The 57,671-nt window shown below is 42.6% G+C and carries 49 protein-coding genes (2 of these 49 running past the window's edge); 21 read left to right on the top strand and 28 right to left on the bottom strand.

The window, feature by feature from the left end; translation table 11 throughout:
- On the top strand, positions 1-259 hold the final stretch of the coding sequence (locus tag BUC20_RS24900) for an ABC transporter ATP-binding protein (protein WP_073234525.1). 515 nt of this gene lie to the left of the window's left edge; only the last 259 of its 774 coding nucleotides appear in the window; the start codon falls outside the window, past its left edge; the stop codon is at positions 257-259.
- 4 nt (positions 260-263) lie between these two features.
- Positions 264-1,259, top strand: coding sequence for an MlaD family protein (locus BUC20_RS24895; RefSeq protein ID WP_073234522.1), 996 nt, complete (start codon positions 264-266; stop codon positions 1,257-1,259).
- A gap of 134 nt (positions 1,260-1,393) precedes the next feature.
- On the opposite strand, the gene BUC20_RS24890 is transcribed toward BUC20_RS24895, so the two are convergent.
- From BUC20_RS24890 to BUC20_RS24830, 13 genes are all read right to left on the bottom strand, one after another.
- The gene (locus BUC20_RS24890; protein ID WP_084529260.1) at positions 1,394-2,542 is read right to left on the bottom strand and encodes a TlpA disulfide reductase family protein; all 1,149 of its coding nucleotides are present in this window, start codon (positions 2,540-2,542) and stop codon (positions 1,394-1,396) included.
- A 35-nt stretch (positions 2,543-2,577) separates the two neighbouring features.
- Positions 2,578-3,708: a TlpA disulfide reductase family protein gene (locus BUC20_RS24885; RefSeq protein ID WP_073235646.1), complete on the bottom strand. Its 1,131-nt coding sequence runs from the start codon at positions 3,706-3,708 to the stop codon at positions 2,578-2,580.
- Between the two features lie 26 nt (positions 3,709-3,734).
- Positions 3,735-4,883 (bottom strand): TlpA disulfide reductase family protein, encoded by a 1,149-nt coding sequence (locus BUC20_RS24880; protein WP_234994596.1) that lies wholly within the window; start codon positions 4,881-4,883, stop codon positions 3,735-3,737.
- Between the two features lie 39 nt (positions 4,884-4,922).
- Positions 4,923-6,371 carry a RagB/SusD family nutrient uptake outer membrane protein gene (locus tag BUC20_RS24875; protein WP_073234515.1) on the bottom strand — a complete coding sequence of 483 codons (1,449 nt, stop codon included), beginning with the start codon at positions 6,369-6,371 and terminating at the stop codon, positions 4,923-4,925.
- Positions 6,372-6,395: 24 nt separating this feature from the next.
- Entirely contained in the window at positions 6,396-9,695 is a 3,300-nt protein-coding gene (locus tag BUC20_RS24870) for a SusC/RagA family TonB-linked outer membrane protein (protein WP_159441159.1), read from the bottom strand.
- A 283-nt stretch (positions 9,696-9,978) separates the two neighbouring features.
- Entirely contained in the window at positions 9,979-11,148 is a 1,170-nt protein-coding gene (locus BUC20_RS24865) for a FecR family protein (RefSeq protein ID WP_073234508.1), read from the bottom strand.
- Positions 11,149-11,287: 139 nt separating this feature from the next.
- On the bottom strand, positions 11,288-11,545 hold the full coding sequence (locus tag BUC20_RS24860; RefSeq protein WP_073234505.1) for a hypothetical protein: 258 nt from the start codon (positions 11,543-11,545) through the stop codon (positions 11,288-11,290).
- Positions 11,546-11,563: 18 nt separating this feature from the next.
- A complete protein-coding gene (locus BUC20_RS24855; RefSeq protein WP_143166910.1) occupies positions 11,564-12,220 on the bottom strand; it encodes a hypothetical protein in 657 nt (218 codons plus the stop codon).
- Positions 12,221-12,248: 28 nt separating this feature from the next.
- On the bottom strand, positions 12,249-14,480 hold the full coding sequence (locus BUC20_RS24850) for a TonB-dependent receptor (protein ID WP_073235643.1): 2,232 nt from the start codon (positions 14,478-14,480) through the stop codon (positions 12,249-12,251).
- 111 nt (positions 14,481-14,591) lie between these two features.
- Positions 14,592-15,302 (bottom strand): LytR/AlgR family response regulator transcription factor, encoded by a 711-nt coding sequence (locus BUC20_RS24845; RefSeq protein WP_073234500.1) that lies wholly within the window; start codon positions 15,300-15,302, stop codon positions 14,592-14,594.
- Positions 15,299-16,324: a sensor histidine kinase gene (locus tag BUC20_RS24840; protein ID WP_073234497.1), complete on the bottom strand. Its 1,026-nt coding sequence runs from the start codon at positions 16,322-16,324 to the stop codon at positions 15,299-15,301. Before BUC20_RS24840 ends, BUC20_RS24845 begins: the two co-directional genes overlap by 4 nt.
- A gap of 124 nt (positions 16,325-16,448) precedes the next feature.
- The gene (locus tag BUC20_RS24835; RefSeq protein ID WP_143166909.1) at positions 16,449-17,045 is read right to left on the bottom strand and encodes an RNA polymerase sigma-70 factor; all 597 of its coding nucleotides are present in this window, start codon (positions 17,043-17,045) and stop codon (positions 16,449-16,451) included.
- 236 nt (positions 17,046-17,281) lie between these two features.
- A complete protein-coding gene (locus BUC20_RS24830) occupies positions 17,282-17,746 on the bottom strand; it encodes an Lrp/AsnC family transcriptional regulator (protein WP_073234491.1) in 465 nt (154 codons plus the stop codon).
- A gap of 179 nt (positions 17,747-17,925) precedes the next feature.
- Here BUC20_RS24830 and BUC20_RS24825 point away from each other — a divergent pair, with 179 nt between their 5' ends.
- From BUC20_RS24825 to BUC20_RS24815, 3 genes are read left to right on the top strand one after another with little or no spacing between them, the layout of a single operon-like run.
- The gene (locus BUC20_RS24825; protein ID WP_073234488.1) at positions 17,926-18,975 is read left to right on the top strand and encodes a PLP-dependent cysteine synthase family protein; all 1,050 of its coding nucleotides are present in this window, start codon (positions 17,926-17,928) and stop codon (positions 18,973-18,975) included.
- Positions 18,976-18,999: 24 nt separating this feature from the next.
- On the top strand, positions 19,000-19,452 hold the full coding sequence (locus BUC20_RS24820) for a protein-disulfide reductase DsbD N-terminal domain-containing protein (RefSeq protein ID WP_073234486.1): 453 nt from the start codon (positions 19,000-19,002) through the stop codon (positions 19,450-19,452).
- A 5-nt stretch (positions 19,453-19,457) separates the two neighbouring features.
- A complete protein-coding gene (locus tag BUC20_RS24815) occupies positions 19,458-21,167 on the top strand; it encodes a protein-disulfide reductase DsbD family protein (RefSeq protein ID WP_073234483.1) in 1,710 nt (569 codons plus the stop codon).
- Positions 21,168-21,255: 88 nt separating this feature from the next.
- Here the strand turns inward: BUC20_RS24815 and BUC20_RS24810 are convergent, their stop codons facing one another.
- Together BUC20_RS24810 and BUC20_RS24805 are read right to left on the bottom strand one after the other, a co-directional pair.
- Positions 21,256-21,630 (bottom strand): hypothetical protein, encoded by a 375-nt coding sequence (locus BUC20_RS24810; protein WP_073234480.1) that lies wholly within the window; start codon positions 21,628-21,630, stop codon positions 21,256-21,258.
- A 111-nt stretch (positions 21,631-21,741) separates the two neighbouring features.
- Positions 21,742-22,929 (bottom strand): redoxin family protein, encoded by a 1,188-nt coding sequence (locus BUC20_RS24805; protein WP_073234477.1) that lies wholly within the window; start codon positions 22,927-22,929, stop codon positions 21,742-21,744.
- 180 nt (positions 22,930-23,109) lie between these two features.
- On the opposite strand from BUC20_RS24805, the gene BUC20_RS24800 reads away from it, so the two are divergent.
- The 8 genes from BUC20_RS24800 (at position 23,110) to BUC20_RS24765 (ending at position 32,312) form a co-directional block, all read left to right on the top strand.
- A complete protein-coding gene (locus tag BUC20_RS24800; protein ID WP_073234474.1) occupies positions 23,110-23,307 on the top strand; it encodes a hypothetical protein in 198 nt (65 codons plus the stop codon).
- Positions 23,308-23,492: 185 nt separating this feature from the next.
- Entirely contained in the window at positions 23,493-24,062 is a 570-nt protein-coding gene (locus BUC20_RS24795; protein ID WP_073234472.1) for a porin family protein, read from the top strand.
- Between the two features lie 81 nt (positions 24,063-24,143).
- A complete protein-coding gene (locus tag BUC20_RS24790; protein ID WP_073234470.1) occupies positions 24,144-24,482 on the top strand; it encodes a hypothetical protein in 339 nt (112 codons plus the stop codon).
- 2 nt (positions 24,483-24,484) lie between these two features.
- Positions 24,485-25,609: a sensor histidine kinase gene (locus BUC20_RS24785; protein WP_143166908.1), complete on the top strand. Its 1,125-nt coding sequence runs from the start codon at positions 24,485-24,487 to the stop codon at positions 25,607-25,609.
- A 10-nt stretch (positions 25,610-25,619) separates the two neighbouring features.
- Positions 25,620-26,378 (top strand): LytR/AlgR family response regulator transcription factor, encoded by a 759-nt coding sequence (locus BUC20_RS24780; RefSeq protein WP_073234465.1) that lies wholly within the window; start codon positions 25,620-25,622, stop codon positions 26,376-26,378.
- A 145-nt stretch (positions 26,379-26,523) separates the two neighbouring features.
- Positions 26,524-27,711, top strand: a complete 1,188-nt coding sequence (locus BUC20_RS24775) for an efflux RND transporter periplasmic adaptor subunit (RefSeq protein WP_073234462.1) — start codon at positions 26,524-26,526, stop codon at positions 27,709-27,711.
- Positions 27,712-27,735: 24 nt separating this feature from the next.
- Positions 27,736-30,891, top strand: coding sequence for an efflux RND transporter permease subunit (locus tag BUC20_RS24770; RefSeq protein WP_073234460.1), 3,156 nt, complete (start codon positions 27,736-27,738; stop codon positions 30,889-30,891).
- A 2-nt stretch (positions 30,892-30,893) separates the two neighbouring features.
- Positions 30,894-32,312, top strand: coding sequence for an efflux transporter outer membrane subunit (locus BUC20_RS24765; RefSeq protein WP_073234457.1), 1,419 nt, complete (start codon positions 30,894-30,896; stop codon positions 32,310-32,312).
- An 87-nt stretch (positions 32,313-32,399) separates the two neighbouring features.
- On the opposite strand, the gene BUC20_RS24760 is transcribed toward BUC20_RS24765, so the two are convergent.
- A complete protein-coding gene (locus tag BUC20_RS24760) occupies positions 32,400-34,757 on the bottom strand; it encodes a PAS domain S-box protein (protein WP_073235641.1) in 2,358 nt (785 codons plus the stop codon).
- A 98-nt stretch (positions 34,758-34,855) separates the two neighbouring features.
- Here BUC20_RS24760 and BUC20_RS24755 point away from each other — a divergent pair, with 98 nt between their 5' ends.
- Positions 34,856-35,722: an aldose 1-epimerase family protein gene (locus tag BUC20_RS24755; RefSeq protein ID WP_073234454.1), complete on the top strand. Its 867-nt coding sequence runs from the start codon at positions 34,856-34,858 to the stop codon at positions 35,720-35,722.
- On the opposite strand, the gene BUC20_RS24750 is transcribed toward BUC20_RS24755, so the two are convergent.
- The 6 genes from BUC20_RS24750 to BUC20_RS24725 form a co-directional block, all read right to left on the bottom strand.
- Entirely contained in the window at positions 35,719-36,912 is a 1,194-nt protein-coding gene (locus tag BUC20_RS24750) for a GAF domain-containing sensor histidine kinase (RefSeq protein WP_073234452.1), read from the bottom strand. The genes BUC20_RS24755 and BUC20_RS24750 overlap by 4 nt on opposite strands.
- A gap of 137 nt (positions 36,913-37,049) precedes the next feature.
- Positions 37,050-37,889: an oxidoreductase gene (locus tag BUC20_RS24745; protein WP_073234449.1), complete on the bottom strand. Its 840-nt coding sequence runs from the start codon at positions 37,887-37,889 to the stop codon at positions 37,050-37,052.
- 82 nt (positions 37,890-37,971) lie between these two features.
- Entirely contained in the window at positions 37,972-38,874 is a 903-nt protein-coding gene (locus BUC20_RS24740) for a helix-turn-helix domain-containing protein (RefSeq protein WP_073234445.1), read from the bottom strand.
- A gap of 36 nt (positions 38,875-38,910) precedes the next feature.
- A complete protein-coding gene (locus BUC20_RS24735) occupies positions 38,911-39,819 on the bottom strand; it encodes an NAD(P)/FAD-dependent oxidoreductase (protein WP_073234442.1) in 909 nt (302 codons plus the stop codon).
- A gap of 149 nt (positions 39,820-39,968) precedes the next feature.
- Positions 39,969-40,763: a DUF4249 domain-containing protein gene (locus BUC20_RS24730; protein ID WP_234994595.1), complete on the bottom strand. Its 795-nt coding sequence runs from the start codon at positions 40,761-40,763 to the stop codon at positions 39,969-39,971.
- A 10-nt stretch (positions 40,764-40,773) separates the two neighbouring features.
- Positions 40,774-43,101: a TonB-dependent receptor gene (locus tag BUC20_RS24725; RefSeq protein WP_073234437.1), complete on the bottom strand. Its 2,328-nt coding sequence runs from the start codon at positions 43,099-43,101 to the stop codon at positions 40,774-40,776.
- A 100-nt stretch (positions 43,102-43,201) separates the two neighbouring features.
- On the opposite strand from BUC20_RS24725, the gene BUC20_RS24720 reads away from it, so the two are divergent.
- From BUC20_RS24720 to pdeM, 4 genes are all read left to right on the top strand, one after another.
- On the top strand, positions 43,202-44,242 hold the full coding sequence (locus BUC20_RS24720; protein ID WP_073234434.1) for a ligase-associated DNA damage response exonuclease: 1,041 nt from the start codon (positions 43,202-43,204) through the stop codon (positions 44,240-44,242).
- Positions 44,239-45,831 (top strand): ATP-dependent DNA ligase, encoded by a 1,593-nt coding sequence (locus tag BUC20_RS24715; protein WP_073234431.1) that lies wholly within the window; start codon positions 44,239-44,241, stop codon positions 45,829-45,831. The genes BUC20_RS24720 and BUC20_RS24715 overlap by 4 nt, the downstream gene beginning before the upstream one ends.
- A gap of 87 nt (positions 45,832-45,918) precedes the next feature.
- Positions 45,919-48,459, top strand: a complete 2,541-nt coding sequence (locus BUC20_RS24710; RefSeq protein ID WP_073234427.1) for a ligase-associated DNA damage response DEXH box helicase — start codon at positions 45,919-45,921, stop codon at positions 48,457-48,459.
- Positions 48,443-49,084, top strand: coding sequence for a ligase-associated DNA damage response endonuclease PdeM (pdeM, locus tag BUC20_RS24705; protein ID WP_073234424.1), 642 nt, complete (start codon positions 48,443-48,445; stop codon positions 49,082-49,084). Before BUC20_RS24710 ends, pdeM begins: the two co-directional genes overlap by 17 nt.
- An 18-nt stretch (positions 49,085-49,102) precedes the next feature.
- Here the strand turns inward: pdeM and BUC20_RS24700 are convergent, their stop codons facing one another.
- Genes BUC20_RS24700 through BUC20_RS24685 form a run of 4 tightly spaced genes read right to left on the bottom strand, consistent with a single transcriptional unit; the run spans position 49,103 to position 52,411 of the window.
- Positions 49,103-49,732, bottom strand: coding sequence for a hypothetical protein (locus BUC20_RS24700; RefSeq protein WP_084529253.1), 630 nt, complete (start codon positions 49,730-49,732; stop codon positions 49,103-49,105).
- 2 nt (positions 49,733-49,734) lie between these two features.
- Positions 49,735-51,003, bottom strand: a complete 1,269-nt coding sequence (bioA, locus tag BUC20_RS24695; protein WP_073234421.1) for an adenosylmethionine--8-amino-7-oxononanoate transaminase — start codon at positions 51,001-51,003, stop codon at positions 49,735-49,737.
- Positions 51,000-51,440 carry an NUDIX domain-containing protein gene (locus BUC20_RS24690; RefSeq protein ID WP_073234419.1) on the bottom strand — a complete coding sequence of 147 codons (441 nt, stop codon included), beginning with the start codon at positions 51,438-51,440 and terminating at the stop codon, positions 51,000-51,002. Before BUC20_RS24690 ends, bioA begins: the two co-directional genes overlap by 4 nt.
- Complete coding sequence (locus BUC20_RS24685; protein WP_200801013.1) at positions 51,437-52,411, bottom strand: cation diffusion facilitator family transporter; 975 nt, start codon at positions 52,409-52,411, stop codon at positions 51,437-51,439. Before BUC20_RS24685 ends, BUC20_RS24690 begins: the two co-directional genes overlap by 4 nt.
- A gap of 135 nt (positions 52,412-52,546) precedes the next feature.
- Here BUC20_RS24685 and BUC20_RS24680 point away from each other — a divergent pair, with 135 nt between their 5' ends.
- A complete protein-coding gene (locus BUC20_RS24680; RefSeq protein ID WP_200801011.1) occupies positions 52,547-53,740 on the top strand; it encodes a pyridoxal phosphate-dependent aminotransferase in 1,194 nt (397 codons plus the stop codon).
- Positions 53,741-54,236: 496 nt separating this feature from the next.
- Here BUC20_RS24680 and BUC20_RS24675 read toward each other — a convergent pair whose 3' ends face one another.
- Positions 54,237-55,478, bottom strand: coding sequence for an ABC transporter permease (locus BUC20_RS24675; protein WP_069380637.1), 1,242 nt, complete (start codon positions 55,476-55,478; stop codon positions 54,237-54,239).
- Positions 55,479-55,705: 227 nt separating this feature from the next.
- On the opposite strand from BUC20_RS24675, the gene queA reads away from it, so the two are divergent.
- Positions 55,706-56,755, top strand: coding sequence for a tRNA preQ1(34) S-adenosylmethionine ribosyltransferase-isomerase QueA (queA, locus tag BUC20_RS24670; RefSeq protein ID WP_073234415.1), 1,050 nt, complete (start codon positions 55,706-55,708; stop codon positions 56,753-56,755).
- A gap of 82 nt (positions 56,756-56,837) precedes the next feature.
- Complete coding sequence (locus BUC20_RS24665) at positions 56,838-57,512, top strand: 2-C-methyl-D-erythritol 4-phosphate cytidylyltransferase (protein WP_073234412.1); 675 nt, start codon at positions 56,838-56,840, stop codon at positions 57,510-57,512.
- Positions 57,513-57,546: 34 nt separating this feature from the next.
- Here the strand turns inward: BUC20_RS24665 and BUC20_RS33780 are convergent, their stop codons facing one another.
- Positions 57,547-57,671, bottom strand: the 3' portion of a protein-coding gene (locus BUC20_RS33780) for a lmo0937 family membrane protein (RefSeq protein ID WP_143166907.1). Its footprint extends 37 nt past the window's final position; only the last 125 of its 162 coding nucleotides appear in the window; the start codon falls outside the window, past its right edge; it ends in the stop codon at positions 57,547-57,549.

Below are 57,671 nucleotides of genomic sequence, written 5' to 3'. Positions count from 1 at the left end.
AATGCTCTATGATGAACCTACTGCCGGATTAGATCCAATTACCTGTCTGGAAATCAACAGCCTGATCAACGAAGTACAGGAACGTTTCCATACCAGCTCTATTGTCATCACCCATGACCTCACCTGTGCAAAAGCAGTGGGCAACAGGGTAGCCATGCTGCTGGACGGCAAATTTGAACGTCAGGGAACCTTTGACGAAGTATTTAACACCAGTGATGAACGGGTGAAACCATTTTACGATTATAATTTTATACAATAACAATATGCAGGTAACAGACACGCGTCGCAAAGTAACAGTGGGGGTATTCGTAGCCCTTGGGTTGGTTATTTTTGTACTAGGAATATTTACGCTGGGGAGTCAAAAAAAGTCATTTATAAAGAGCTTCACTGTTGATGTTGTTTTTAATGATATCCAGGGACTAAAAGCAGGAAACAACGTTTGGTTTTCAGGAGTAAAAATCGGAACAATCAGAAAGATTCAGTTCTTCGGAACTTCACAGGTACAGGTATTCCTGAATATTGAAGAAGAAGCACATAAATATATCCATAAAGATGCAACTGCAACGATCAGCTCTGATGGATTAATCGGAAACAAAATTATTGTGGTCACCGGTGGAACACCTAAATTTCCTTTTGTAGAAGATGGTGACCGCCTGAAAGCAAGCAACGCTCTTTCCACAGATGACATCATGAAAACCTTCCAGGTAAACAATAAAAACCTGGTAGATGTAACCTCAGACTTTAAAATCCTGGCGAAAAATCTGGTAGAAGGAAAAGGTGCTGCAGGAGCTTTGCTTGCCGATCAGCAAATCGCAGACAATTTCAAAGCGATCGTACAAAATTTAAAAGTGACCACAGAATCTGCCAATAAAATGGCGGTAGACCTGAATGCATTTACAAAGAAAATAAATACCAAAGGAGGCTTGGCTGATAAAATGCTGACTGATACGATGGTATTTTCACAGCTTCAGGCTTCGGTAAATGAATTGAAGAAAACAGCAAGTTCAGCAGCAGCAATGACGGAGAACTTAAACAAAGCTTCTTCAAAACTGACACAGTCAGACAATGCAGCAGGAATGTTGTTAAACGACCAGAAAACGGCAGATCAGATCAAGGCGATCATGCAGAACCTGGAAGGCAGCAGCAAGAAACTGGATCAGAATATGGAAGCTTTACAACATAACTTCCTGTTAAGAGGATTCTTTAAGAAAAAAGCGAAAGCAGAAGCTGAGGCTGCAAAAGCAGCGGAAAAACAGTAAGAATCAGGTTGTAACTGAAATCATTTAGAAAGGTTATTCTCAGAGATATCCTCTTCAGACTCTTCATAAAAAAGGCAGTTTTCGATAGGAAAACTGCCTTTTTATTTTAATCGTATTTTTTGCTTTATACTATTTTATAGCTGGCTTAACTTTTTATGCAGTTCTTCTACAGACAAGTCTCTGCCAATAATCTTACCTTCAGGGTCGATTAGTACTGTAGTGGGGTATTTATCGACAGCGAACTTCTTTAAAGATACATTGCCCTCTCCTTTTACATCTAACATTTGCATCCAGGGAAGCTTTTCCTTTTCAATGTCTTTAACCCAGGCATTCCTATCGGATTCTGTGGCAATTCCTAAAATCTCGAAGCGATCGCCCCGATACTTACTATAAATTTGTCTGAGCTCCTTAAAAGCAACATGACATGGGCCACACCAACTGCCCCAGAAATCGATCAGCACATACTTACCTTTAAGGGAACTGAACCTGAGCGCCTTCCCTTGTGGATCCTCCAATGTAAAATCACTCACTATACTCCCGATTGCAGATCTTTTCTGTCCGGAAATATGGTCAACTATACCCTCCTTAAAATATCCCTTTTTGTATAAAGGAGAAAGGACCTGATACAATTCCTCCAACTTAGCCAGACTTAAGATTCTTGAATTTCTGGATAGCAAAACAATAGCAGCAAATGAACCCGGTTTTTTATGAATCAATCCGTCCAGTTGCTCCGCAACATGTTGATCATAATTCGCCTTTTTTAGCTTGTAATCCCTTTCCAGGTCCTTATACTGCTGACTGCTGGTATCCGGATTGCGGCTATTCACCAGCTCTTTGCCATACTTCGAAACGAGTTCATCCATCATTTTATTTCTCTCTTCATTTATTTTTTCAGAGAAGGATTCATAGATTTCTTGTGCATCAGATCCCTTTACCGAAGTTCCGCTGAAGCTTTCCATATCTGCCTTCAACTGCAACGTTGAAGGACGGTCCACCAGAACTGAAAAAGGAGCATACCCACCTTTTGTTCTCAGTTCAAAACCACTATAAAAGCTATACATGCCTGGTTCTATAAAGCTTTTTTTAAAAGTAAATGTTCCATTTACCACCTGGACACTGTCGTGCATTTTACCCAGCATATTGTTGTAAATGTGTACGTATTCACCATTGTATTTCGAATTTGCAGTTCCCTGAAAAACGATGAGTTCATTTTTATTCTGTGCCATTACCTTATTGAAGGCAAAAACTACCATCAATAGTAATATTGTATTTTTTATGTTCATATCAGATTGTTGTTTTTATCTGTCAGTTCCCGCAATTATTTACCAAAAAGTTCTGACATTTTTTTATCCATGGCCTCATCACTTTCTCCATTCCCACCGTAACGACCTACAATTATTCCATTTTTATCCACCAGAATCTTTGTAGGCAAAGTATGGATCCCGAAGGATTCCCCGATTCTACTGCCTCTGTCAGGTCCTGACAACACATGTTTCCACACACCTATCCCATCTTTTTCCACGGCTTTTCTCCAGGCATCCGGAGTACGGTCGTCACTTGCAACTCCGACAATTTCCAGACCTTTGTCTTTATACTTGCGGTAAAGTCCTAAAAGATGTGGATTGCCCTTGCGACAAGGGACACACCAGCTTGCCCAGAAATCCAGTAGCACATATTTCTTCCCTTTAAAATCAGCAAGGTTAAGTACTGCTCCATTGATGTCTTTAGCGCTGAACATCTGTACTACAGCCCCCGGAGATCCTCCTTTAAGCGCATTGACTTCTTTGAGGGTTTCTTTTCCATAACTGCTTTCCTTGATTCTGGAAGTCCAGCTGTTGTATATTTGTTCAGCCTGAGCAAGATTGAGCTCACCCATTTTATAGCGCATCATGTATGCTGTCACGTAAGAATCAGGATGCGAAGCAAAGAAATCATCTTCTATCTTTCCCTCCCTTTTATTAAATGGCTCCAGGCTATCCCTGATTTCTGCGGCCTTCTCATGGTCCTTTTCTTTTCTCAACCGTTCCAGCACTGGTTCCATCTCTTTTCTGATGGGTTTCTTCAGCAAGGCTAAAGATTCCATTTCCTGTTGAGATTTGGAACCTTTCATCACGAGGTTTTTAAATTGATCTTTAGCAACTGTAATGTTCATTTCAGTGGGCTCCAAAAATATTTGGGTGGTATTCGGATCCTCAACCGACTGCGTTTTCAATCGTCCATAAAAATTTGCTATTGCCGGTTCCGATATCCGTCCCTTAAAGAAAAAAGAATTGTTCTGCAGGGTACTGCTATCCAGTTTCATTTTTCCATCTGCATCAAGATACCTCAGGTATACTATACCTGTCAAACCTCCTGTTGCCTTCCCTTTTAAGGTAAAGGTCTGTCCTTGCTGTGAAAAACAGCTCGCAGTATACAGCAGAACCGCCAGCATTATTGTTATTTTTTTCATGATCATTTTTTCTTAGGCTGGAACACTTAATTAAAGATCTCTGCAAGTTTTCGATCCATTGCTTCGTCGGTTTCGCCACCGCCACCATAACGGCCTACGATGACTCCATTTTTGTCCACCAGTATTTTGGTGGGTAAGGTATGGATGCCGTAGGTATCACTAATGCTTTCTGAGGTATCATAACCAGTAGCAGTACGTTTCAGGCCTCTCAGCACGTGTTTCCAGATTCCGATTTTATCCTGTTCTACTGCTTTTCTCCAGGCCTCCGGAGCGCGGTCATCGTCAGAAACGCCAATGATCTCCAGACCTTTGTCTTTATATTTCCCATAGGCAGAGATCAAATGCGGATTTCCTTTGCGACAAGGCACACACCAACTGGCCCAGAAGTCCAGCAACACATATTTTTTTCCTTTAAAATCAGAAAGGCTTAGTGCTTCTCCGTTGATGTCTTTTGCTGTAAAAGGTGCAGCAACGCTGCCCGCTGAGCCACTCACCAGTTTCTTAATCTCCTCTGCAATCGCTTTCCCATAACTGCTTTGTTTGATCCTATCCGTCCAGCTATTATAGAATTGTTTTGCTTCAACAGCATTAAGTTTAGACATTTTAAAGCGCATGAGATAAGCTGTTAAATAAGAATCCGGATGTGCTTTGAAATAAGCATAATCGATGATGTCCATTCTTGCATTAAAGGGTTCAAATTGTTCTCTGATTTCTGCAGCTTTTTCATGATCTTTTTCTTTACGGTAAGCATCCAGAAAAGGCTGTTGCTCTTTGCGGATGCCTTCTTTCGATTTATCCAATGCGATTTGTTCGTCCTGAGTAGCTGAACCCTTCATTGTGGCGTTTTTAAAATCCCCTGCTTTAAGGTTTATGGTCATGGAGCCAGGTTCTAAAAACACATAGGTATAATTAGGGTCATCCATGCTTTTGCTTTTTAATTTCCCATATAAATAAGCCATTGTTGGTTCCTTTAAACGGCCTTTGAATAAAAATGAGTCATTGGTAATTCTGGCACTGTCCAGAACTCTTGCGCCGGATTCTCCCTGATAGCTCAGGTAAATAAAATCAGCGTCCGGATTTTTTAGCTGTCCGGAAAGTTTAAAATTATCTTTTTGCTGTGCATGACCTGCCAGGCCACACAACAGTAAAACGTATATGAATAGATTTTTCATCATTACAAGATTTAATTTTACGATTAGCGATTTAGTTCCCGATTAAGGGTTTTGTTCTAAAGAATTGGTCACACCATTGGTTTCCGTCAATGGAAGAAAATAAACCACACGCAAGTCCGTTGGCTGAACAGTGAGGTTCGAACCCGGGATCCCTTGTTTAGCATAGTTCCTGATCATGGGCAGGTTATTTCGCCATAAATCATCTCTCCGGATACCACCTTCAAAAGCGAATTCGATCCTGCGCTCTTCAAGCACGACCTGTAATACCGTACTCCGGCCACGCAGGTTCCCTACTGCATACAAATCAGTACCTGTTAATCCTGCACGTTTACGGATCACATTAACATCATCGATGGCCAGTTGATCTTTTCCGAGTTTCGCATTGGCTTCAGCCCTGTTGAGGTACATTTCAGCAAGGCGATAAATTGGCGGAGAGCTTACCTTTTCGGTAGTATTTAAGGCTGGATTCTGCACATATTTGGTCGTGAAATTCCAGGTATCCCCATTTGAGGTCTTCAGTGCTTTATAGAAATTTTTGCGTAAATCTCCGTTTCCTTCGTTCAGCAAATCCCAAAAAGGTTTCGATACTGCTGCGAACTTCTCTACGGTATAACTCTGATTAAAATAAAAGAAGCCACCACCTGTTCCATCCAGATTTTTAATGCAAAATATCGTTTCTTTATCGGTACTATGGTTGGTAGAAAAATAGCTTTTGTAAGCATCACCTTGTGTAAGGTTAAATCTGCTGGTCGCCAGAATCAGTTTATCGGCATATTCTATTGCCTTTGCATTGTTCCCCATATTCAAGTACACAGACGACAGCATAGCCTGAGCTGCATATTTGGACGCAAAAGCATTGTTGTTATCAATGGTCATCAAAGCTTCTGCCTTTAGCAAGTCAGCAATCATAAAATCATAGACCTCTTTTACTGTCTGGCGTTTTGCGGGACGCTCTAAGGTTGGCCCGGATTTATCAACAATCACTACTCCCGGACGGTTCCCATTATCTTGTACATAAGGACGGCCGAATATTTTTACCAACGACTGGTAGGCAAATGCCCTCATAAAAAGATTTTCACCTTTTAACTGCAACAAAACCGGGTTCGCATCTTCCGGAATGGCTTGAATCACATTATTTGCAGCTCTGATCAAACCATAAGCTTTTGAATACAGGTTTATGGTATTGAACATGGTTGGATTATGATCAAATGAATATGCGGCAAACTGTCTGGTACCTCCGGGATCGAATACGGAAGTTGCTTCCACATTATCTGTAGCGGATTCGATCAAATGAAAAAAAGTGGCTATGTAGTTGTCATCTTTCAGCAAACTGTAATTGCCGCTGGTGGCCAACCTAAGGTTGGCTTCACCGGAAAGTGCCTTATCTTTGTCTAAACTTGTTTCAGGACGCAGGTCCAGCTTCTTGTTGCAGGCAGTTAAAAACATGGTTGTTAATAACAAGACACTATAAGTATGGATTTTTAATCTCATGATTGAAAATATTTAAATTCCGACTTAAAAAGTCAGGTTCATGCCCAGGGTTATTTTTCTGTTGATTGGATATTTGGCTGTGCTTTCTGAAGTAGCTCCCCCTACGTCCGGATCCAAACCGCTGAACTTCGTGATCGTAAATACATTATCCGCGGAGAGGTAAAATCTTGCCCGCTGGATTTTCGCTTTGTCTGTCCATTTTGAAGGCAGACTATAATCAAGCCTGATGTTCCGGATCCTCATGTAACTTGCATTTTCTATGAACCGGGTGGTCAGGTATCCTCTGGCATCCGCATATCCGATTAGCGTAGCTGCAGGTGCATAAGCCTGATCTCCTTTTTTCTGCCAGCGGGTCTGTCCATCAGGAAGGACCACATTATTTCTGGTTCTTGAAGCTCCATCTGCCTCCAGGGCAACATTAAACAGGCTATTTCGTAATTGATTGTCGATCTTCAGACCAGACACAAAATTTACCAGAACACTTAACGTAAGTCCTTTATAACTGACTGAATTGCTCAACCCTCCGGTAAAATCAGGTTGTTGTGACCCCAGTACCTGCAATGTTGCTTCCTTGATATTGAGCGTGTTGCTTTTATTCCCATCAGCATCAATCTTCTCATAGGAAGGTTTACCTGTATCCGGATCTGCGCCTTTATAAACGATGCCATAGATCGAACCTATTGCATAACCCGGAGCAGTAATAAATCCGCCTGTACTAGGTAAAATAAAAGGTACATCAGTTAAATACAGGAGTTTGTTCCTGTTAAATGCAACATTAAGACCAGTCGACCATTTTACCCTACCATCTAAATTCAATGAGTTCAATTCCATTTCGACCCCTTTATTGGAGATTTTTCCGATGTTTTTCACCACCCCCTGTACACCACTTGTTATTGGTGCCTGAACTGTCCTTAAAATATTGGTATTTGTTTTATTGTAAAGATCTATAGTTAGATTGAGCCGTTTCCATAAACCGATATTCAGGCCAATGTTTGTCATACGTTGTATTTCCCAGTGTAAATCAGGATTATCATCCGTAGGTCCAGGGATGATCCCCGCCTTACCATCATATTGATTACCTCCAGGCACATAATCATACACTCCATAGATCGAATACGGACCTACCGGATCAGCATTACCTGTGGTACCATGGCTCAGCCTCAATCGTAAATTACTCAGGGTTTTGTTATCCTTTAAAAACGCTTCATTACTTAGGGTCCAGGAAGCACCAATGGAATAAAAGTTACCATATTTATTGTTTGCCCCGAACTTTGACGAACCATCTCTTCTGAAGGATCCTGACAGAAAATACCTATTATCATAGCCATAGTTTACTTCAGAAAGATAAGACAGAAAAGCCATCTCAGAAATATTTTCAGTAATCCCCTGGAATGTTCCGGAGGCCAGTGATGGGACACCTGAACTGATGTTAATGGTACGCCCACCTGTTACTTCATTACGGATGTCATTAAACTCAAACCCTGCAAGACCTTTGAACTCATGTAAACCGAATTGTTTTCTAAAGGATAAAATATTGGAAGTGATGTAATTTACATTCTGAGTCACATTCCGGGAATAGCTTCCACCAGGGCTGTTTGATGAAAGGTCCAATGGGTCAACGTATAGCCCGTTCTTTTGACTCAAAACTGTAATCCTGTTGGAGCTGGAGAAATCCAGCCATGAATTGAAACTATAGCTGACTTTTGCATCCAGTCCGGCGATATATACCTTTCCAAACGCGTTGTTCAAGCCTTCCTGAGTAGCAAACAAAGGATTAAAAACACCTTTACTATACCAGTTGGGATCATTGCTTCCTCCCAGGCGATAGCTTCCATCTTCGTTGCGGGGATAATCCCATGGCAAGACACTCAATATTCCTGTTCGATAATTGCTCAATCCTGAGCTCAGTGTGGGAGAAAATGTGCCGTTAAAACCAGTTGTGACCGTTAATCTCGAAGAAGGTTTATAGGTAGTATTTACCCTGAGGCTATATTTTTCGTACTTATCGGTAATGGCTACCGGCAGCTCTTTATGGTAAGTTCCGCCAACATAATACATAAATTTGTCTGTGGCTCCTGCCAATGATAAATTATAACGTTGCGTCTGACCGGTCCGGTAACCTTCCCGCAACCAGTCGGTATCATGTGATAAAGCATCCTGCTGATTGGGCATTACCGTTTTTAAATACGTTTGTAACTCCTCTTCTGTTTTACCGGGGTTTTGATTTCTCCAGTCGTTGGAATAGGCCTGATTCATCAAGTCATAGCGTTCTGCACTATTCATCAGCCTGTATTTTCCAAAAACAGGATTTTCCCAGCTGAAGTTAGATTCCAGGTTGATCTGAGGTTTGGTAAGGCCCGACATAGAAGTGCCTTTGGTAGTGATCACCAAAACTCCATTAGCTGCTCTGGAACCATATAGAGAAGTGGAAGCTGCATCTTTCAGCAAGGTAACAGACTCAACATCATTAGGGCTCACATTTTCCAGGTTCCCTGCATCCTGTATCAATCCATCTATGACCACCAGAGGTTGTGTAGAGGTCGTTCCACCCAGAGATCCAACCCCTCTTACGCTGAGATTTGCTTTACCAGCAGGATCCCCTCCCGGATTACTCACCATCATACCTGCAATCTTTCCCTGTATGTTTTGCAGAATGGAGGAAGAAGTAACGTTGATTAATTCTTCTCCTTTAACGGTACTAAGAGCGCCCGTCAGTTCTGTGATTTTCTTTTTACCATATCCGGTCACGACCAATTGCTCCAGTTCCCCAACATTCTCGGCCAGCCTTACGTTTAATTCAGTAAGTCCTTTTACGGAAAGTTCCTGGGTTTTAAAACCGATCATGCTAAAGACCAGGGTTTCTGATCCATCCACGAGCAGGCTATACCTGCCTTCAGCATCTGAAGAAGTCCCTATCTTTTTCCCTTTTATGCTCACGTTTACACCAGCAAGGGGAAGATTTTTGTCATCTGTAATCCTTCCTTTTAAGGTAACTGCAAAAACAATTAAAGGCTGATCTGCTGAAGATGATTTCTTGTCTTTAATCAGGATGGTTTTTTGTTCGATTTTATAAGTCAGGGGTTGATTTTTAAGACAAAACTCCATGACTTCTTCCAGATTGGAGTTACTGAAACTGACATCCAGTTTTTTAGCATCATTAATTTTCTGGTTCGAATACAATACCTGAAAACCGGTTTGTTTTTCAATTTCCAGAAATACCTGTTCTAAGGTGGTATTTTTCTTTACATAAGTCAGCCTTTGCGCAAAGGTAGTTGCACTTACCTGCATCAGGCCGGCAAAAAAGATAATTATGATCAGTTTCACAATTAATAAGAATTTATCTGGTAGCCGCAAATTGGGCATACCTAGGTTAAAAGCATTAAATTTCATACTTTCGTTTAGTTTGGGTTTAACTCATAAGACGCTTAGCAAAATTGTGTTTGGAGGGTAACTCAGCTATTGCCATGGAAGTGCTGGTAACACTTTCGTGGCTTTTTTGTGTAAGCCCCCCTTAGCTTGTTAACTTCCTCTTCGTAGCTTTTTCTTCATTTTGATTTGTTTAAGTTGATGGTTGATTTGATATATCTAAGCTGGTCAGGCCTGTTCTTTATTTTACTTTTATCGTTTTTCCTTCTATAATGAATTTAACATCACTGGTTTCTTCCAGCATATTGAGCACTTTGGATACGTGGTCAAATCTGGAAACCGATCCTGTAAAGGTTGGAAGCACTGCTTCTGCATTCAGATAAATGATCTTCACATCATACCATCTGGAAATCTTTCTTAAGATGCTTGGCAGGGCTTCATTTTTAAATCTGAACTTGCCATCTTTCCAATCAATTACCGCATTCACGTTCACTTCGCTCACTTTGATTTTATTGTTTTTAAAACTGGCCTGCTCTCCCGGCTTAATCACCGCTTGCGCCTTATTGCCAGTAATTTTAACACTACCCTCAATTAAAGTGGTTTTCGTATCCGGCTCGTCTGTATAGGCATTTATATTAAAATGAGTACCCAGAACTTCTACTGTTTGTTCAGAAGTATGAATGATGAAAGGATGTTTTTTATCTTTTGCCACCTCAAAGTAGGCCTCCCCTTTCAGCTCTACTTTTCGGCTTGGCTGACGGTTTAACGCGGTACTGTAAGTAAGACTGGAAGCGGCATTAAGGATTACCAAAGATCCATCTGGTAAAAGCACCTGATAGCTTTCTCCGTTAGCGGTTGAGATGGTATTCAGGCTGTTCGTTATGGCCTCCGACTGATCTTTGATTTCATAAATCAGCTTGCCATCGGCTGTTTTTCGGATCAGCACTCCGGATTCTGTGGCCAGTTCTCCTTTGCCCACATCAGACAGCACAATCTTTTTCCCATTTGCCAGAGTCAGCGTGGCTTTATTTTTTCCAGGGGCGATGTCGTTCGCTGCGATTGTTGTTTGTTCGGTTTTCGTTCGGGAATCGAGTTGATAGAAATACAGACCAGCCGCAACAATAAGAGAAACCGCAGCAGCGACAGCGATCATTTTAGGCCAGATAGATTTTCTTATGGCCTGTTTCCTTGGTTGAGATTTAATATTCTGAAGGATCTCCTGTTCATGAGGGACCTGAACATTTTCCAGTTCCTCATCATTGATCTGATTCCAGCTGTCATCTAACAATTCACTGATGATCTCATCAAATGTAGCATCGTTCAAAACTGCTTTGAACTCTGCTATCTCCTGAGGGTCCTTTGTTTTTTTCAGGTATTGCTGATACAGGAAACTAATTCTGCTTTTGTCCATATACTTATTCCAGGCTTAATTTTAACCGAATGTTGATCTCCCCCTTTCTTATATAGACAATCGGGAAAGACCTTCAAGGTAATGGACATGAAAATATTTTTTGCTAAAAAAACAATGCCTCTCCAGGAGGCATTGTTTTTTATTTTGAATGTTCCTTTTCCGGTAAAGCTGCCTTCCAATACCCGCAGCCAACCCTGTCATTGCCCTGCCTGCTGAATGCAAAACGCATCAGCAGTCCATTTACCGCAATGAACAGTACGACAGCTAATATCGCCGCAGTTTTTGTCAACACAACAAGGGTTGGATTTTTAGAAAACCCTCCAAAAACATATCCGATAATAAATACCATACAGACGCCAAACAGGATCCGTATGAACATGATGATTCCAAGTCCCATGATCTTAAAATTTAATGATTATTTGTTTTTACTTAACAGCTCCTGACTCTCTGCCTTTCCCCAATGAGGATAAACACCTGTTTCCGGATCTTTTAACAATCCAAGGCTCTGTTCGGCCAATTGTTTACCCAGTTCTTTATTTCCTCCCCATAGTTTAGGTGTATTGTACATTTCCCAGGCTTTTACGTAGATGGCTCTGGGATTTTGCGGGTTCAATGCCTGGGCTTTTATCCGGTATTCCTGAGACAGCTTTCCATACTTACGGCCATAAGTCATGGGGTTGATGAAAACCTTTGTGCGGTACACCATACTCAATACGGTATACACCTCCGAAAGTTCCTTTTTTTGCCCTACGGTATCCAGCAATGCCTTAGCCTTTTTTGCCTGATCTTCTCCGCGATTGCTGAAAGGCTCAACACCATCTCCATCATCCTGAAGGAAAAAGCCTGTTTTCGCGTTGCAAAAAGCAGCATAATAATAGGGAAGCCAATTCTTTTTGTCCTGTTCGGCAATGCTCAGAAACTCTTTTTGAAGGCTTTCATAGTCCCGGGCCTTTGTAGCCCGATCCAGCTTTGTTACTGCATTTTGCAATGCATCTGTTGTTGTTTTTCCCTGTGCACCTGAGGTAAAATAAGCGCTCAGCAGGGCCATAATCGTGAATACTAACTTTTTCATGTTAACGGTTTTTAAGATTAAAAAATATTTATAGGTTTTTATCGATAAAGTCACTTGTACGATCTATGCCGAAGCTCATAAATATGCCCGCATAGAAATACCTGGCGGCAGGTAAGGTTATGGGTACTTTATGAGTACCATCCAGGCTATAATTATAACCAAAGACCTGTCTGGTGCCGAGGATGTTGTTTACTCCTACACTGAAACCTGAAACCGGCTTCTGTTTCCAACTGTTGAATAAGGAAAAGAGATGGGCAACCTGAAGGTTAGCAACACTGTATACTTTTGTCCTGCCATGGTCAAAGATCCTGTAGGTTTGATCAGCAGTATCGTATCTCATATCATAGTAAGGCCTGCCTGTAGCAAAAGCATAGGAAATATTCAGGTAAGTATTGATCTCCTGGAAATTTTGTTTTAAGGCAATAGTTGCGGTATGTGGGGCAGCGAAAGAAGGCTTCAGCGCGTGGGGATAATTCAGTTCGGTCCGCTTCGTATCCAGATAGGAATAAGTAATCCAGTAGTCCAGGTTTTTAATTGTCTTTTTATCACGAAAAAAAAGCTCCAGTCCCTGGGCATAACCACGCCCTCCGTTGCCAGTTAGCGGTATTGTTTTTACAAGATCATGGTAATCTTTCCGGTAAACCTCGATCCGGAAAAACCGGTTATTTGCTTTTTTTGTATAATTCAGGATATAATGTGCCGCATTTGAGAATTTCAACTCAGAATTCTGGTACAGGATCTCGTTGATGGGTTGCTGATAAAAGAGACCATAAGCAAGATTAAACTGTCCTCCTTTTTCTAAACGGTAAGCGATGCTCAACCTGGGTGCAACCACGGCCTTATTGAGCAGGGAAGAATATTCGATACGGGTTCCGATTTTGGCGGCCAGGCCGGCTGCAAAGTAAATGTCTCCCTCTGCAAATACAGCAGAAAGATGGTCGTTAAGTAAAAGGGCACTATCATTTAACCTTCCCCTATCCTGAGTATAAAAATGTTCTGCACCGAAGCGCAAAGCCTGGTTTTTGGGAAGCATATCTGTAAAGACCATCCTGATCTGCGCGAAATCAGATTTGATCAGTCGCTGTATGTTTTTCAGGCTCATGCCTGCTTCCGGCAACTGAACCGGCGATCCGGCGACATCCTCAAGACGAGCAGTGGTCTGATCCTGATTATAACTGTATACTGCTCCTGCATCAACCTGCCAGTGGTCTGCGAAATGACCACGATAGCTCAGGTTATTATAGCTGCTTTTTCCTTTCACATGGTTAACCGATTTTAGTTCCGTGCTGTCAATATCCGGATTCCGCATCCCCACATCACTCCTGTTCCAGTTGGTATAAAACTTCAGCATCCCTTGCCTACCGGTTTGTATCCTGAAATTGGCATCGCCTTCAAGATACTCCGGTCCGCTAAAATAGTCAGGTTGCTGTTTCACAACCGCATTGTATAAGGAGGCTTTGGTATAGCGCAGCGTAACTCCGAAACTATTTTTTTTATCATCCGATAGCTGCTGTATACCGGCACTCAGATGTGGTGGAAAAACGGAAAAATAAGCTGATGATTTCTCCGGGAGGTCGTTACTTTCCAGGATCAGTGCACTGCTCATGGCACCGCCATATAATGCAGAGTAGCCACCTGTACTGAACAATATGCCTTTGAATAAAATGGGGTTCACACGGGCATATTGCTGGACTCCTGGCAGTTTAGGGTAATTTGGATTTTTAAGTAGTGTCCCATCTATAAACTGTCTGGTCTCCTCTCCTGTTCCACCCCTCACAAAGAGTCCATCCGCCTCACCGATTTGCTGAGCACCTGGCAGCGAACGAAGTGCCAGGGCCAGGTCCCCATTATTTCCTGCAACAGTAAACGCATCCATTGCGGTTAGAGAGGCCCCTTTAGCTTTGTCGCTGGCCTCAAAGGAACCTGCACTAATGACCACTTCGTTCAGGTTTCGCGTATCTGGTTTTAGAATAATTTCCAGGTCTATAGCGGAATCCAGTCTGAGTTCTTTTTTAAATAACCTGTAACCAACGAAAGAGACCTGCAAGGTTTGGTTTCCTTTTAATGCATTCAATGTAAAGCGCCCTATACTGTCTGTTTCTGTTCCTTTTTCATTCTGCGTTATTGAAACACTTGCAAAAGGAATGACATTGCCCTTTTCGTTTTTTACAGTTCCCGAAATCCGGTATTGCCCAAAAACAACAGAAGAAACCAGGAATGGTAAAACGGAGAAAAGATATTTAATGAAATTTGCTTTCATAACCAGTTTGTCTTGAATCATTTACAAGCAAACCTATTGCGAAAAACAACACCATTTCCGGAGAGTAGACCACCCACAGAATTGTGTAGACAAGAAGCTGAATTCTATAAACTAGATTTCCCGCGGATTAAAGATCTTCATTAGTTGATCTTTGTAAAAGCCACTTACCGGAATTTCCTTTGCTCCAATACAAACCACATCTCTTTTTACAGCGGTGATCTTTTGTACAACAGCAAGAAAAGATTTGTGGGTTCTGACAAAGGTATTGGCTGGCATCTTTTCTTCCATCGCTTTCATGGTCATACGGGTAAGCACCGGCTTTTCAGTAGTAGACAAATGGATTTTAATGTAGTCTTTCAGCCCTTCAATATAGTCTATATCTGCAGCCACAATTTTAACCAGTGTATATTCTACATTGACAAAAAAATCGGGTAAATCAGTAATGCTGCTCTGCTGGTTGTTTTGTAAGCGGAACCATTCATTTGCGCGGTTACAGGCTTTTACGAAACGTTCAAAACTGAAGGGTTTTAACAGGTAATCTACCACCTGCTGATCGAACCCTTCCAGCGCATATTGTTCATAAGCTGTGACCAGGATTACCATTGGGGGATGGGGAAGCGATTGTAAAAACTGTAACCCGTTTAATCCGGGCATCTGTATGTCCAGAAAGATCAGGTCAACCTGTTCAATTTCCAGAATTTCATAGGCTTCAAATGCATTTTTACAAGTTTTAATGAGCTGTAAAAATGGCAATTGCCGGATATTATCTTCGAGCAGGTCCCGAACAAGCTTTTCATCATCGATGGCAATACATTTGATCATTTCAACATTAAAGTTAAGACAATATGAAACATACCCTTATCTGTTTTTATCTTTAAATCGTGCCGGTCTTTGTACAGCAAGTCAAGACGCGATTTCACATTGGCCAATCCGATCCCCGAGCTTTCGTCTTTACTGGCCCCGGGTTTCTGATCTATTTGATTTTCCACTTCAAAAACCAGCTGATCGTTTTTGATAGAAACATGAATCCGTATCACCGGGTTTTCCAGATATCCCGTTCCATGTTTAAATGCATTTTCTACAAAAGGAATCAGCAACATGGGCTCAATGGTATAGTTTTCATTTTCAATATTCTGCCCTGTATGGTATTGAATATCTACATCATCACCAAAGCGCAGCCGCTGTAATGCAATATAATTATTCAAATAGGCCATCTCTTTAGCCAGTGGTACCTTTACGATCTGTGTATCATAAAGTGAATACCGCATCAGATCTGAAAGCATAATCAGGGCGGGTTCCATTTGGTCGGATTTCTTTCTGGCCAGAGAAACTAAATTTGTGAGCACATTAAACAGAAAATGCGGACTGATCTGGGAACGGAGAAACTTCAGTTCTGTGGACAACTGTTCGGCCTTGATTTTTTGTTGCAGCCGGTCGTACTGCAGCTTATCCAGCACTTTGCGGTAAACAATGCTGATGATAAAGACCACAATCGAGGGTGCAAAGACAAACTTATAAGCCGCCATGTCTTTGAGTACCTCAGGAAACCACCATAGTAACATATGGTATTTCAGCTGAAAAGAACCAATAATCAGCAATGCAGAAGCAGGAATATACACCCACCAAAGCCGCCGGTTGAGCAATCCGGGGATCAGAAAGAAGGCATTAAAGTAGAAGATGAACAGGTGAAGGCATCCCGCAAGACTAAAGAAAAGACCAGGTACTGGCCCTATTTTATATTCATTTTCTGCTGAGGAAATGAGATAGGGCAAACTGAGTACCAAGCCCCAGATGAGGACATGAAGTATGATATTGATGTATAAAAACCTAACCGTTTTCTTCATTTACATTGACCTTAAAACGTAAAGTTAAGGATTCAGATAAAGTACTAAAGTAAAGAGTAGACAAGATGGGAAATTGTAGCGACAAGCCTCGCATAACGCAGTAAGTTTGCGCTATATAATGGTTTTATAACAGTCTGAAAATAATCAGCAGCGCAGCAACATCGCTATGTTTACTCAGGTGAGCACGCAGAAAACGCAGGGCGAGTTTCATATGCGTAGCGACCGTTAAAGGAGACAGGTTTAAACGGTCGGCAACCGTTTCATATTTCAGACCTTCTACCTGACAAAGGTTATACACCAGTTTTTGCTGAGAAGGAAGTAATGCGATTCCTTCCAATAAGACCTTTCGCGTATCATTAAGGAGAATTTGTTCTTCTGTTTCATTGTGATCTTCCTGATAAATCAACGCCATTTCCCGGTCGATCCTGTCTTCAGTCTGTAACCTTTTAAGGATATTCAGGGAGCGGTTACGGGCAAGTGTGCGGATATAGGATTCCGGATTTTTAAGGTCATTCAGGTCTGCTCCCATCTGCCAGATTTTCAACATAATTTCCTGCATCACCTCTTCGGCAAGAATATCTGATTGAAGGATCCTCATGGAAAACAAAAATATTTTTTTACTGTATTGTTTGTAAAAAATATCAAAGGCACGCTCATCTCCCATCGCTACTTTGGCCAGTAATGCAGGTACATCAAAAAGAGAGTTTATTGGCTTTTCCACTTGATCCAGACTTCCTTAATTAACGAAAAGAAAGGGCAATTATAAGTAATTAAATCAGGAAAGCAAGTAGATTATAAAGGTCTGGCAACAAAATAGAATCTTGAAAATCAATGCCCTGAATGCACATTTCTACTTCTGATCAAGGCATTTTCAGCAGGCATGACCAGGCAAACAACAAGAGCGAAATCTATGCTTTACCCTTATTAAAATAAGGAGTTCTCCAATGAAAAATTTCCTTATAGTGGATAGGCTGTTTCACTCTTTGTTTCCGACAATACAAAGAAGCTCTGGACCGTACTTACATTTGGAAGCGTGGCCAGCTTGTGACGTAGAAACAGGTGATAAGCATCCATATCACTCGTGGCAATGCGCAGAATAAAATCATAAGCACCAGTCATCTGGAAGCATTCCATGACCTCTTCAAATTTTGCCACTTCACTTTCAAACTCTCCCAGTGTTTCGGCAGTATGTTCTTTTAAAAACACATGGGAAAAGGCGATCAGGCTTCTATCGATCTTCTTCCGGTCCAGAATGGCCACAATGCGCTTGATATAACCCTGTTCTTTCAGCTTCCGGATCCGTTCATGAACCGTAGCAATAGATTTTTTGATCTCAAAAGCGATCTCTTTATTGTTGAGTGTTGCATCCTGCTGAAGCAATCTGAGGATTTCAACATCTGTAGGGTCAAGGCTGTTTTGCATATCAGTTTCTCAAACTGATTGTCGAAAAAAGAGACAATCAGCAGTAGCTAAGTAAAGGTGTTACTGTAAATAATTACATAAAATTAATCATTTTCCGTAAAATAATCAGCAAATAGCACCAACTATTGTTGCAAAAAACATAAATACAGAGTTTTGTCGGAAATAAACGCAACAAAAAAATGCTAACTAAAGAGAAAACCGTCTCCTGCTTAACAGATACACTGGCCGAAAAATTTGAACATTTATGGCACCTGGTGGGCAATACGCCTATGCTGGAACTTCATTACAACTATAAAAACAAAGCCGGCAAGATCTATGTAAAGTGTGAACATTACAACCTTACAGGAAGTGTAAAAGACAGAATGGCTTTGAACATCATGTACGAAGCTTATTGTTCTGGTGCGATCAACCCTGGTGACACCATCATTGAGGCTACCAGTGGAAATACCGGAATTGCATTTGCGGCGATAGGTCGTGCACTTGGACATCCTGTAAAAATCATCATGCCCAACTGGCTTAGTAAGGAAAGAATAGACATCATCCGAAGCATGGGTGCAGAAGTGATCCTGGTGAGTAAAGAAGAAGGTGGTTTCCTTGGCAGTATCAGAATGTGCGAGGAACTGGCTGCAAATGGAGGTGTATTTCTACCGAGACAGTTTGAGAACCGTTACAATGAGGAAGCTCATGAAAAAACCACCGGAATGGAGATCTGGGAGCAATTGAAGGCTTTCGGATTGAGACCTGACGCTTTTGTGGCCGGAGTAGGAACCGGAGGCACGGTGATGGGTGTTGGCAAAAGACTAAAACAACACCATCCATCTATAAAAATACATCCGCTGGAACCTGCAGAAAGCCCTACCCTGACCACAGGATATAAAGTCGGCAGTCATAGGATACAGGGAATTTCTGATGAGTTTATTCCAGAGATCGTAAAGCTGGATGTACTGGATGAAATCATACAGGCAAATGACGGTGATTCGATCATTATGGCCCAAAAACTGGCAAAAGAACTTGGTCTTGCCGTAGGAATTTCTTCCGGAGCCAACGTAATCGGAGCCATTAAAATTAAAGAACAAATGGGCGAAGGTGCCGTTGTGGTCACCTTACTTTGCGATAGCAATAAAAAATACCTGAGTACAGATCTTGTAAAAGAAGAAGCCATTAAGGAATCCTTCCTTTCTACGGAAGTCACTTTTACAGGATATCACCCGATCTGTCGTTTAAAATAACAACCTAAACCTAATACCAATCAAATGAAAAAATTAGTTTTATTCACCCTCGGGCTCCTGTTTAGCCTTTCGGTGAGCAGCCAGATCCTGAAACCCGTAAAATGGAGTTATGCCGCAAAGAAGACTTCTAAAACCACTGCTATATTGTACCTGAAAGCCAGTATTGAGGATGGATGGCACCTTTATTCCCAGAACATGGCCGATGGTGGTCCAATCAAAACAACCTTCAGCTTTAGTCCGGCAAAAAACTACCGGATCAGCGGAAAGACTACGGAGCCTAAAGCCACAGTAAAGTTCGAAAAGTCTTTTAACATGAATGTGAGCTATTTCGAAAACTCAGTGATTTTCCAGCAGCAGGTAAAACTAAGCGGAAACGGAGCAAATCCTGTGGTAAAAGGAACCGTTGAATTTATGGTTTGTGATGACCAGCAATGTCTTCCACCGGAAACTGTCGAATTTTCTATCCCTGTAAAGTAATCGCAATGGATTTAAGAAAATATAACACAGGCATCAGAATGCTTGTCGTTGGATTGTTGCTGAGTATAGCGTCCTTAACCTCTGCTCATGCTCAGGAAACTGATAGCACATTAAACGATCTGGAGTTTACAGAGATTGGCCCGGATACTTCGGTAGTTACCAGTAAAGCAACAAAAGTAGCCGATTCAGCAGCAGTTAAAGCCAAAGACACCGCCGGTAAGGCCGTCACAAGTACTGCAAATCTCAAAACAACTGAACAGGAAAAAACCTTATGGGAAACTTTTGTTGCAGGGCTGTTGGGTGGTTTTCTTGCCTTTTTAATGCCTTGTATCTTCCCTATGGTTCCATTAACGGTAAGTTATTTCACCAAGCGGGCCGGAAGCCGGCAAAAGGGAATTGGCCAGGCTTTAATCTACGGACTGTCGATCATCATCATCTATGTTGCCTTCGGTTTACTGATCACCATATTCTTTGGTTCTGCAAAATTGAACGAGCTCAGCAGCAGTGGATGGTTTAATTTTATATTTTTTCTGCTCCTGCTCACCTTTGCCGTTTCTTTCTTCGGGGCATTTGAGATTACGCTGCCCAGCTCATTGGTCAATAAAATAGATCAGAAAGCAGACAACAGTAAGGGGCTTGGAGGGATTTTCTTTATGGCTGCCTCTCTGGCACTGGTTTCCTTTTCCTGCACCGGACCAATTATCGGAACCTTACTGGTGCAAGCCAGCTCAAAAGGCGAATTGTTGGCCCCTGCAACCGGAATGTTTGGTTTTGCATTGGCACTTGCTCTTCCCTTTACCCTTTCGGCAATATTTCCGGGCTTCCTGAACAGCATGCCCAAATCCGGTGGCTGGTTAAATACTGTGAAAGTATGTCTGGGTTTCCTGGAACTGGCACTGGCACTGAAATTTCTTTCAGCAGCAGATCTGGTATGGCATTGGGAATGGTTTGACAGGGAGATTTTCCTGGTCTTATGGATCGTTATCTTCGCATTGATGGGACTTTATATTCTTGGAAAGATCAAATTCTCTCACGACAGTGAGGTTAGTTATGTTTCTGTTCCAAGGTTGTTTTTCGCCATCTTTTCTCTCTCATTTGCCATGTACCTGGTTCCGGGTTTATGGGGAGCACCGGTTAACATATTAAGTGGAATAGCTCCGCCAATGAATACCCAGGACTTCATCCTGAATAGCGGTGGATCATCTGGCAATTCAGTGGCAGTAGATTTCCCGGCTAAAGTAAAGCACAGTGAAATCTTAAAAGCACCGGTCGGTTTCCATCCGTTTTTTGATTTAGAAGAAGGAGTAGCATACGCAAAGAAGGTGAACAAACCAATTCTGATCGACTTTACCGGACATGCCTGCGTGAACTGTCGCAAGATGGAAGATAAGGTATGGATAGATCCCGAAGTTGGCAGGATCATCAAAGAAAAATATGTGCTGATTCAGCTATATGTGGATGAAAGGAATATCAAAATGCCAAAAGATAAGGTACATTATTCTGAAATCTTAAGGACCAGTACAGATGATCTGGGCAGATGGAACGGAGATTTTCAGGCCAGCAAATATGGCTCAAATTCACAACCGTTTTATGTTTTGGCCGGGCACGACCTGAATCCTCTGGTTAAACCGGGAGGAGCAATATTTGAAGCAAAGCAATATGCAGCATACTTACAAAGCGGAGTTGACGCTTTTGAGAAAAAGAAATCCGATTAGGTCATTTGCCGACCTGATGGAGGTTAGTTAATAGTTAAATAAGTAAAGACAGGTCGGTGGATGCCGACCTGTGCTTTAATTCTCTTTTTTAATCTTCTTTTTTCCGGACACCAGTCAGGTTAAACTGTCCATTGACTTGTCCGCTGATGTTATCTGCGTCTTTTTTCAACAGGCTCATCTCCACTTCACCACTGCTATGGTCGAACTTAACCACCACTACAGAATCTTTTAACGCAACATCCGTAAATGGCATGTCTTTCTGATCAGCTTTACCGGTAATACTTCCGGTTAATTTGCCATCTTTCAATTCGAACTTCACCAATGCTTCGGTATCTCCCTGAGGCAGCCCCTTGATCAGGATATCCCACTTACCGACAAAGTAAGTGTCACTTTGCTGGGCATGAACCCCATTGGCAAGAAACAACAATAAAACAAATGAGAAAAGGACACTTAATTTTTTCATAATGAATAGATTACAGGGTGAATATTTACCTAATATAAAAAATATCGCTTATATATATTTCAGCAAATGATGATCAAATTGTTATTTTTCAGTTAGCGCTGATCATTGCAGTTATAACTGATAAATGGTCAGCATCTCTACCATTCGTTGTTCTTTATTTAATACCAGCCCCATGTCACTTAATATTTTGATCAGGCTGGAAGGATTCTCGGGTTGAAAAGAAAACTTAATGTCAAATGTTGAATTGACTTTGGTTTCATCGAGCACCATTAGTTTACCCACCCCATAGTTCTCCAGATAAGCAGCAAAATTTTTCATCGTAATGGCTTGCTGGTCGATCTCTCCATGACGCGCATAATAGGTCCTTTTACCTGTTTTATTTCTGGAAATAAGATTGAACTTTGTTTGATCTGCAATTTTTAATACGTAAACCTCTTTCATCTGCTTCGCTGTCCGGGCTTGTATATCAAATCTTTTTAACAACTCTTTTTGTAATTCGGGTAAAAGATCCTTTTCATTTTTCACGATGATGTCAAGGCAGTAAGCCGCATCAGCGCGGTCGGAAGAAATCATGTTAATGGTTCTTTTGGAAGAATAACCGCCATAGGCCATAGCATAAAGGCCATACAAGCCAATATTAACAGCGCTGATTCTTTTACCCTTATAAATGCTGTCTGACTGATATGAGGTACTAAAACCAGGTAATCCTTTTATACTTTGCTGCATGATGAAACGCGGTTTACCTGCCTCTTTTATCGGAAAAATAGAATCTACCAATGCTTCATCAGAAGAAAACAGGATGTCTTTTTTCTCCGGCAGGAACACGTGTTTTTTACTGAGCAGCTGATCGATCACCGATTTCGTGACTGCTTCCGGATGGGTACCGGCAATAAATCCTCCATTATCTGAGAGGACAACTGTATGAGGAAGGAGCTGATGAGGAAATACCCTGGCAATTGAATCATTTTTATCAATCGCAAACCATAATCCTGAGGCCCTTGATTTCAGGAAATCCGTAATTCTTTTTTCTGATTCATTACTGATGGCAATAATTTGGAGCTGATCTCCATAATGTTTTTGTAACGCTTCTAAATGTGGCATCGCAGACAGGCATGCCCCGCACCATGTAGCCCAAAACTCCAGAACAACGATCTTGCCTTTTAACTGACTCAACTTCACGCTCCTGTCCGGAGCATTCAAAACCGTTGCAAAATTGAGATCCGGAACAGTCTCTCCGTTTTTCATTTGCGCCATGGCGTAATTAAGCAACAACAGAGCGATCAATAATATTTTTTTCATTAGTATAATTGTCGTAATTTTTAAATAGAACCGACCTGCTGCTTAATAAGCAGCGTTAATTATTTCATAAATAGAGAATTTGAAAGTAAACATTTTAAAGAAGATTCAGATATTTAAATTCTTCAAAACTATTTTCCCTACCTTCTTGTTCTTTAAAAAACACAATTAAAATATACCAATATGGGCCTACTAAAATCTCTTCTTATCGGTGCCGCAGTTTATGGGGCAGTAAAATATGTCACAAAAAAAGGTGTCAATGGCAAATCTATCGTAGATGAGCTGAAAGAACAGGCGCCGGAATGGATAGACAAAGCAAAAGAATTCGGGAACGACGTTAAGCAACAATATCGCCAGGCAACAGACCCTTATACGGAATAGCCTATAAAGTATTCCTGATCAATTGAAACCCGCTATCTCCCAATAGCGGGTTTTCTTTTTCAAAAATGCCAATCGTCTCGGTATTAAATTTATACGCTTGAGTTGCAAATTTAGTCAATTGGGTCTCTTTCCACCCTTAGGGCGCAGCGACATTCCCTATCATTGTATCAACAAAATAAATAATCATGAAGAAGTTATTATTATCAACTGTAATGGTTTTGAGTCTGGGAGCTGTTAAAGCCCAAAAGATCGAATTGATTCCTAAAGCAGGGATCAGCATTAGCAAGCAATCCATCAGCAACATAGATGGAGAGAAAAACAAAGTTGGATTCACCGCCGGATTAGGCGTTAATTTTCAGGTTGCCAAGAGTGACTTTTCCATTCAGCCGGAGTTAAACTACGTGAGTGAGGGAACGAAAATTAAAAGTGGCAACCTTACCATTAAACAAAACCTGAACTACCTGGAATTGCCGGTATTGGCAAAATACAGCTTCGGACCGGTTTACGTAAATGCAGGTCCATCGATTTCCCTACTGTTATCTGACAAAAAGAAATTAGAGTCATTTTACGGAGGTAAGGTTCAGAAATTTGATTTTGGAATCCAGATGGGTGCCGGTGTAGCCGTTCCTGTTGGCCCTGGAAAGTTCATCGTTGACGGCAGATATGCCCTGGGATTAACTGACATCAGCAAAGCTGCTAACAAGGTTAAAAACAGAGGAATTATTGCCACTATCGGATACGCATTCCCTTTGTAAAACTTAATTAATTGATTTTCTCAAAGCAGGTCGGATTGTTGTGTTAACGCAACAATCCGATCTGCTGTTTTCATAAAAAATATGATCATTCCTATCTTCACTTTCATCAGGATCTATCTTCAGCTCAACCTCCTGCTTCAAATGGAATTTGGCACACATAAGCCTGGTCTTTTAAATCCCGATCCGGAGAAAAAACTGGAGCTGCTCCCTTCCGAAAGGAATAGGTTATTCAACAGAGTGGAGGATGGTTTTAACATCTCTTTCAGTTTTATAGAAGAGGAGGCGATACATACACCATATGATCTGATCAATGCCATCATGGAAAAAAGAATGCAAAATGGTTCAGATCTGATCAATCATTTTTTATTTTCGGGCAGGAATACCTCTTTTAACACCGCTGATCAGGCTCATATTATGTAATTTTGAAAAGTAAAAGAACATTTAGCGGAACAATGAGCAAATCAAGAGACGTATTTCCAAGGCCATTAAACAAATACCTCAGGTTTATCACCATTCCGGCGTTATTCCTGGTTTTGAATCTACTGTCTTACCTGCTGAACCCTTACAGTGCCTATTACAACCATTATTTTAGCAGACCTGTTTTAGAGATACTGACGGATGCCGGGCTCACCATGATCTTCTGCGGATTGATCTTTGAATTGAGTGTACTCAATTCGGTGATGCTGGATAAAATCATCCCCTGGACGGAAAAACCCTTTACCCGTTTCAGTATCCAGTTGCTCCTTCAGATCATCTTTGTGATCATTCTGATGGTCCTCTTATACTTTATCGGTTCCTTCATCTATACCTATGAAGAAAAACTCACCTTCGAAGAAGAGCTCAACAGCCTTCAGTTTGTCTATGTATGTGTCATCATGGGCATTTTGATCAGTGCTGTAACCACAGGAAACTTCCTCTTGCAAAAATGGAAAACCACCATGATTGAAGCCACAGAATTAAAACTAAAAACAGCAGAATTTAAAGAGATCGCCATGCAGGCAGAACTGCAGTCGCTGAAGCTACAGTTAGATCCCCATTTCATGTTCAATAACTTCAGCACCTTATCAGAGTTGATTTCAGAAGACCAGTTAAAAGCAGAAGTCTTCCTCAGGAACCTTTCTCGGGTATACCGTTACATGATTGTCAACCTGAATAAAAATATCGTATCCCTGGAGGAGGAACTGATTTTTGTGGATGCCTATTTATACCTGATCAGGATCAGGTATGGCGAGAATGTCACCATCTCTGTCGACATTACCAATGATGACGGACGGGGCATCCCTCCCATCACCCTGCAGCTTCTGATTGAAAATGCCATCAAGCACAATGCAGCTACAAAAACCAATCCCCTGCACATCCGGATTTACAATACCGATGCACACATCGTGGTGAGCAATAACCTCCAAAGAATCAAACTGGCCATTCCTTCGGCCCGTATTGGCCTTCAAAACATCAGAAGCAGATACGCCCTGTTGTCGGAAAACCTCCCTTCGATCATCGAAGATGAAAATTCATTTGCCGTTTATCTACCTTTACTCCCATTATAGCTCCAGAAATATGAACATTCTTATCATTGAAGACGAAAAACCAAATGCCAACAGGCTGATCAAACTGCTGACAGAGATCAGGGCTGATGCGGTCATTCTGGGTGTCCTTGCCAGTGTAGAAGAAAGTGTGAACTACCTGACACAAAATCCTCATCCGGACCTGATCATGATGGACATCAGACTCGGAGATGGTTTATGCTTTGAAATATTTCCTAAAGTTGAATTACATTGCCCGGTTATTTTTACCACCGCATATGATGAATATGCCCTCCGTGCGTTCAAAATATACAGCCTCGCCTATTTGTTAAAACCGATAGAAAAGAGTGAGCTGAAAGATGCACTGGACATGTACGACCATATTTTACAGGAAAGCAATCCCAATAAAGCACTGGACCAGCTGGTGGATTATATCAAATCGAAATCCGTGATCTACAGGTCCCGCTTCCTGCTTCCTTATAAAGACGGCTATAAGACCATTCTCGTCTCTTCCATAGACTACATTTATTCAGAGCTTAAGATCACTCATCTTGTGCTCGACGACGATACCGATATCATCGTTCCCTTCACCATGGACGAGCTGGAAGACCAGCTTGATCCGGTCTGTTTTTTCCGGGCCAACCGTCAGCATATGATTTTTGTGAACAGCATTCTTTCGATTCATAATTATTTTAATGGTAAATTGAAAGTGATTTTGAAGAGCAAAAGTTCCGGTGAGATCATCATCAGCAAAGAGAAGTCAGGGCAATTTAAGGCCTGGCTGGACCGATAAGGAGCTCCGCCATCTTCCAGATTTCAGTTAAAGGTTTTACCGTTTCAGTCGTGATTATGTCCATTTCGGTCATTTATTACGACTAACGCGCGTAAGACGTTTTACTTTTGCATTCATTTTTAAAAGAACATAAATTATAAAAGCAATGTCTTTCCCTCCAACCCCCAAAAATCAAAAGCGATACTTACTATTATTATCCTTGCTTTTCCCTGCAGCTCTTTTAAGCAGTTGCGGTTCGAAAGGAGCAAACGAACAGGCAGCTGGTGCAGGAGCTCCCCCTCCTGCTGAAATTCCGGTCATCAGTGTGATGGAACAGCCTGCAGTTACCTTTACGGATTATTCCGCTTCGATTGAAGGAAAGGTAAATGTAGACATCCGTCCGCAGGTAGATGGTTACCTGGACAAAATATTTGTCGACGAAGGTGCACATGTACAAGCCGGACAGCCCTTATTTAAAATCAATGACCGCGTTTATCAGGAACAACTGAATACCGCCAATGCTTCAATGGAAGCTGCAAAAGCAAAACTGCGTACTGCACAGATCGAAGTCGATAAAATCACCCCATTGGTAAAAAACAAGGTGGTTTCTGAAGTACAATTGAGTACTGCGCAAGCCAATTTCAGCGAAGCTCAGGCAGCCGTATCACAGGCAAAATCAACCATTGCTTCTGCAAAGATCAATATTGGTTTCTCCCTGATTAAAGCGCCGATCTCCGGATACATTGGTAAAATCCCTAAAAGAGTAGGTAACCTGATCAGCAAAGGCGAAGCTGAACCCATGACCACCCTTTCTGACACGAGAGAAGTATACACTTATTTCGCGATGAGCGAACCTGCATTCCTGCATTTCAATGCACAGACCGCGGGGTCATCAATGGCAGAAAAGCTGAAAAAACTCCCTCCTGTAAGTTTAATCCTTGCCGACGGGACTACTTATCCTCAAAAAGGAAAGATTCAGATCGTGGATGGTCAGTTTGATAAAAACACAGGTTCGATCAGCTTACGTGCCGTATTCCCTAACCCAAACGGACTTTTACGTTCGGGTAATACCGGAAAGGTCCGTCTGGAAGAAACCCATGCACAGGCATTGATGGTTCCAAGAGCATCTACTATGGATGTACAGGATAAAATCTTTGTGTACTTCGTTGGGCCAGGTAATAAACTGCAACGCAGAGCGATTACCGTTTCCGGAAAAAGCGGCAACAACTACCTGATCAGCGATGGGCTGAAAAAAGGAGAAACCATCGTATTTTCCGGTCTTGATGGTCTTGCTGAAGAAGCAGTGATCAAACCTAAGCCTCTGAATACGGACAGCGTTTACCGCGCACAATAATTTACATTTTAATACGAAATCAACATGTTACAATCTATCATAAGAAGGCCGGTATTGGCTACGGTAATCTCCATCTTGCTTGTTTTGCTGGGGATCGTAGGTTTGACCCGACTTCCAATTACCCAATTTCCAGACATTGCCCCGCCCACGGTAATGGTATCAGGGAGTTATCCCGGAGGAAACAGTGAGGCGGTAATCCGATCCGTAATTACACCTTTGGAGGAATCCATCAATGGGGTGGAAAATATGGATTACATGAAATCTACTGCCAGTAACGACGGTTCGTTCTCGATCTCTATTGTCTTTAAACAAGGGACAAATCCGGATCAGGCAGCGGTAAACGTCCAGAACAGAGTTTCACAGATCAACAGTCAGATGCCTGCAGAGGTATTACTGGCGGGGATCAGTACCTCAAAACAACAGAACAGTAACGTAATGTACTTCAATATTTATAGTGAAGACAAAGCGAAATACGATGAGAAGTTCCTTCAGAACTACACCAAGATCAACCTTGTTCCTGAACTGAAAAGGATTCAGGGTGTGGGTCAGGTGCAGATTTTTGGTTCCAAAGATTACTCGATGAGGGTATGGTTGAATCCGCAGAAAATGTCGGCCAACAACCTTACTCCGGCAGATGTAACCGCAGCCATTAACGACCAGAGTCTGGAAACTGCTCCCGGAAAATTTGGTGAGGAATCCAAAGAAGCCATAGAGTATGTAGTGAAGTATAAAGGAAAGTTAAACCTTCCTGAGCAGTATGAAAACCTGATCATTAAGTCTAATCCTGATGGCGGAATCCTTCGTTTAAAGGATGTGGCCAGGATTGAATTTGGTGCTGCAAGTTATAATAGTGACTCTAAAATGAACGGTAAAGATGCCGTAACCTTAGGGATCCTTCAGGCCAGTGGTTCCAATGCGAACGAGATCGAGATTCAAGTGCGTAAATCGCTGATTAAAGCGGAGAAATCATTTCCGAAAGGGATAAAATATGATATCCTTCAAAGTACCAAGGAAAGACTGGACGAGTCGATCAGCCAGGTAAAAACAACCCTGATTGAGGCCTTCGTTCTGGTATTTATTGTGGTGTTTATTTTCCTTCAGGATTTCAGGTCTACCTTAATCCCGGCGATTGCGGTTCCGGTAGCGATTATCGGTACCTTCTTCTTCCTGCAAATGATTGGTTTCACCGTCAACGTACTGACCCTTTTCGCATTGGTACTTGCCATCGGGATTGTGGTCGATGATGCGATTGTGGTGGTGGAAGCGGTCCATGCCAAGATGGAAGGGACCCATATGTCGGCCCGTGAAGCCACCTATTCGGCAATGAGCGAGATTACAGGAGCAATTGTATCCATTACCCTGGTAATGGCAGCAGTATTCCTCCCTATCGGATTTATGGAAGGTTCCTCAGGGATTTTCTATAAGCAGTTTGCCTTTACCCTGGCGATTGCGATTTTGATTTCGGCGGTAAACGCACTGACTTTGAGTCCGGCTTTATGTGCCCTTTTCTTAAAAAACAACCATGCTGAAAAAGAAGGTAAAAAAGAAGGTTTCTCTAAAAGGTTCTTCAGCGCGTTCAATACTTCATTCAACAGAATGACAGACAAATATATCGGAAGCCTGAAATTCCTGATCAGATTCAAATGGCTTAGTCTGGCAGCACTGGCCCTGGTAACCGGTCTTACTTTCTATATGATGAACACTACTCCTAAAGGGTTTGTTCCGAATGAAGATGATAGTTTCATTATCTATTCTTTAACGATGCCTTCAGGTACGGGATTAGACCGGACTACGAAATTCATCAAAAGAGTCGATTCTACGCTGAGAACATTTGATGCAGTGAAAAACGTAACGAGTGTATCCGGTTTCAACATCATGAGTAATTCATCAAGCCCTGCTTATGGTTTAGGTTTCAGTAAACTGAAAGCGCCTAAAGAGAGAGGTGAAGTGCAGGATATGGATGGCGTAATTGGCCTGATCAATGCCAAAATGGCGACTTTAAAAGAAGGTACCGTAAGTGTATTCAGAATGCCTCCGGTAGCAGGTTATGGTGCAATTGGTGGTGCAGAGTTTGTATTACAGGACAGAACAGGTGGTAACCTGCAGAAATTCAGTGGTGTGGCCAATGGGATTGTCGGACAGTTGTTCGGACTGGATGGAGTAGCGGTAGCCTTTACCACTTTCAAAGCAGATTATCCGCAGTTTGAACTGGAAGTAAATGATGAAAAAGCAAAACAACTGGGTGTCAGTGTAAGAGATTTACTCAGTACAATCCAGGTATATTACGGTGGTGCACAAGCCTCAGATTTTAACCGCTTCGGTAAATATTACCGGGTAAATGTGAAGGCCGATGGCATGTACAGAACCGATAAAGAATCTCTGAATATGGTATTCGTGAAGAATGCACAGGGTAAAATGGTTCCGGCGAGTGAACTGGTAACTGTAAAAAGAGTATATGGTCCGGAATCTGTAGACCGTTATAACCTGTTCAATTCCATTACGGTAAATGCAATTGCAAAACCGGGAGTGAGCAATGGTAAGATCATGGAGCAGATTGAAACCCTGTTGAGCGAGAAATTACCTAACGGATACAGTTATGAATGGAACGGCCTTTCCAGAGAAGAGAAATCTTCAGGTTCTCAAACCCTTTTCATTTTGAGTCTGAGTCTCCTGTTTGTTTACTTCCTGCTGGCTGCACAGTATGAAAGTTATATTTTGCCACTGGCCGTAATGCTTTCTATTCCTACGGGATTATTAGGCGTATTTATCGCCATCAAGATTGCCGGAATAGACAACAACATCTATGTACAGGTAGGTTTGATCATGCTGATCGGATTGCTGGCCAAAAATGCCATTCTGATCATTGAGTTCGCCTTACAACGCAGAAGAGAAGGTATGGAGCTGATTGCTGCTGCCCTGGAAGGTTCCAGACTTCGTCTGAGACCGATCCTGATGACTTCCCTGGCCTTCGTAGCAGGTATGATCCCGCTGATGATTGCTACAGGTGGTTCTGCGATGGGTAACCGCTCGATCAGTACTGGTGCTGCCGGCGGGATGCTTGCAGGTGTAGTACTCGGACTGTTTATCATTCCTGTATTATTTGTAGTCTTCCAGTCCCTACAGGAAAAAGTAACCGGAAAACCGGTAGTTGAAACAAACGACGACGTCAAATCACATTAACAATGAATCATTTACATAAATTATATACCGTTACCGCCTTAGCCATCCTGATTTCAGGATGCAAGGTCGGTAAGGATTATGTCCGACCGGGCATGAATCTTCCACAGCAATTCAGATCTGAAGAGGCCAAAACAGATTCTACGAGTGTCGCGGCATTGAGTACCAAAGCCTTTTTTAACGATACGGAATTACAATCGCTGATCGACAGTGCAAACGCGAAAAACTTTGACCTGCTGATTGCCCTGAAAAACATTGAAAGCGCAGATCAGAGCCTTCGTGAAGCAAAAGTAAACTTCCTGCCGGAACTGGGTTTAAACATTCAGGCGAATTCCAGTACACCTTCAAAAAACAGCTTAAATGGCTTGAGTATCGGTCAGTTTATCGGTTCAAGGTCAGTACAGGATTACAATGCAGCTTTAAATCTTTCCTGGGAGGTTGGTTTCTTTGGGAAATTAAAAGGAATGAAAGCAAAGGCTTTATCAGAATACCTTCAGACACGTGAAGCTTCAAAAGCGATCCGTAGCAAGCTGGTATCCGGAGTAGCCACTGGCTATTACAACCTGTTGATGCTGGATGAGCAATTACAGATCGCCAACAGAACGCTTGCCTTGAACGACAGTACGTTAAGGATGACAAAATTACAATGGGATGCAGGATTGACAACCATATTGGCCGTTCAACAGGCAGAAGCGCAGAAACTAAGTTCAGCACAGCTGGTTCCGTCCCTTCAGCAAAGCATCAGCATTCAGGAAAATGCATTGAGCCTGTTGACAGGAACACTGCCTTCTTCCATCAACCGGGTAAAGAAACTGAATGAGGTCGCTCCCGCGTCGCAAATGCCTACCGGATATCCGGTGGCTTTACTGAACAACCGTCCGGATGTAAAAGCAAGCGAATATGCGCTTCGTGCCAGCAACGAATCTGTTGGCATTGCACAGGCAAGCATGTACCCATCTCTGAACATCACGGCAAACGGCGGACTGAACTCTTTCAAAGCCAGCAACTGGTTTAACATCCCCGGTTCCTTATTCGGCATGGTTGCAGGGTCAGTTACACAACCTATCTTTCAACGCAGAAAGCTGAAAACAGCCTTCGAAATTGCCAAGGTAGAAAGAGAAAAGTCTGTGTTACAATTCAGACAGACTGTGCTTACTGCGGTGACCGAAGTTTCGGATGCACTCGCTAAATCAGCACGGTTAAAAGAACAGGTTGCCATTGCCGAAACTCGGGTTAACACCCTCCGCTCGGCCATAAAAAATGCGAACATGCTCTTCGGAAGCGGCATGGCAACTTATTTAGAAGTGATCCTTGCACAGGGAAACCTATTGCAGAGTGAACTGGAACTGAGCAACCTGAAACGTCAGCGTTTAGGCGCAGATGTGGAACTTTATACTGCTTTGGGAGGCGGTATCATCGAATAAAACAAAGATCTTTCCCCCTATATTTCTATTTGTTAGTCAGTACTGCGGAGGTTTTTTCCATCCTCCGCAGTTTGATAAAACCAGAGCTTACTTGAAATAAATCTTAAAAGTAGTTCCCACACCAACCTCACTTTCTACACTGACCTTCCCTCCCATCGCATCGATCTGGTTCTTGGAAATAAATAAACCAACTCCTTTGGAATCCGGATTTCCGTTAAAAGTCTTGTACATTCCATACAATTCATCCCCATATTTTTCCAGGTTCATTCCAATTCCGTTATCAGAGATCTGTAAGACCATCATGTCTTCCCGATGGCAGCTCAACTCAATCAAAGGCGTTCTGTTTTCATCACTGTAACGGATGGCATTGAAAATAAAATTCAGCAGGATGCTTTCCAGATAAGCCGGATTATAATTGACCAGCACATCTTCAGTTACCTTGTTCACAATCACCACATGCTTCAATACAATCTGATCGTGAAGGACATTCAGGGTTTTTTCGATATACCTGCTCAGGTTGAGCGGCTCTACAATGATGTTAATATTGGTCTGAATGTTGACCACCTCATTTAAATTCACTAAGGTTTCATTGAGTGCATCAGATACCGTTTTTAAAAGCCCGATCATCTCATCCCGCTCTTCATCGGAGTTTGTGGTATCAATTAAGGTAGAAATAGACTGGATGTTACTCGTATGCGAGCGCAGGTTATGGGAAACGATATAAGAGAAGTTCAGCAGGCGCTTGTTTTGCTCAGTTACCAGGTCAAAGGAATGATTCAGGTCTCTTTCCGCCTGTTTCTGCTTTGTTATGTCGATCATGATTCCCCTCAGCAGTACAGCTCTGCCTTCCTCTGCGATCACATTTACAATATCCCGAAGCCAGACTATAGTTCCGTCTTTTGCCATCATCCGGTACTCGAAATCATGCTGTTCCAGCTTCCTCGTACAAACGACACAGTAGTCGATCGCCCAGTCTCTGTCGTCGGGATGAACATGATCAGCCCAAAAGGTTGGGGAGGATAACCATTCCTCTGCCGTATATCCTAAAATGTCTTCTGTTTTTTTACTGATAAAGGAAAAGTCAAAGGTTTGCGGATTTGCCTCCCATACGATCCCATCAATCGTATTGATCAAAGATTCCAGGCGGTGCTGGTACTCTTCCGCAACCTGCTCCGCTTCAACCCTGGCCGTCACATCTTCTACAACGGTAATATGGCTTGTTGGAGGAGTCCCCGGCTTCCATAAGGGGGTAATCATTAAATTTACCCACACCACTTGTCCATCTTTCCTGTAATACCTTTTTAAGAGTTCAAACTCTCTGATCAACCCGGCCCTCATTTGCTGAAAGTAACGCAAATCTTCTTTTAAATCATCCGGATGAGTCAGGGCCTGAAAAGTTGTCTGACGTAATTCTGCTTCCGAATATCCCAGTATTCTACAAAGTTTCCCATTGATCCGCAAAAATGTGCCGGTATTGGAATCTACTTCCATAATACCTATTGCAGCCTGGTCAAATATGGTTTTAAATTTAATTTCATTTTCCAGTAAACGGGAAGCCTGATCATGAACCAATATCTGTAGTTCTGCGGGTTTTTTAAAGACGAGGTAAACTAAAAAACCGGTCAGCGCAGCAAGCAGCACACTGAATATCGTCGGAAAAATGATTTTCAAGTGCGGCTTATAAGCATCAGAGGCCAACACATACAGTTTCCAGTCGCCATCAGGAAAATCTATGGTCTCCTGGCTTGATGTCGTATAATCTGGAAAAACAGGGAGAAAAAACTCTTCTTTACCGGTAACAGGGTTTACTTTTGACAACTGAAAGTGAAATTTGTTGTTCATTTGATCATATAAACCTGCTTGTTTCAGAAATACGTCCAGCTTAATCACTGTAGCAGAAAAACCCCAGAATTTATTGTCAAAAAACAAAGGCATCCGGCCTACAATGCCCATCCCTCCCTGCTGCAATTCTATTGGTCCGGCGAAATACATCTTTCTAAGTTCGATCGCTTTTTCGGCCTCAAGGGAGACGACTTTTGAGAGTTTAAAAATATCCACACCTAAGGCTTTCTCGTTTCCCTTCAGGGGATAGATATATTTAATCACTCCATCCGGTACAAGTTGCACCGAAGATAAGGTCCGGTTAGAATTGATCAGCTGTGCAGCCACCGTTTCAAAATTCTTAGGAACACCATCCCCATTAATGGTGAGTCCGAGGGTCAGTGCAGCGGTATAACTATTCTTTAAAGACTGATCGATATTGTGCTTCACAGTACTCAGTATCCTGGACATTTCCAATCGTTTATCTTCCTGCACCAGTCGGTAACGCTGATTGGCAACAAAGAGAATGATGGCAGTGAGGAGTATAAATACAAGGATCCCCATCGCTTTAGGTTTCCTGAACAAGACGGTTGTTGTAGAGGATAATTTGTTTTCTATATTCATTTTTTCCCAGGCAGGACCTAAATATAACAAAAAATGGTTGACATGACTGTGACAAATGATCAATTGATTTTCAGGTTTAATTTTTACTTTTAACCTATATGATTATCCTGGAAAACACTAAAATCTACGCTTCCTTCTCTGCTAAAGGAGGAGAACTACAAAGTTTAAAGCATAAAAAAACAGGCCTGGAATACCTCTGGAGTGGCAATCCGGAATACTGGGGAAAATTCAGCCCTATACTTTTCCCTATTGTTGGAGGCTTAAAAGACAACACTTACTATTTTAAAGATCAGGCCTATACTCTTCCCCGTCACGGTTTTGCGAGGGACAGAGAATTTAAGGTGGATCAGATTTCTGAAACGGAAATCCTCTTTACACTGGAGCATGATGAGGAAAGCTTAAAAGTTTATCCTTTTCATTTTCGCCTTGGTCTGCGTTACCAATTAACGGAGCAAGGCATCAGCTGTAGCTATGAAGTCGCCAATACCGGAGCTGAACAACTTTGGTTTTCAATTGGAGGGCATCCAGCATTCGCTGTACCGCTGACAGAAGGCTTAACCTATACCGATTACTACCTGCAATTCAATAAAGACCAGCAATTGGTTTCCAATAAAATACACCATGATCTCATAGATGATGAAACGGAAAGTATCCTCTTAAAAGATGGACAGCTTCCTTTAAAGCATGAGTTATTTTATGAGGATGCACTGGTGTTTAAGCAATTGCAAAGTGACTGCATTTCTATAAAAAGCAGAAAGGATACCCATGGTCTGGATTTTCAGTTCAGTGATTTTCCTTTCTTTGGCATCTGGTCTGCTAAAGATGCTGATTTTGTATGTCTGGAGCCCTGGTGCGGAATAGCCGATGGTATCCATCATCAGCAGCACCTGGAACAAAAGGAAGGCATCCTCTCTTTAAACCCTCAGGAAGAATGGACACGGAATTGGAAAGTAACCTGCTTTTAATTTCTTGAAGGCAGCTGAACAATAAACTTACAGCCTTTGCTTTTTCCTTCGCTTTCTGCACGGATGGTACCTTCATGTGCCTCCACAAGCACTTTCACGATGGAAAGGCCAAGGCCCGTTGAGTTTTCTCCTCCCGTAGGCTGAGCGCTCAGACGGGTGAAGCGCTGATAGAGCTTCCCCTGATCTTCAGCAGTAAGGCCTAAACCCTGGTCTTCTACTTCGATGACGACTTTCTCACCCAGCTCTTTTACGCGGACAAAGATGTTTGTGCCCATGGGCGAATATTTGATGGCATTGTTCACCAGGTTGTCGACAATCTCGGTTAACTTTCCTTCATCAGCATTTACATAAAGGTCTTTTTCATAGCTGAAATGCAGGGTCTGGTTCTTTCTCTCTGCCAATGGCTGATTCATAGAAACCACATTGCTGACTAAAAAAGAAGCGTTCACCTTGATCAGTAACAAATGAATTTTTCCGGCTTCCATGCTGCCCACCTGCAACAGTTCATCAATGATGCGAACCATATTTAAGCTGGCGATCTTAATCTGATCACATAGGGTATCTACCATTTCCGGATTGCTTTTCTTCATCTTGATGAGGTCTGCACGTACAGGAATGGTAGTTAATGGGTTTTTAAGGTCGTGGGCAGTGGTATTTAAAACCTGATTGTGCTGGGCAAGGCTGATTCTTGAAGCCAGTCTCCACTCCATCTGATCCATCACAATGTCCCTCAGATCTCTCAGGATCTCCTCTTCTCCGGGGCTCAGTATTCTCGGCTCCTTATCAATCACACAGAACGTACCCAGGTTAAATCCATCCTTGGTGCGCAATGGGACACCAGCATAAAACCTCAGCCCAAAATCACCTGAAACCAGCGGATTGGCCAGGGTCCGGGGATCCGCAGCAGCATCTTCAATCTGATACAGTTCATCACATAAAATTGCAGCTGCACAAAGGCCTTCCTCCCGGCTGATCTGCTGTGCTTCTACACCATATTTTGACTTGAACCAGATGCGGTCGGTATCTACAAGGCTAACGATGGCGACAGGAACTTTCAACATGTTCGCAGCCAGTCGGGTAATCCGGTCAAAAGAACCGTCTGGTGGAGTATCCAGAATATCGTACCTGTTCAGGGCCTTAATTCTTTCTTCTTCTGATGAAATTAGATCGATATCTATTTGAGTAGCCATTGAGATTGTCATTGTGTGATTATAAAGTTAGTAATGTTCCCTTCTGAAAACAAATTACTATCCTTTAATCCTGAGAATATGACTAAAGATAAAGATTAATTATCAAAATAATGGCTGCCCCAGGGCAGCCATTAGCTTTAAAAACCGGTATTCACAGTTACTGTTTTCCATTCTTCCAGCGCTTGCTGAACCTGGGCAATTTTTTCATTCGCACGTTCATAGGCATCCGCTCCAAGGAATAAATGCAACGGAGGGTTTTCATTTGCAACAACACCGATCAATGCTTCGGCAGCTTTTTCCGGATCACCAGCCTGGTTACCATCAATACTATTCTGATGAACAGCTTCGATTTCCCTTACTTCCTGATAGGCATCAATTTGATGAACCGGAGTTAACAATGATCCTGAAGAAAGAAAATTAGTCCTGAAATAACCCGGATAAACTACGGTTACATTGACCCCAAAAGGTTTCGCTTCTGCAGCAAGAGATTCAGAGAAACCGGCTACTGCAAATTTTGTGGCGCAGTAAATGCCAAATCCCGGAAATCCACCAGTGTATCCTCCTATCGACGCGATGTTAAAGATATGCCCGGAATGTTGTGCCCGAAAATGAGGCATCACATTTCTGATGACATTTAAGGTGCCAAATACATTGATGTCGAAATTTGCTCTTGCCTCCCCGTCACTCAGCTCTTCCAGACTTCCGGTTAAACCATATCCGGCATTGTTAACGACTACGTCTATCTTACCAAATCTTTCTATACCTGAGGCAATGGCCTGAGCAATGCTTTCTTCATTTGTCAGATCCAGCACTAAAGGCAGAAAGTTTGCCGTCTCAGCACCTGCTGCATCAGTTAATTCATTGAGTTTTCTTGAGGTTGCAATGACTTTAAAGCCTTCATTTAAGAGTTTCTTTACCAGGCTTAATCCTAAGCCCTTAGAAGCACCTGTTACAAACCATATTTTTTGATTGTCCATAATTTTAGCGTTTTTATAAAAACAAAATTACCGGACATCAGGAGTTAAACCCTTACATCAATCAAACCATTTATTGTAAAATTCAAACATTCCTGAATTGAGAAGGATTGAATCTGGTGTGTTTTTTAAAATAGTTGTTAAAATGAGCAGCTTCTTCAAATCCCAGACAATAGCCAATCTCAGAGATGTTCCAGTCGGTATGCCTGAGCAAAGCTTTCGCTTCGGTCACAATACGTTCGGCAATGTGCATGGTGGTGGTCTTTCCTGTGGTTTCTTTGATGGCCCTGTTCAGGTGGTTTACATGCACCGCGAGCTGTTGGGCAAAGTCTGTTGCCGAACGCATCGTGAAACGCTGTTGTGGGGTTTCTATGGGAAACTGGCGCTCCAGCAATTCTGTAAACACTGCGGTAATTCTGGAATTGGCATCAGGATGTTGATATAGGGTCTCTTCCGGCTGAATCTTTAACGCAAAATGAATCAGCTCCATCACATAGTTTCTGATGAGGTCATATTTATAAACATAATCTGAATCAAGCTCTTCCGCCATTTTCCGGAAAAGGGTACTGACCTGAAAGTCCTGATCGGCATTCAATACAAAAGAAGGTTTTCCTCCCGGAAGAAACATCGGCAGGTCCATCAGGTTGCCACGGATCTTCTCCGTAAAAAAGGCATCTGTAAAAATGCAGAAGTAACCGGAGCCATCGTCGTTTAAACATTCCCAGGTATAAGGAACCTTCGGGTTGAAAAACATTAACGTGGAGCCCGAAATCTCAACACTCTTGTCTGCATAATGGTAAATATTTCTTCCCCGCATCAGGCAGACCTTGTAAAAGTCCCTCCGGGTATATTTTACGGGAACCGCATTAGGCCCAAGGTGGTTTTCCAGGTTAAAAACATTAAAATGTCCGATCCCTTCCTGAAGGTTTTCAGGAAGCCAGTTGAACTTTTCACGGTAAAAATCTTCGAGGCTTTCTATTTTTGACACAGCCCAAAGTTACACAATTCAAACCATTTCCTGCAATTACCAGGAATCCATGATCAGTTCATAATTGATCATCGATCCGGAACGTACCCCAGCGGCAACTGCAATGGCAACCGACCTGCCCATAGTGGTATTGTCGCCTGCAGCATAAATACCGGCAACACTGGTCTGTTGCATTTCGCTAACCTCAAGATAGCCCTGCTCATTGAGTTTGCAGCCTAATTCCTGTGGAATGCTGCTGTGCTGTTCAAAAGGAATCCGGGCATACATCACCGAAAAGGAATGCTCCTCCCCATCTGATAATACAATGCTTTTCAACTGTCCATCTGTATGTAATAAACGGCCGACTGGTGTTTCAATCCATTGAATGTTATTTTTTTTCAATTGCTCCTGTTGTTCAGTATCCAGAGTAATTGGCCCATTGGTAAATAAAACCAGTTCTTTGGTCCAGTTGCTGAGGATCTGAGCAAAATGAAAGGCATCATTTCCATTGATCAGCACTGCAGTCTTCTGATGGCGGACTTCGTAACCGTGACAATACGGACAGTGGATCACTGAGATTCCCCAGCAGGCAGCAAAACCTTTGATGTCTGGCATCAGGTCCTTTACGCCTGTTGTAAATAAAAGCTTTCTGGCGCTGAACATTTCCCCTGATGCAGTTGTAAGCTCAAAAAATCCATCTGGTTTTTTGGCCGAGATGACCAGGTCATTCCGGAAACTAACTGTTGGGTAAGCCAAGACCTGTTCCTTTGCCTTTCTGGCGATTTCGGCTGGCCTTTCTCCGTCAAGGGTAAGGAAGTTATGAGAATGAGGTGTTTGCGCATTGCAAGGCTTCCCACTATCAATAATGAGCACTTTTCGCATCGCACGACCTAAGGTCATGCCTGCTGAAAGCCCGGCGTAGCTTCCACCTATAATAATGACATCCAGAAGATTGCTGTCTTTCATTTTCTTAGTTTTATGATTTAACCGTAAAAATAAGAATAATTCAGTTATTGCAACAATGTTTCATTAATAATAATCAATCGTGACCATCAGCAGACAAGCCATTGGAGTTTCGTTGTGGTCTGCCGAAATATTAAATATTGCAGGAATGCTTACTTGATCACCGCAGTTCTCTTACCCGAAGTGTATGCGTTGAATATCCCTAATGCGCCATTACTGAAATTGGTAGGCGGATTTGCAGGTGCCACCGGTGGTCCTCCCTGTCCGGAGTTTTGTCCCAAGCTATAAAAATAACGGTATACATTCCGGTCTATACATTGAAATTCTACCAGAACGCTATCACCTTTTACCAGGTCATCCAGCTCGTAGAAGATCACATTTGCCACTTTATTTCCATCATTGAAACGGTCTTCACTCACTGCATCTTCTTCCACCACGCCCTTCACCTTCAAGATGTAACGGTATTGATTGCTGATCCCGGCAGGATCTAAAAAGTTTGCTACGATATAACTCTTGTTATTCCCAAAGAAGTTAAATGTTTTAAAGGTCAGGGAATCTAATGCTACCCGTGCAGGCATCACAGAAACAGCCTGATAGGTTTTGCCATCATAAGTGACAGTCAGTTCATAACTGGAACCGGGTTTACCCTTAAACTTGGCCGGACTCTCATACACGCCTGCTGCCACTTCTCTAAAGACGATTTCCTGTGCTCCTCCGTCTATCTTCAATACTACCTTTGCACCGGTAAGTCCGTTAAACTTATTCGGCTCTGTGAAACTATAGGTCTGTGAAACCTTTACCCGATGGTATTCATTCTGATCACTGATGCCCCCATCGATCACAATGAGAGGTACTGCTTCATCCAGTTTAAGGTCTATCACCTTTTCACAGGCGCCGAGGCAGAATAAAGCAACAATTGCAACTACAGCAGTTATATATTTTTTCAAATTCATCCTTTTAAAATTTAAAATTCCAGGTTACCGAAGGAATAATGCCAAATAAAGTTGTTCTGACCACCTGGGTCCTGGTCTTATCGTCCGGATCATCCTTAAAATCAATGGAAAAGGGATTCTGACGGTTATACAAATTATAAATTCCAAAAGACCAGCTCGACTGCAGTTTTTTTCCAGGTTTACCTTCCAAAGTGGCTGCCACATCCAGACGATGGTAAGCTGGAGTCCGGTAACCGTTCTTTTCTTTATAATAAAAGGCAGTCCTTCCATTTACCTGATATTTACCACTTGGATAAGTGACCGCATTTCCGGTATTATATACAAAAACAGAAGAGAAAGTCCAGCGTGGACCTGCCTTATAAATCCCGACCAGGGAAAGGTCATGGGTCCTGTCCTGCTTTGCATAAAACCATTTGCCTTCATTGATCGCATCAAACTGCCGTTCGGTTCTGGAATAGGTATAACCAATCCAGCCATTAAATTTTCCGAACCTCTTTTTTAAAAACAATTCAATTCCATACGCACGCCCATCCCCATACAACAAATCCGCTTCTACATTTCCATTTCCCCGGAGGTCCGTCCCACTTCTGTATTCAATCTGATGCTGCATCTTTTTATAATAGATCTCTGCAGAAAACTCATATTTATCCTCATTGAAATTCCTGAAATATCCCATCGCTACCTGATCTGCAATTTCGGGTTTCACATTGTTGCTGTTCATGATGTAGAGGTCTGTGGGCGAAGTGGAGGTAGAGTTAGACATGAGGTGAATGTTTTGAATGTTCCTCGTATATGCCCCTTTTAAGGAGCTGCTCTTGTCCAACTGATAACTCGCAGAGAATCTTGGTTCCAGGTTAAGGTAATTTTTCACAAAATCACCGGATCCATAGGATCTGGTCTGAGTGATATTTCCGTCTTTATCATAGGTTTTAAAATTCCCCGGTCCCATTAAAGAAAAACCACTCAGCCTCAATCCGTAAACCAGGTTTAACCGTTCACTAACCGCCCATTCATCAGAAATATAGATTGCGGATTCCAGCCCTTTACGGTTTTCATAAGTGGTTTCATTGACACTGGAACGTGCATCGGCAGTAAGTTTTCCAGGGGCAATGGTATGATGGATGATGTTTAAGCCAAACTTCAGCTGATGGTCATTGCTCAGGCCATATTCGAAATCCTGTTTCAGGTTAAAATCCTTAATAGAAGAGTTGACTTCAAAATTATTCTCCTCCATGAAATTCTGAATCACATAGTTGTAATTGCTGTAAATGAGGGAAGTATTGGAGAACAGCTTATTACTGTACAGATGGTTCCAGCGCAGGGTGACTGTCGCATTTCCCCAGTTGAAGCCAAATGTTTCTGCCAGTCCGAGTTTATCCCTGCCGAAATACCCCGACAGGTAAAGCGTATTTTTATCATCCAGCTGATAGTTTGCCTTGGCATTGACATCGTAAAAATAGAGGGTATTGCTGTTGATGGAGCTGTCGGAAGAGAGCTTAAAAAAAGCATCCATATAAGTTCTTCTCGCGCTGACCATAAAAGATCCTTTATCCTTCACGATCGGCCCTTCCACTTTAAGTCTGGAAGAGATGAGCCCGATTCCGCCTTCAGCCGTAAACTCTTTGCGGTTTCCATCATTCATTTTGATGTCCAGCACAGAAGCAAGTCTGCCGCCATATTGTGCAGGCATCCCTCCTTTATAAACGCTCACATCCTTGATCGCATCGGAGTTAAAGGTAGAGAAGAAACCCAGTAAATGGGAAGCATTGTACACCGGTGCCTCATCCAGCAGAATCAGGTTCTGATCTGTAGATCCACCACGCACATAAAAACCGCTGTTTCCCTCTCCTGCTGACTTTATTCCCGGTAGCAATTGCAGGGTTTTCAGCACATCACGCTCACCGAGTAAGACCGGAACATTGTTGATCTCCCGGACATTGATCTTTTGTAGTCCCATTTGCGGACTGCTTACATTTTCATTTTTTTTGGTTGCAGAAATCACCACCTCGTCCAGCTGATTGTCTTCTTCCAGTGTAAAATTCAACCTGATGTCTTTACTGAGTTCGACTTTTTGAAGGATGGTTCTATAGCCTATAAAACTAACAGAAACCTCATAACTTCCATCGGTCACATTAAGGGAATAAAAGCCGTAAGCATTCGTGATTCCACCGGCAGAAACAGGCCCTGTTAGCTTAACACTGGCACCTATCAGGGTTTCTCCGGTTTTTGCATCAGTGACATTTCCATTTACCGTTCTTTTCGTCTGGGCATTTGAATGTTGAAACAGGACTAGGAACAAAAGTATCAGTACAACTCTAATGGTATAAGGCATAAAAAATTGAGTATATGGATGTTGTAAATATATGTACATCTGTTGAGACTTTGCAAAATACCTCATCAAACTTTATAGCCCCGGTTTTGTTGATGATCTGATGGCTTTAATCAGATTTACAAATAAGGGCATATATTGCAAACAAGGTGATTTTTACATCGACCCATGGCAACCTGTAAAACTTGCGGTAACCACTCATGGCCATGCAGACCATGTAAAATGGGGAAACCAGGCTTACTTATGCCATGAACTTACCAAACCTATCCTTCTACAACGCTTAGGTCCTGAGCTTCATATACAAACCCTTGCTTATGGGGAAGAAATCACCATTAATGGGGTATCACTGAGCATGTTTCCTGCGGGTCATGTGATCGGCTCTGCACAGATCAGACTGGAATACAAGGGAGAAGTGACAGTAGTTTCCGGGGATTATAAAGTAGAATACGATGGGATCAGCACCGCTTTTGAGCCTGTCAAATGCCATACTTTTGTCTCAGAAAGTACCTTTGGCCTGCCCATTTACAAATGGCTCCCTCAACAGGTTATTTTTGACCAGATCAACAACTGGGCCCACAGCAATCAGGAACAACAGAAAACCAGTGTACTGATTGCATATAGCCTTGGAAAGGCACAGCGACTGATCAAGGGGCTTAGCGAAGCTGACCGCCCGATCTATGTACATTCATCTATTGCCAACCTGAACGATGCTTTTATACAGGCCGGTGTAGCGCTGCCGGAAACGATCAGAATCAGTCCCGACATCCGGAAGGAAGAATTGCAGAAAGGAATAGTGATTGTTCCCCCTGCCCTCGCCGATGGACGCTGGATAAAGACACTTCAGCAGGCTGCAACAGGCGTTTGCTCAGGATGGATGCAGGTCAGGGCGGGAAGAAGGTGGAGAAGTGCCGATGCGGGATTCGCCCTGAGCGACCATGCCGACTGGCCGGGATTGCTTTCTGCAATCAAAGCTACCGGAGCAGAAAAGATTTTTGTGACACATGGTTTTACAGCCACCTTTTCAAAATACCTGAATGAAATCGGAATCCAGGCAGAAGAAGTGAAAACGCAATACGGAACCGAGGATGATGAAACGGCCATCAGCGCTCCGGAAAACCCGGCAATAAAGGAGGAGGCAGATTGAAACGTTTTACAGCACTCATCGCTCAGCTTGAAATGAGCAATAAAACCAACGATAAGATCGCTGCCTTAGTCCGTTATTTTGAGGAGGCAGAGGACCTGGACAAGCCTTATGTGATTGCCATGTTCACTGGCAAAAGACCCCGCCGACCGGTAAGTACGTCCCTGATCAAGGAATGGGCAACCGAACTCAGTGGAGTTCCTGCCTGGTTATTTGCGGAGAGTTACCACAGTGTGGGTGACCTCAGCGAAACCATTGCACTGATCCTTCCTCCTCCGGGCAGAACGACCGACCTCCCCTTGCACCAATGGATCAGGGCCCTTGGGGATTTAAACGGACAAAGCGACGAAGTTAAAAAGAAGTTCATTACCGATGCCTGGGATAGCCTGGATATGCAGGAAAGATTCGTTTTTAACAAGCTCATTTCCGGTAATTTCAGGATTGGTGTTTCCAATAAAATGCTGGTCAATGCATTGGCAAAACAAAGCCATACAGAAAGCAATAAAATCATGCACAGCATTATGGGAAAATGGAAACCTGATGAAATCAGCTATCAGGACCTTATCGGAGGGGCACATGTAGATACCGACCGCTCCTGGCCTTATCCTTTTTGTCTGGCTTACGCATTGGACAATGAACCAGAATCTTTAGGAGATGTTAAAGACTGGCAGGCAGAATGGAAATGGGACGGCATCCGCGGACAAATCGTGAAGCGTGGCGGAGAACTGTTCATCTGGTCGAGAGGAGAAGAACTGGTCACCGATCAGTTTCCTGAGCTTCATTTTCTCGCAGATGAACTGGAAGACGGAACCGTTCTGGATGGAGAGATTCTTTCTGTTAAAGATGGAAAAGTGCAGTCTTTCTCTGTCCTCCAGCAGCGCCTGAACCGGAAAACCATTTCCAAAGGGCAATTGGCAAACGCGCCGGTTGCTTTTTACGGTTATGATCTGCTGGAGCTTAAAGGGATGGATCAAAGAGGAGAAACTTTAGCCATCCGCCGCAAACAATTAACAGAAGTCATTAAAACCATTAAGACTGAAGGAATAGTAGTCATCTCCCCCACTATCGAAGTCGGCTCCTGGGAAGCCCTTGCGCTGCTCAGAGCAGATTCCAGGTCAAACAACAGTGAAGGCCTGATGCTTAAAAAACTGGATTCCCTGTACCATAGCGGCAGAAAAAGAGGCGATTGGTGGAAATGGAAGATCAACCCCTATACGGTAGACACCGTAATGATCTATGCGCAAAAAGGCAGTGGCCGAAGAGCGAACTTTTTCACAGATTATACTTTTGCCGTTCGTGATGGCGATCAGCTGATCACCATCGCAAAAGCCTATTCCGGACTCAGCGATCAGGAAATCAAAGAGGTGGATGCTTTTGTAAAGAAAAATGCCATTGAGAAATTTGGCCCTGTCCGTACGGTAAAGCCGGAACTGGTGTTTGAGATTGCCTTTGAAGGAATTGCAGAAAGCAAACGCCATAAAGCTGGTCTTGCGCTGCGTTTCCCCAGAATTGCCAGATGGAGAAAGGATAAAAAAGCTGCAGAAATCAATACGTTGGAAGATTTAAAGCAATTGTTACATTCGACTTTATAAATCAGCAGAGAATTTTTGATGCAGAAAAGAAGTAGTCTGCCTAAAGACCAGGGTTAAGAAATAAATACGGTGGTATTGAACAAAAATATGGGTATAGAAACCAGCAAAGGATATAAACAGGTGATCAAATGGCTGAAGTTGAGCAGAAAAAAACCTTTCCGCTTTCAAACTGATGCCTGGCAATATTATGCGGAGGGCTATTGCGGATTGGTCAATGCCCCTACCGGATTTGGAAAGACATTTTCTCTTTTCCTGGCCGTAGTGATTGAAGAATTGAACAGCCGCACGGAAAAGAAAGGCATCGCGTCAAAAAAGAAGAAAGCAGATACCGGATTAAAGCTGATCTGGATCACTCCCCTGCGCGCTTTAGCCAAAGACCTTGCCCGCGCAATGCGGGAAGTATGTGCAGAACTGGAGCTCGACTGGCAGGTATCGGTCAGAAATGGGGATACCAGTGCCGCTGAAAAACTGAAACAGAAAAAGCAAATGCCGGAAGTGCTGATCATTACTCCTGAAAGTATGCACCTGCTCCTGGCACAAAAAAACACAGCTACACATTTCCATCACCTGCAATGCATTGTTGCCGATGAATGGCATGAACTGATGGGGAGTAAACGTGGAGTAATGGCCGAACTGGCCATCTCCAGAATCAGGGGTATTGTGCAGGAAAAACATCCGGAAAGGCTACTCAGAATATGGGGGATCTCTGCAACAATCGGAAATATGGAGCAGGCTTTAGAGGTGCTCGTCCCCTATCCAGAGGTATTTAAAATCATCATCAAAGCAGATATAGAAAAGAAAATCAAGATCAAATCTATCCTGCCCGACCATATCGACATGCTTCCCTGGGCAGGACACCTCGGACATAAACTGGCCCATAAGCTTTTACCCATCATCCATAAAAGCAAAACCACCCTCATCTTTACCAATACCCGCGGACAGGCGGAATTATGGTATCAGAACTTGCTTAACCTGGACGAAAACCTGGCAGGACAGATCGCCATCCACCATGGCTCAATCGACTTCGAACTGCGCAACTGGATCGAAGATGCCCTGCATTCCGGCATCCTTAAGGCCGTGATCAGTACTTCATCCCTGGATCTGGGTGTAGATTTTAAACCGGTAGACACCGTCGTACAAATTGGCTCTCCCAAAGGCGTAGCCCGGTTTTTACAACGTGCAGGCCGTAGTGGGCACTCCCCTCATGAAACTTCAGTTATTTATTTCTTACCTACCCATGCCCTGGAACTGGTGGAAGCAGCAGCGATCAAGGAAGCCGCAAAAACCCAGCAAATAGAAAGCAGAGATCCGGTAGTGATGGCTTTTGACACCCTTGTCCAATACCTGGTTACTTTGGCTGTTGGTGATGGTTTTGACGATCAGAAGATCTATAGAGAAGTCAAAGAAACACATGCGTTTAGTGAATTGCTCCCTTCAGAATGGGGATGGATCATGCAATTCATCACCACTGGTGGCGACAGTCTGACAGCCTATACCGAATTCAGCAAAGTGCTGAAAAAAGAGGGACTCTGGAAAGTGGAGAGCCGGCAGATCGCCATGCGGCACCGCCTGCATATCGGAACGATTGTCAGCGACCCTATGCTCAAGGTAAAATACCTTGGCGGTGGATTTATCGGCATGGTAGAAGAATCCTTTATCTCCAAACTCAAAGCCGGCAATAGCTTTACCCTGGCGGGAAGGGTCCTGGAATTTATCATGGTCAAAGAGATGACTGCGCTGGTAAGGCGCAGCAAAAAGAAAAGTGCCATCACCCCTAGCTGGATGGGAGGAAGAATCTCCCTTAGTGCCAATCTGGGCAGTATCCTCAGAAAAAAATACAATGAAACGCTGGAGAAAAACCACCAGGATGAAGAACTGGACATCATCCTCCCCCTTTTCGAGCGACAAGCAAAAGTTTCCCATGTTCCAAAAAGTGATGAATTCCTGATTGAGCTGATCCATACCAAAGATGGCTACCACTTTTTTGCCTATCCATTTGAAGGCAGGCAGGTCCACGAAGTGATGGCCGCACTGATTGCTTTCAGGCTCAGCCGGCAGACCCCAATCAGCTTCTCCATTGCCATGAACGATTATGGTTTCGAGCTGCTGAGTGAATATCCCATTCCCCTGGATGAAGCAAACATCAAAGAATTGTTCAGTCCGGCAAACCTGGGAGAAGACATCGTAGGCAGCATCAACTCCACAGAAATGGCGAAACGTAAATTCAGGGATATTGCCTGCATCTCGGGATTGGTATTTCAGGGATTTCCTGGTAAATACACTGCAAACAAACATTTGCAATCCTCTGCTGCATTATTTTTCAATGTTTTTAGTGATTATGATCCACATAATTTATTATTGCGTCAGGCTTATGATGAAGCCTTTTATCAGCAGATTGAAGAACCGAGATTACTTGCCGCCTTACAGCGCATTCAACTCAGTAAAATTATCCTGGTAAAAGCAGAAAGTTACACCCCCCTCTGTTTCCCGATTAAGGTAGACAGCCTGAGGGAAAACATGAGCACAGAAGAACTGGGCCAACGCATCGAAAGAATGACTGCCGAAGCAGATCAGAAAATGCGTCCGCCGCATCTAAAATCAAGAAAGAAGAATGACCATCAGCTGTAACGGAGAAGAATTGATATTGAACAAGGAAAGGGCCATCTACTGGCCTGCAAAGGAGATGCTGATCATCAGCGATCTTCATATCGGAAAATCTGCGCATTTCCGCAAACATGGCATTCAGGTACCGGCAAATATTGGGAATGATGACCTGGAAAGACTGGGAAAGCTGATCGGATTTTATGATCCTAAAACCCTGGTTATCACAGGAGACATGTTTCATCATAAAATCAATAGCGATGTAACGCTGTTTTCCGAGTGGAGGAAGAAATTTGGTGGATTAAAAATATCACTGATCAAAGGAAACCACGACCTGTTGAAAAGCCAGGAATATCAATCTTTAAACATTGACCTGATTCCGCGAGAGCTGATTTCCGCCCCTTTTCGTTTGATCCACGAGCAGCCGAAATCATTGGAGAAAGATGAGTATTATACCATTTCCGGACATATACATCCGGGAGTAACGATATATGGAAAAGCAAGACAAAGGTTAAATCTCCCCTGTTTTTATTTTGGAGAACACCATGCTGTGCTTCCGGCATTCAGTGCTTTTACGGGCTTAAGCCGGATACAACCTGAAAAGAATGACCGCTTTTATGCGATCACTCCTTCGGGTATTATTGCGGTTTAACTGCTACCAGGGCAGTAATTAGTTCGTTAGTGGTGCAGCAACTCCGGTCTGCAAGGCCAATCCCTGCATCCAGTCGCTAAACATATCCTGTTCGATTTTGATCACCAGGTTCGCATGTTCTTCCCAATCCGGAGAGAATGTTTTCAGCTGGTTCAACATTTCTTCCAGGTGTCCTTCTTCTTCCAATATGATCGACTTGACATTAACTTTACTTCCTGCTTCGGTAAGCACATCCTGATAAATCGGATACAACTCATCTGCACGGACTTCAATGGCATAGGTCACGAATAAATAAGCACCAAACTTCAATTCATAACCTGATAAGTTGAAATGTTGTTTCAGGTAACGGCAAACCGCCACATCCAATGCGTTTAAATAAAACTTGGTATGGTTGGGAGCCAGCAGTTCCTCATTGGTATAGGTTTTACACATATCGCCATCCAGCTTATCGAGTTGTTTCTTCAAATAATAAGCGTGGCGATGTTCCTCGGCTGCATGTTTCAGAATAATCAGGTTTACCTGTTCCTTATGCTCGGAAGCAGAGATTTTCTTTGCACCTGCATTCTCCATATATGACAAGGTATTTAACCATTTGGCATGCAATTGATGATCACTCACTATATTTTCCAGAATCGCTTTGATTTCCATGTTTATATATCGTTTAATGCTTGTTGAATAGTTTGGTAAATATACTCCAGATCTTCATCACTGATGATGTATGGAGGTAAAATATAAAGAATGTTCCCCAGAGGCCTTAAAATGATGCCTCTTTCTAAAAAGTAAAGGTACAATTGGTTCCTGAGTCCGCTTAAATAAGAAGTATCATTTCCGGTTTCCCACTCCAGTACCAGGATTGTTCCCGTCTGACGGACATTACGAACCTTAGGATGTTCCCTGATCAGTTCCGCAAAGCCTTCATTTTTAGCCTTTATCCTTTGAATATTGGCCAGCGTTTCCGGTTTCAGCAGGATATCCAGACTGGCCAGAGAAGCGGCACAGGCGACAGGATTTGCCGTAAAAGAATGTCCATGATATAAAGTCTTCAGCTTGTCATCACTTAAAAAAGCATCGAAGATCTTTTGGTTACAGGTGGTTACTCCCAGCGGCATGGTACCTCCGGTAAGTCCTTTGGAAAGGCAGAAAATATCTGGTTTGGTCTGCAGCGTTTCGCAGGCAAAATAAGTCCCTGTGCGTCCGAAACCCGTCATCACTTCATCGGCAATGGTTAAAATTCCGTGCTTCTGACAAGTTTCAATGAGCTGATCCAGGTATTGTGCCTCATACATCAGCATCCCTCCGGCACCAAGCACCATCGGTTCGAAGATAAAACAAGCTACTTCATTGCTCAGGTAATTGATCTTGGACTTGAGCTGTTCTATATTCTTTTCTGTAGGCAGGTCAATAAACTCCACATCAAACAGCAAAGAATTAAAAGGATCAGTAAAAATACTGCGCCCGCTCACAGACATGGCCCCGAAGGTATCGCCATGGTAAGCTTCTTTAAAAGCAATGATTTTTGTACGTCCTTTGTGTCCGGTATTAGACCAGAACTGAAGGCACATTTTCAGGGCTACCTCTACCGCAGTAGAGCCGTTGTCTGTATAAAAAACCTTCTCCTGATCACCAGGAAGCAATTCCAGTAAACGTTCTGCCAGTTGCACTGCGGGCTCGTGTGTAAATCCGGCAAAGATCACATGTTCCAGAACACTCAGCTGTTCTGCTACTTTTTTGGCAATATGCGGATGTGCATGCCCATGGATATTTACCCACCAGCTTGAAACCGCGTCTATATATTTCTTCCCATCTTCATCAAACAAATAAACACCTTCTCCCCTGACAACAGGGATATGTGGCAAGGCATTCTTCATTTGTGTGTAAGGATGCCAGATGACTTTCTGATCCCGTTCTGTTAAGCTCATGTTGTTGGTTTAATGGTCAGCAGCTCTACTACTGTCTGATCCGTTTTAAAAGTAACATCCTCTGGTTTAAGCGCCGCAAGGTCCACCCATCTGAAAGACTGCAGGCTATCCTCATCAAAATCGAATACTTCTGATTTAAAGTTCAGCTGCAATGGATGAAGGGCCTTTACGATATAATAAATACTTAAAATCTGGCTGTCATTAAAAGAGGATTTCTCGTAAAAATCCGTTGTATAAAAATGTTCCAGGACTTCAATCTCTGCATTACACTCTTCGATAAACTCTCTTTTCAACGCATCGATCAGGCCTTCCCCTAATTCCAGTCCGCCACCAGGAAACTTGCTGAAAATCCTGCCTCCCGACTGCTCATCACTGATCAGTACCTGTTGCTCCCCATTAATCAGAAGTCCGTATACCCTTACGTTAAAATAGCTCATTGGAAATGTTTTTTGTTTTTAGTTGCATTATCTACCGTCCAGGCAATTTCTTTATTAAAATCTTCCGACCTCACATGGCATTCCTTCATGTTGCAATAATTACAACACTCCGGCAAACAAGGATCGGCATGAATAAATAGTTCCGTTTTATGTTCTGCCTTACCATTGATCAGTTTATCAATATCAGAGATTTCCTGATGAACCTTAACCAGGTCCAGATAATAAGGCAGGGTAATATGGCAATCGATATGAAGATCAGCCCCATACTGCTGCGCACGGAGGTTATGGACATCAATCCAGGCATCATGCCTGTTCTCCTGTAAAATGCAGACAATGTCCTTTACGAGTTCTACATTACTTTCGTCCATCAGTCCACCCACCGAACGTCTGGTGAGCTTATACCCGTTAAAAATGATATATAATCCGAGTAAAATAGAGATCACACTATCCAGCCAGTAGATCTTAGTCAGTTGAATCAGTACAATTCCGACAACGAGTCCGGCGCTGGTAATGGCATCCGTCATGAGGTGTTTCCCATCTGCTTCCAATGTAATGGAGCGGTGTTTCTTTCCGGTATTGATCAGGTAAAAACCAACCAGCAGATTGATCAGTCCTGTTGCTCCGATGATCGTTGCCCCTTCAAACAACTGGGTGATTTGTTTTGGAAATAAAAGGTCATAACCGGATTTAAAAACAATGATCAGCCCGGCAAGGGCAATGAGCACTCCCTCCACAAAAGCAGAGAAGAATTCTACCTTACCATGCCCATAAGGGTGGTTTTCATCCTTCGGCAAAGTGGCTAAATAAATGCTGTAAAATGCAAAGCCACTGGCGAGTACATTCACAATGCTCTCTGCAGCATCCGTAAGTATGGCATTGGAGTGTGTCATGAAATATGCCGCAAATTTTGCAAGCATTAATAGTACACTAATGCACAGGGAAACGAGTATGGCTTTTTTCTGAGGTAGCAATTGACAGAGTTTAGCCGTCAAAAGTACATTTTAACAAGGAAATTATATTAAAAAGTATTTTTTTTAGTTTAAAATTCGGTTAGGTTTCTATATTTGCTATCTCACAAAATTATATTTGCTTGCGCACAAATTATTATGACATTTTTATCCAAAAGAATCAATAACCTTTCAGAGTCACAGACCATTAAAATGGCTAAGTTAGGCAGAGAACTATCCGCAAAAGGGATAGATGTAATCAATCTGAGCTTCGGTGAGCCGGATTTCTTCACGCCTGAATTTGTTAAGGAAGCAGCGAAGACCGCTGTTGACGAAAACTACTCCTACTATACTCCTGTTTCAGGGTATCCGGAATTACGTAAGGCCATTGCCGAAAAGTTATTGAGAGAAAATGGATTGAACTACAGCTTCGATCAGATTGTCGTATCTACAGGTGCCAAACAATCCTTAGCCAACGCCGTAATGTGCCTGGTAAACCCTGGAGAAGAGGTCATTGTACCTACTCCTTACTGGGTTTCCTATTCAGAAATGATCAAACTTGCAGAAGGTGAAACCGTATTCATCAATGCCACAGTAGAAAACAACTTCAAAATCACAGGTGCACAATTAGAAGCAGCAATCACCCCAAAAACCAAGGTGTTCATGTTCTCTTCTCCTTGTAACCCTACAGGATCAGTATACAGCAAAGAAGAACTTGCCGACCTGGTTGCAGTTTTCGAGAAATATCCAAACATCTACATCATCTCTGATGAGATTTATGAGCACATCAACTTTGTAGGCAAACATGCTTCCATCGCTGAATTTGACTCAATAAAAGACAGAGTAGTCCTGATCAACGGATTCTCAAAATCCTATGCAATGACCGGATGGCGTGTAGGTTATATGGCTGCCAACAAAGAACTTTCCAATGCCTGCGATAAAATGCAGGGTCAGATCACTTCAGGAACGTCTTCTATCGCTCAACGTGCTGCATTAGCCGCATACCAGGGTGGATTGGAAACTGTAAATGCTATGGTACAGGAATTCAAAAGCCGCAGAGACATCGTTTACGCTTTGCTTACAGAAATCCCTAACATCAAAGTAAACCTTCCCGACGGTGCATTCTATTTCTTCCCTGAAGTAAAAGCTTACTTCGGTACCAGCACTGGCGATTACAAGATCAGCAATGCAGAAGACCTTTGTCTATACCTGTTAAATGAGGCTCATGTATCTACCGTTACTGGTGAAGCTTTTGGAAACGAGGATTGTATCAGAATTTCTTATGCTGCTGCAGAAGATAAATTGAGAGATGCCGTTTCAAGAATCAAAGCTGCTTTAGAAAAATTAAGCTAGTTATCACGTTAACATATCGAAAAGGCCGGTTTCTTTAAAGGAACCGGCCTTTTTCTATTTAAGCTCTGCCCATTTAGTTTGATCTTTCAAGCTGCGTTCATTTAGTTTCTCTTGCAGGAGAAATTAAGTGTTGATCAAAATATCCATCTCCTTTTCATCCCCGAATCTTTGCTGAAGGGCAAATATTCGAATGTCTTCAAAGCAAATGGACATTTTGATCTGAAACAATGATTGCTCCATCGCATGATGCAACGGCATATCTCTCAAAGAACAATACAAATTCACAAAACGAATAGAAAAAAGCATCCCGGCTATGTCTGCAGGGGTCGAGGCTCGTCAGTGGAGCGAGTAACAAATCTGTGCAATATTTCTTCGATAAAAAAAAAGAGCATGTACTGAAAAGGCCTAGAAAATTTTGCCGCCCTTCAGCGTGCAAAAGATTTCAGCCTTTGAAGAATATGCTCTTTTTTTTTATCGAAGAGGGAGCAGGATTTCGTTAGGAGCGGATCGCTTCAACAGGGTCCAGTCGTGATGCCGAAAACGCTGGCCAGAACCCTGAAATCGTACCAATCACTACCGATATCGTCACCCCTAGCATCACATTCTTCCAGAACAGGATCATTTCAAACCCACCGGCTGTCAATGCTAAAGTCAATAAATAGACGAGTAACAACCCTAATGCACCTCCCAACAGGCAGAGTGCGATCGCTTCAAACAGAAACTGCAGGAGTATGAAATAATTCTTGGCACCCAATGATTTCTGAATTCCAATGATATTGGTTCTTTCCTTCACTGATACGAACATGATATTTGCAATTCCAAATCCGCCGACAAGGATCGAGAAACCACCGATTACCCATCCTGCGATATCTACCACACCGAACATCTGATCCAGCTGATTGGAGGCAATGGTACTTTTATTCAAGGCAAAATCATCTTCAGCACCTGGTTTGGTTCTGCGGATGGCCCTCATGGCACCTCTGATCTCGCTTTCTACTTCTTCCAGGGCGATGTAATCCTTTCCCCTTACGGTGATGGTCGGATCGTAACGTTCACTTTCGACATCCATAATACCTTTGGCAAAATTAAGCGGGATGAGGATGTTTTTATCCTGGGACATGCCCATCATATCCTCTCCTTCTTTCTTAAATACGCCAACAACGGTTAGCCTTCTGGCCATTACCGTAATCGATTTACCAATTGCGGGTTGTCCGTTAAAAAGGCCTTCGGCGATGTCGGCACCAATGATGATCACCGGGGATCCTGATTTACCTTCGTTATCGGTAAAGTATCGTCCTTCCTGAAAATCGAGGTTCCATGTTTTATTGAAATCCTGAGAAGCGGCTCTGATTCCACCACCTTCTACGGAGTTACTTCTGTATTTTATTGTTCTACCGTTGGCAGAGATTTCGTAAGATACGCCTTCTACGTATTCCAATCGATCTTTAAGACCTTCATAATCTCTTAAAGAGGCTTCGGGTCTGTTCATGTATTTCCACCATGGGTAGTCACCGAAACCACCCCAAGGCCATTTTTGCACGAAAACGGTACTTGAACCTAGTTTATCGATACTGGCCTGCAGTTTACTCCGGAGGGTATCCACGGCAGAGAAAACGAAAATGATCGTAAAAATACCGATGGTAATCCCTAATAGGGAGAGCATTGTCCGCATTTTGTTCTGGCGCAGTGCATCTAATGCAAACCGAAAACTTTCGCCTATTAGTCTGAAAATAATCATAATTGAGGGTTAGACCAAAAGTACTTAAAAAGGTTACAGCAAAATCCTATATAATATAAAAAATACAATTCTGGCTTGTTCTCCAATGACACCATCATTAGCATACCGCTTAAAAAAAACTGAGAATGCTGATGATAGCTTCATAACCATTAAAAGAAAAATAGATTCTAATGAAAAAGAAAATTATATTTCTTAAATTTGCGCCCTTAATTATCACATCGAAAAATATGAAGTTATCTCAATTTAAGTTTAATCTCCCTGAATCATTAGTTGCCAATAATCCTTCAGAACATAGGGACGAAGCCCGTTTAATGGTTTTGCATAAAGATAGTGGCAAAATTGAACATAAAATATTCAAGGATGTTTTGAGTTATTTTGATGACAAGGATGTCATGATTTTAAACAATACCAAAGTTTTCCCTGCCCGTTTATACGGTAATAAGGAGAAGACAGGTGCAACTATTGAGGTCTTTTTATTAAGAGAATTAAATAAAGAATTGCGTTTATGGGATGTTTTAGTAGATCCTGCACGTAAAATCCGTGTTGGAAACAAGCTATACTTCGGCGATGACGATTTGTTGGTTGCAGAGGTTGTTGACAATACCACTTCACGTGGACGTACCATCCGTTTCTTATTTGACGGTACTGACGAGGAGTTCAGAAAGAACATCGAAATTCTGGGAGAAACTCCACTTCCAAAATATATCAAGCGTAAGGCTACTGCACAGGATAAAGAACGTTATCAAACGATTTTTGCAAAGCATGAAGGTGCTGTTGCTGCTCCTACTGCAGGTTTACACTTCAGCAGAGAGTTGATGAAACGTCTGGAACTGAAAGGTATTAACTTCGCTGAGGTAACTTTACACGTAGGCTTAGGTACTTTCAGATCTGTAGAGGTGGAAGATTTAACAAAACACAAAATGGATTCTGAGCAATTCATTATTGAGCAGAAAGATGCGGATATTGTAAACAAGGCAATTGAAGAAAAAAGAAGGATCTGTGCCGTAGGTACCACTTCTATGCGTGCGATTGAGTCGGCTGTTTCTTCAGGAAGAATGCTTAAACCGGCAAACGACTGGACCAGCAAGTTTATCTTCCCTCCATATGATTTCAGCATTGCAAACTCTATGATCACTAACTTCCACACTCCGGAATCAACATTACTGATGATGGTAAGTGCATTTGGTGGTTACGATTACGTGAGAAATGCTTATGAAGTAGCACTGAAAGAAAAATACCGCTTCTACAGTTATGGAGATGCGATGTTGATCATCTAATTTCAAAATATAAAACATTGAATAGGAGATTTTGAACCAATATGGTTTAGATCTCCTATTTTTGTTTTAAAGAAGATCATAAATGAAGTACTACGCAATTATTGTCGCAGGTGGATCCGGGAGCAGAATGCAGAATGTCGTTGCCAAACAGTTTTTACTGCTGGATGGGAAACCGATATTGATGCACACCCTGGAAGCTTTTGCAGCATGTCCTTTGCAGCCCGAACTATTGCTCGTGCTGAACATCCACCAGCACCAATACTGGGAAGAGCTTTGCAGGGCCCACAGCTTCACCATACCACACCAGCTCATCAAAGGTGGGGAACAGCGGTTTCACTCCGTTAAAAACGGTCTTAAGGCCATTAAAGGCAAAGGCATCGTTGCAGTACATGATGCAGTCAGGCCACTGGTTAGTCTGGAGTTAATTTTAAGGTCTTTTGAAGCCGCCGAAGCGCAAGGTAGCGCAGTTGCAGGTATTGCGCCTACAGATTCGGTCAGGAGGATTGGTCCAGATGGAAAGACCGAAGCTTTAAACCGGAACGAACTGCTGCTCATTCAGACTCCACAGACCTTTACCACAGAAATACTAAGGAAAGCATATCAGCAACCCTTCAGAAATGAATTTACAGATGATGCTTCTGTTGCCGAATATTCCGGTTTTACGATCAACATTATTGAAGGGACCCGGGAGAACCTAAAAATCACTTACCCTGAAGACCTCGAAATTGCATTGTTATATAAAAAGAAAGGCTCCTGATATCAGGAGCCTTTCTTTTTATATAAAGTGGTGATTATGACGCTCTATTGATGACTTTCAACAGAATTGCGATGACAGCAATCACCAGAAGAACATGAATTAAGTTTCCTACATTCGGACCGAAACCATGAAAGAAGAAGCCTATGACCCATAGGATCA

Origin of the sequence: Pedobacter caeni (assembly GCF_900129215.1) — a bacterium.
GTDB classification, from domain to species: domain Bacteria; phylum Bacteroidota; class Bacteroidia; order Sphingobacteriales; family Sphingobacteriaceae; genus Pedobacter; species Pedobacter caeni.
Note: the sequence above shows the minus strand (reverse complement) of the source record. Positions and strands in the feature narration are given on the sequence as shown.

Excerpts from the sequence above, each read along its gene's own strand:
- BUC20_RS24895 (WP_073234522.1), top strand. The coding sequence starts at position 264 with ATGCAGGTAACAGACACGCGTCGCAAAGTAACAGTGGGGGTATTCGTA.
- BUC20_RS24890 (WP_084529260.1), bottom strand. The coding sequence starts at position 2,542 with ATGAACATAAAAAATACAATATTACTATTGATGGTAGTTTTTGCCTTC.
- BUC20_RS24885 (WP_073235646.1), bottom strand. The coding sequence starts at position 3,708 with ATGAAAAAAATAACAATAATGCTGGCGGTTCTGCTGTATACTGCGAGC.
- BUC20_RS24880 (WP_234994596.1), bottom strand. The coding sequence starts at position 4,883 with ATGATGAAAAATCTATTCATATACGTTTTACTGTTGTGTGGCCTGGCA.
- BUC20_RS24875 (WP_073234515.1), bottom strand. The coding sequence starts at position 6,371 with ATGAGATTAAAAATCCATACTTATAGTGTCTTGTTATTAACAACCATG.
- BUC20_RS24865 (WP_073234508.1), bottom strand. The coding sequence starts at position 11,148 with ATGGACAAAAGCAGAATTAGTTTCCTGTATCAGCAATACCTGAAAAAA.
- BUC20_RS24860 (WP_073234505.1), bottom strand. The coding sequence starts at position 11,545 with ATGGGACTTGGAATCATCATGTTCATACGGATCCTGTTTGGCGTCTGT.
- BUC20_RS24855 (WP_143166910.1), bottom strand. The coding sequence starts at position 12,220 with ATGAAAAAGTTAGTATTCACGATTATGGCCCTGCTGAGCGCTTATTTT.
- BUC20_RS24850 (WP_073235643.1), bottom strand. The coding sequence starts at position 14,480 with ATGAAAGCAAATTTCATTAAATATCTTTTCTCCGTTTTACCATTCCTG.
- BUC20_RS24845 (WP_073234500.1), bottom strand. The coding sequence starts at position 15,302 with ATGATCAAATGTATTGCCATCGATGATGAAAAGCTTGTTCGGGACCTG.
- BUC20_RS24840 (WP_073234497.1), bottom strand. The coding sequence starts at position 16,324 with ATGAAGAAAACGGTTAGGTTTTTATACATCAATATCATACTTCATGTC.
- BUC20_RS24830 (WP_073234491.1), bottom strand. The coding sequence starts at position 17,746 with ATGCAAAACAGCCTTGACCCTACAGATGTTGAAATCCTCAGATTGCTT.
- BUC20_RS24825 (WP_073234488.1), top strand. The coding sequence starts at position 17,926 with ATGCTAACTAAAGAGAAAACCGTCTCCTGCTTAACAGATACACTGGCC.
- BUC20_RS24820 (WP_073234486.1), top strand. The coding sequence starts at position 19,000 with ATGAAAAAATTAGTTTTATTCACCCTCGGGCTCCTGTTTAGCCTTTCG.
- BUC20_RS24815 (WP_073234483.1), top strand. The coding sequence starts at position 19,458 with ATGGATTTAAGAAAATATAACACAGGCATCAGAATGCTTGTCGTTGGA.
- BUC20_RS24810 (WP_073234480.1), bottom strand. The coding sequence starts at position 21,630 with ATGAAAAAATTAAGTGTCCTTTTCTCATTTGTTTTATTGTTGTTTCTT.
- BUC20_RS24805 (WP_073234477.1), bottom strand. The coding sequence starts at position 22,929 with ATGAAAAAAATATTATTGATCGCTCTGTTGTTGCTTAATTACGCCATG.
- BUC20_RS24800 (WP_073234474.1), top strand. The coding sequence starts at position 23,110 with ATGGGCCTACTAAAATCTCTTCTTATCGGTGCCGCAGTTTATGGGGCA.
- BUC20_RS24795 (WP_073234472.1), top strand. The coding sequence starts at position 23,493 with ATGAAGAAGTTATTATTATCAACTGTAATGGTTTTGAGTCTGGGAGCT.
- BUC20_RS24790 (WP_073234470.1), top strand. The coding sequence starts at position 24,144 with ATGATCATTCCTATCTTCACTTTCATCAGGATCTATCTTCAGCTCAAC.
- BUC20_RS24780 (WP_073234465.1), top strand. The coding sequence starts at position 25,620 with ATGAACATTCTTATCATTGAAGACGAAAAACCAAATGCCAACAGGCTG.
- BUC20_RS24775 (WP_073234462.1), top strand. The coding sequence starts at position 26,524 with ATGTCTTTCCCTCCAACCCCCAAAAATCAAAAGCGATACTTACTATTA.
- BUC20_RS24770 (WP_073234460.1), top strand. The coding sequence starts at position 27,736 with ATGTTACAATCTATCATAAGAAGGCCGGTATTGGCTACGGTAATCTCC.
- BUC20_RS24765 (WP_073234457.1), top strand. The coding sequence starts at position 30,894 with ATGAATCATTTACATAAATTATATACCGTTACCGCCTTAGCCATCCTG.
- BUC20_RS24760 (WP_073235641.1), bottom strand. The coding sequence starts at position 34,757 with ATGAATATAGAAAACAAATTATCCTCTACAACAACCGTCTTGTTCAGG.
- BUC20_RS24755 (WP_073234454.1), top strand. The coding sequence starts at position 34,856 with ATGATTATCCTGGAAAACACTAAAATCTACGCTTCCTTCTCTGCTAAA.
- BUC20_RS24750 (WP_073234452.1), bottom strand. The coding sequence starts at position 36,912 with ATGGCTACTCAAATAGATATCGATCTAATTTCATCAGAAGAAGAAAGA.
- BUC20_RS24745 (WP_073234449.1), bottom strand. The coding sequence starts at position 37,889 with ATGGACAATCAAAAAATATGGTTTGTAACAGGTGCTTCTAAGGGCTTA.
- BUC20_RS24735 (WP_073234442.1), bottom strand. The coding sequence starts at position 39,819 with ATGAAAGACAGCAATCTTCTGGATGTCATTATTATAGGTGGAAGCTAC.
- BUC20_RS24725 (WP_073234437.1), bottom strand. The coding sequence starts at position 43,101 with ATGCCTTATACCATTAGAGTTGTACTGATACTTTTGTTCCTAGTCCTG.
- BUC20_RS24720 (WP_073234434.1), top strand. The coding sequence starts at position 43,202 with ATGGCTTTAATCAGATTTACAAATAAGGGCATATATTGCAAACAAGGT.
- BUC20_RS24710 (WP_073234427.1), top strand. The coding sequence starts at position 45,919 with ATGGGTATAGAAACCAGCAAAGGATATAAACAGGTGATCAAATGGCTG.
- pdeM (WP_073234424.1), top strand. The coding sequence starts at position 48,443 with ATGACCATCAGCTGTAACGGAGAAGAATTGATATTGAACAAGGAAAGG.
- BUC20_RS24700 (WP_084529253.1), bottom strand. The coding sequence starts at position 49,732 with ATGGAAATCAAAGCGATTCTGGAAAATATAGTGAGTGATCATCAATTG.
- bioA (WP_073234421.1), bottom strand. The coding sequence starts at position 51,003 with ATGAGCTTAACAGAACGGGATCAGAAAGTCATCTGGCATCCTTACACA.
- BUC20_RS24690 (WP_073234419.1), bottom strand. The coding sequence starts at position 51,440 with ATGAGCTATTTTAACGTAAGGGTATACGGACTTCTGATTAATGGGGAG.
- BUC20_RS24680 (WP_200801011.1), top strand. The coding sequence starts at position 52,547 with ATGACATTTTTATCCAAAAGAATCAATAACCTTTCAGAGTCACAGACC.
- BUC20_RS24675 (WP_069380637.1), bottom strand. The coding sequence starts at position 55,478 with ATGATTATTTTCAGACTAATAGGCGAAAGTTTTCGGTTTGCATTAGAT.
- queA (WP_073234415.1), top strand. The coding sequence starts at position 55,706 with ATGAAGTTATCTCAATTTAAGTTTAATCTCCCTGAATCATTAGTTGCC.
- BUC20_RS24665 (WP_073234412.1), top strand. The coding sequence starts at position 56,838 with ATGAAGTACTACGCAATTATTGTCGCAGGTGGATCCGGGAGCAGAATG.